Raw genomic sequence first — 57,671 nt, 5'->3', positions numbered from 1 at the left:
GAATTCGTCGCCGACCGGTCAATCCTTGAAAAGGATATGACTAATGCCAAGATTCAAGAACAGTTCGTTGAACAGGTTGAGGCGATTGAAGCCAGTCATGAAGATCCAACTAAAGAAGATAGTAAAAAGTAAGAAAGACTAAGGTTTTTATCCATGGCCAAAGCCAACCGTGAAATTAAAAAAAAGGCCCCTGTTCATAAAAATGAAGTTGTTACGGCCGATATTATTGACCTGACCTACCAAGGCCTCGGGGTTGCCAAAGTTGATGGCTTCCCATTGTTTGTTGCCAATGCCTTGCCAGGTGAAAAGGCTGACATCCAAGTAACCAAGGTCTTGAAAAACTACGGCTTTGCCCGGGTGAAGACCTTATTGGAAGAATCGGCTGACCGGGTTGAATTAACTGACCAGTTAGCCTTAACGACTGGAATTGCTCCATTGGCAAATTTGGCTTATCCCGCCCAATTGAAGTGGAAACAGTCTCAAGTAAAAGAGCTTTTCAAAAAGGCTAAGTTGGATGTGACGGTCGCTCCAACAATCGGGATGGATGACCCGACCCATTACCGGAACAAGGCCCAAGTGCCAGCCCGGATGGTTGACGGTCGGTTAGAAACCGGCTTTTTCCGGCGGGGTTCCCACAAGCTGATCCCAACTGATTCCTTTTACATCCAGCACCCAGCTGTTGATGAAGCAGTCCGGGTGACCCGGGACGTTTTGCAAGAACTGGGGATTTCAGCTTATGATGAGGAGTCTGACCGAGGTGTTGTCCGCCATGTAATGGCCCGCTATGGTCAAGCATCTGGTGAACTAATGGTCGTGATAGTGACGAAGACTAAGAAGTTGCCGCAAGCAGAAATTTTGGTTGAAAAGCTAAAGGACCAACTGCCTGCTTTAAAGTCGGTTGTCCAAAATGTCAATTCTGCCCAAACAAATGTGATTATGGGTCGGAAAAACACCTTGTTGTGGGGTGAACCAGCGATTGAAGATGTTTTATTGGGTAAGAAGTACCTAATTGGCCCTAATTCCTTCTACCAGGTTAACCCGACCACGACAGCTAAGCTTTACCAGCTCGCCAAAGAAAAGGCTAATTTGAAGTCTACTGACGTCGTGATTGATGCTTATTGTGGAATCGGAACGATTGCTTTGACGGTCGCTGATGATGTAAAAAAGGTTTACGGAGTTGAAGTGGTGGAAGCGGCGATTGCTGATGCCAAGGAAAACGCTCAGCTGAACGATGTGACGAATGCGGACTTTGTTGCTGCAGATGCCCCTAGTCAAATGAGGGACTGGGCGGAAGCTGGCTTACAGGCCGACGTCGTCTTCGTTGACCCACCCCGGAAGGGTTTGACCCCTGAATTTATTGAGGCAGTTGGGGCCATGGGACCAAAGCGGGTTGTTTACATTTCATGTAACCCGGCCACGATGGCCCGCGATGCTGAACTACTGCTGGAACAAGGCTATGTCTTTGATAGCGAAGTCCAGCCGGTCGACCAGTTCCCACAGACAACGCACGTGGAAGCAGTCACGGCCTTTAAGAAGGTATAATTATTTTTTAGAAATCTTGTAATTTTTTCGAGTTGGTTTCGTCTAATGTGATTGGAGGCTTTTGATGGTTACAATCACTAGCACCAACCAACAATACTTAAAATAAAACTGGCAGAGGCCTGGTTGTCAGTCGACAAGCGGGTCTTTGTTATTGATTGGAAACGATTGATGCAAACTAAGTTGTCCTTACCATTCGCTGATTTTTGGCTTGAAGTTAATGGTCGAAAAATTGAATTCGAATTTCTAGATGTGACTGAGAAGGCTAATCGAGAGATGTTGGAACGAATTTCGCAGACTATTGAGAAGGCGTTTATTTTAAGACCAATTCTTTCAGAAAATGATAATATTGATGAACTATCTTTGAAGTCAGACACAGATTTTTCACAGTTGAAATTTATTGACTGGGAGACTGACCAATATTTTCGTGGTGCATCCTGGGAGCTAGGTGATTATGCAATCGGTGCCGCAGCTTTAGTTGATGATAATGGTTTTTCGGGAACAGAATTTCACTCCTTTGGGCCTGAAAGTCAAGATTTACCAGGCTATATGGAAGTCGGAACTAAGTTTAAGGGTGAAATGTTGTTCCAAGTCACCTATAAAAACTTAGCCGAGTTAAATAACTATTTACCTAAAATTGATGTTTCAATCTCGTTTTCTTTTGACCAACTGGAAAGATTAGTATACTTCCCTGATGAAAAATAAGGAGGGCCATCCATGGCAACTGCTGAACAAACCCCAATGATGGTGCAGTACCACCAGATTAAAGACCAATACCCCGATGCCTTTGTTTTCTATCGCATGGGCGATTTTTACGAGCTCTTTGAAAATGATGCGGTTGAGGGTGCTAAAATTTTGGAATTGACCCTGACGGCGCGGAATAAAAATTCTGAAAACCCAATCCCAATGGCGGGAATCCCTCACCATGCTGTTTCGACTTATATCGATATCTTAGTTGATGCTGGTCACAAGGTTGCCATTGTTGAGCAAATGGAAGATCCAGCCACAGCCAAGGGGATGGTTAAGCGTGATGTCGTCCAGTTGATTACGCCCGGAACTAAACTGTCAGCGAAGGCTGGTGATGGCAAGGACAATAACTTTTTGGCAGCGGTGGTTGCAACGGGCTCAAAGCCGGGGGATGCGGACCAAGCAGCCTTTGCCTTGGCCTATATTGACCTTTCAACCGGGGAACTAAAAGAAACAGAATTAGCCGACCAAGCAGCCGTTATCGATGAATTGGGAGCTTTGGAAGTTAAGGAAGTTGTTTTGCCAAAGTCTGGCGACTGGTCCAGCCCAACTTTGGCAGATGCCGTTGGTCAAAAGGGCTTGGTGGTGTCTTTCCAAGCCGATTATGACCAATCATCAACGATTTCGTATTTGACCCAGGATTTAAAGAATGTTGCTGGGCAAAAGGTGACGGGCTACTTGCTCCAATATCTCTTTGACACCCAAAAACGGTCCTTGGACCACATTATGCCGGTTCAAACCTATGAACGGCAGGCATACCTGGTCTTTAACCAGGTAACCCGGGTGAACTTAGACTTGGTAGAAAATGCTCGAACAAAGCAAAAGGCTGGTTCACTGTTTGCCCTCTTGGATGAAACCAAGACAGCCATGGGTGGTCGGTTATTAAAGCAGTGGCTGATTAAGCCGTTGAAAGACTTAAAGGCGATTCAGGGACGGCAAGATGCCGTCGCTGCTTTTAAGGATGACTTCTTTACCCGCGGTCGGGTCCAAGACCAATTGAAGTTTGTTTACGACTTGGAACGTTTGGCTGCCAAGGCGGCTTTGGGGACTTTGAACGCCCGTGACTTAGTTCAATTGAAGCGGTCTTTGCAGGCCGTGCCTGATTTGCAGGGGGCTTTAACAACGGCCGAGAACCCAATCTTGCAGGGGGCCGGGAAGGAAATTGACCCGCTCTTTGACTTGGCAACTTTAATTGACCAGGCGATTGTGCCAGACCCACCAATTTCAGTTCGTGATGGCGACTTAATCCGTCCTGGCTACGATGACCAGGTTGATTCCTATAACCAGGCCTTGGCCGACAACCAGCAGTGGTTGGCTGACTATCAAAAGCAAGAGCAAGAAGCGACTGGGATTAATAATTTAAAGGTTAAGTACAACAAGAACTTTGGCTACTTTATTGAAGTGACTAAGGTTAACTTGGACAAATTAGAAGAGGGCCGTTACCACCGTAAGCAGACTTTGACAAATGCAGAACGGTTTACGACACCGGAACTAAAGGAACATGAAGACTTGATTTTTGCGGCGCAGACCAAGCGGTTTGACCGGGAGTATGACTTGTTCTTAGAAGTCCGGCAAACGGTGAAAGACCAGATTACCCGCTTGCAGACTTTAGCTGGCCACTTGGCCCGTTTAGATGTCCTAGCTGCTTTGGCTGATGTGGCCGAAAACCGCCACTTTACTAAGCCAAACTTCCATACCGATGGTAGCCGGGCTTTGCAGATTGTTCAGGGCCGTCACCCTGTGATTGAATCCTTGCTTGGCCCTGGCGAATATGTCGCCAATGATGTTCACTTTGACGACCAGACGAAGATCCAATTGGTGACCGGTCCGAACATGGCTGGAAAGTCGACTTATATGCGCCAGATGGCCTTGGTTGTTTTGATGGCTCAAATGGGGGCCTTTGTCCCAGCTGATGAGGCCAATTTGCCAATCTTTGACCAAATCTTTACCCGGATTGGGGCCAACGACGACTTGGTGAACGGCCGGTCAACCTTCATGGTCGAAATGGCTGAAGCCAACCTGGCTTTGCAAAAGGCGACTGCCCAGTCCTTGATTTTATTTGACGAGTTAGGCCGGGGAACAGCGACTTATGATGGGATGGCTTTGGCCCAGGCAATTATCGAGTACTTAGATCAGAGCCTCCATGCCACAACAATTTTTGCGACCCATTACCATGAATTGACTGCTCTGGCTGAGTCACACCCAGCTATTCAAAATGTCCACGTTGGTGCCCAGCTAACCGATGATGGGAAGTTGCACTTCTTACACCAAGTCCAAGCTGGGGCCGCTGACCGGTCTTATGGAATCCAGGTGGCTGCCTTGGCTGGCTTGCCAAAGTCTTTGTTGAAAAATGCTGATATAATTTTGGCAGCCTTGGAAGCCCATGGCAACGAAGAAGCTTTGAAAGAGGTGACAGCAGCAGGAGGCCAGGGTGGCACAGGCCAAACTTATACCAAGGTCAATAATGCTCCTCGTCCAACTGACGGGATGGCTGAAGACTTACCACTCTTTGAAATTGCTGGTGAAAAGCCGGCGCCGGTTGCCGAATTATCAACAACCGACCAGAAGGTCTTAGACAAGTTGGACCAGACCAATTTGAACCAATTAACCCCACTGGCAGCCCTAAACTTAGTTGCCAAGCTCCAAGAAATGAGGTCAGCCGATGGCCAAGATTCATGAGTTACCAGACCTCCTTGCCAACCAGATTGCCGCGGGGGAAGTGATTGAACGGCCGAGTTCGGTTGTGAAGGAACTGCTAGAAAACGCGATTGACGCCCACGCCCACCAAGTCGATGTTGTCTTGGAAAAGAGTGGCCTTGACCTGATTAAGGTGATTGATAACGGCGAGGGGATTGAGGCCGACCAGGTTCCAACCGCCTTCATCCGCCATGCGACTTCCAAGATTACTGACCGTCATGACCTCTTTAACGTCATGACCCTAGGCTTTCGAGGGGAAGCCTTGCCGTCGATTGCCTCTGTCGCTGATGTGACCTTACAGACCCGGACCCAGGATGCTGAGACGGGCTTCGCCTACCAAATCCAGGGTGGCGAAGTCTTGCAGTCTGGTCCGGCTGCTGGCCGGTTTGGAACTTCCGTTTCCGTCCGGTCCCTGTTTTACAACACGCCAGCCCGGTTGAAGTACTTGAAGTCTGAACGGTCAGAACTGTCGGATGTCATTGAGACAGTGAACCATTTGGCAATGGCCCACCCCGAAGTAGCAATTTCTTTGTCGAATAATGGGAAGACTTATACGAAGACTGCTGGAAACGGCGACCTCCGCCAGGTCTTGGCCACTGTCTATGACCGCCATACTGCGGAAAAGATGGTTGGCTTTGCTGGCGAGTCGGAACATTTTCAAATCAAGGGCTATTTGTCATTGCCAGAAGTAACCCGGTCTTCTCGGTCTTATCTGGCCGTTTTCGTGAACCACCGCTTTGTTAAAAACTTTTCGGTTTCAAATGCGGTCATTAATGGTTATGGCTCCAAGTTAATGGTTGGCCGTTTCCCAATTGGGGCGATTAACATTGACTTGGACCCACTTTTGGTTGATGTGAATGTTCACCCCCAAAAGGCTGAGATCCGCTTGACGGAAGAAGATGAATTAACCGAGTTGATTACTGCCGTCATCCGCGACCGGTTGAGCGAAGAAAACTTGATTCCGAGCGCCTTGGATAATTTGAACGGGGATAAGGAACGGCGAGCTGCGGCTGAACAAGCCAAAGAAGCTGCTAACCAGGCCCCAGAACCACAGACGGTTTCTGCTGACTTGGACCAAGTGCCGGTCACTGGGCAAGAAGTTTTGGTCGAAAAGGAAAGCCAATTGGGCCAGTCTGTCTTACAGGACTTTGCTAGTCGGTATGAGCAGGAAGACTACCAGCCCATTTTTGCGGCTGATGAAGTTGATGGTGAGACTGCTGGTTCGATTGACTTAAATAACCAAGTTGCCGAGCCGGTGGCAGACTATGGGACTTCGAATGAAGCGGCGCAGGCCGACTTAACGGACTACTTGGCTGAAAGTGACCACGATAGTGGTCTGCTAGGGGACCAAGGTACTAGTACTGAGCCCCAACCAGTTACGCCAGCATCAAAGCCGGTTAACCAGGACTTAGACTTAAACGACCAAGTTGCTGAGGAAAACAGCTTCCCAACTTTGGATTACATTGGCCAAATGCACGGGACCTTTTTGTTTGCCCAAGACCAAGACCACTTGTACTTCATCGATCAGCATGCTGCCCAGGAACGGTTAAATTATGAACACTTCCGGGTAGCGGTTGGCCAAGTCGGGGGCGACCAACAACAGTTACTGACACCACTAATGCTGTCATATCCGGCAGCGGACCTGTTAAAGATTGATGACTACCAGGACGCCTTGCAAGACCTTGGTTTGCATTTGGAAGAATTTGGACCAAATACTTTGGCGGTCTATGAACACCCAGCCTGGATTCCCAGTGACCAGGTCGAAAGTACCATCCGCGAGATGGTTGATTGGATCTTACAAGATGGTAAGTTAACCGTGGCTGCCTTTCGTGAGAAGGCTGCGATTATGATGTCATGTAAGCGGGCGATTAAGGCCAACTGGCATATTTCAGACCAGGAAGCCAAGCAACTATTAGCAGACCTGAAAACGGCTGAAAATCCTTATAACTGCCCGCATGGTCGGCCAGTGTTAATTTCATTTACTTTAACGGAAATGGAACGAATGTTTAAGCGGATCCAAGACTCGCATGAGTCTTGGCAAAGCTATGATACTCACCCATTTTAGGGCGAGCCTTTTGGAAGGAATTGGAATGAATTACAACGATATTATTATCCGCTTGCGCTATGCACTCGGCTTGCAAAATAAAGAAATCGTCGAGATCTTTGCCTTTGGCGGTATCAAGGTTTCTCAATCTGACTTGGACCGGATTTTGACCAAGCAGGCTGATGATGAAAAGCCTGACCAGGCTTTGTCTGCCCATAATTTGGAAGGCTTTTTAAATGGCTTAGTGATTTCAAAGCGGGGGCAGCGAACTGATAAGGATGGCCAGGTAGTGCCACCAACTTTTGACATTACCCATCCAACTTTGGTGAACAATGTGGCGATTAAGAAGATTAAGATTGCCATGTCCTATACATCGGATGATATTCAGGCTTTATTTGCCTTGGCAGGCGACCAGATTTCAAATGGGGAACTGTCAGCAATCTTGCGCCGGCCTGACCATCGTAACTACCGTGAAGCTGGTGACCGTTACTTGCGTAAGCTCTTGGCGGGGATGGGCAAGAAGTACCGTGGCTAAGTACCAGTTTTGCTTTATTATTGTTGATAAAAGGATATAATCATTGAAAAAGACGACCAAGGGGGCCTAGGATTTGCTAGGGAAAACCGACGGCCGTCTTTTTTCTTCATATGAAGACTGTAAAATTTGTTATGATAGAAATAATAGGATATTAATGGAGAATGTCATGTCAGTAGCTAAGCCTAAGATGCTTGAACAACAAAAGATTGCACCATATGCCTACACCCAAGCGGGTGGGGTGGCTGACTACTTGGCTCGGCCGCAGACGATGGCTGAGCTACAGGACTTGTTAGCTTGGGCTAAGCAGGAAGACTTACCTGTCCATGTTTTCGGCCGGCTATCGAACCTGGTTGTTCGTTCCGGGGGCTTGCGCGGGTTAGTGATTATTACGACAGAACTCCGTGATATCAAACAAGAGGGGACGGCGTTAATTGCTGAAGCCGGTGCCGACATTATTTGGCTGGCAGCCGTTGCCCAAGAAAGGGGGCTGACTGGCTTAGAATGGGCCGCGGGAATTCCTGGCTCTATTGGTGGGGCGGTCTTTATGAACGCTGGAGCCTACGGTGGCCAGGCCGATATGGTGGTGACCTCTGTTACTGCCGTGATGCCAGACCTTTCAATTCAAACCTTTACAAAAGATGAATTGGACTTTGGTTACCGCCAGTCTGTCTTCCAAGAAAACAGCGGGGTCGTAATCGAGGCCCGTTTTGATTTGGCAGAGGGAAAGCAGGAGGCCATCCAAGAGAAGATGGACCAATTCAACTACGCCCGTGCTAGCAAGCAGCCGCTGTCCTTCCCGTCGAATGGGTCGGTTTTTAAGCGACCAACCGGGCACTTTGCCGGTAAGCTAATCATGGATTCTGGCTTGCAAGGGACCAGCGTTGGGGGCGTCCAAGTGTCTAAAAAACACGCTGGTTTCATGGTCAACTTTGATCAAGGAACCGGTAATGACTATGAAGATTTGATTCACCTGGTCCAAGATAAAGTTTTCCAAGAATTCCAAGTTCACCTAGAACCTGAAGTCCGCATTATAGGAGACCGTTAACCGATGGATATAATCGAACTAATGATTGTTTTAGTGACGGGAGTGGCTGTTTCTAGCATCATCTCGCACTTTGTGCCGGTAATTCCGGTTTCATTATTTCAAATTTTAATTGGCTTTTTCTTGGCAGTTGTCGCCAAAACCTACGTCGAAGTCGATTCCCATTGGTTTATGATGCTCTTTGTCGCACCAATTTTATTTAACGATGCCTGGCACTTTCCGAAGCGAGAACTCTGGGAACTCCGAGTGCCAATTTTGGCCAACGCTATTTTGTTGGTCTTACTAACGACTGTGATTGGTGGCTTTGCCATTTACTGGTTGATCCCATCACTGCCTTTGACGGTTTCCTTCGCCTTGGCGGCCGTCTTGTCACCGACTGACCCAGTCGCTGTTCAAGGGATTGCTAAGCGGGTCAAATTACCAGAGAGCCTCTTGCACACTGTGACTGGTGAAAGCCTGGTTAACGACGCCACTGGCTTGGTTTCTTTTAACACGGCAATTAAGGCTGTCGTGGCAGGGTCCTTTGTGCTGACCGATGCCTTGCTGAATTTTGCCTGGATGACCTTAGCAGGAATTGCGATTGGGGTCTTAGTCGGGGCCTTAATTATTTGGATTCGTGACTCGGTTTCCCGTTTCGGTTTAGCCGATGTGGTCTTTTACACCGTTATTACGGTCTTGATGCCCTTTGTGATTTACTGGATTGCGGAAATGCCGTTGCACGCTTCTGGCCTGATTGCCGTTGTAACGGGTGGGATTACCGCTAAGCTCTTAAACGACCGCCATGTTGGCCTCTTGTCGGCCGAAGCAACAATCGTCTCGGTCCATAGCTGGGAAGTAATTGTTTATGTCTTAAACGGTTTGATTTTTGTCTTACTTGGGGTCACTTTGCCAAATGCCCTCCGCAACATCTTAGTTGATACCAACATTTCCAACTTGGAAGCGGTTGGTTATGGTCTGCTAGTTTGGTTTGTGATCTTTATGGTCCGGGTTTTGTGGGCCTACGGCATTCAAATTGGTCAAAAATTCCGCCACCACCACCGCCAAGCCTCTTTTAAATCGGCGGTGGTGTCAGGCTTGACGGGTGTCCGTGGGGCAGTGACGATGGCCGCTGTCTTAACAATTCCGTTAACAACCAACCGGGGCCAGGCCTTTGTTGGCCGAGACTTGGTAATCTTTATTGCGGCCGTCGTGGTGGTCTTTTCCTTGTTAGCAGCCGCCATTATGCTGCCAATTATTAGCAAGCAAAAGCTGAGCCACGACTTTACTCAGCCGGAAGGAGCAACGGAAGTCGACAAGGATGCCGTTGACCACCATCAAGCCGATGTCAGTGAGAAAAAGGCTCGACTGTGGCTGGCCCGGGTGGGTATCCAACAGCTCCGAGACTTACAAACGGAAGATAACCGTTTGATTATCCATGAGTTAATCGCGGGCCGGCAAAAAGTCGTCCGGCAGTTACGGCGGACGGTTAAAATGGATCCTGACCAGCAGGATTACACGAGTGAAATTGACTTAGAACTGCAAGAAGTTGCCTTGCGGGCCCAGCGGGACCGCCTCCAACAACTTTTGGCAGATGAAGAAATCGCGCTGATTACTTATACTTTGCAAAAACGGCGGTTGGACCAGCAGGAAGTCGATTTGGCCGCTAACCGTGATATCTTTGCCAGAAGGCAAATTAAGTGGCTTTACCGCCGAATTCGGGCTGATTTAGGAATTTGGTTATCTGACCAAGATTCAGACACGGTACATGAAGAATCGGGCCACGCCACCCGGGAAATGTATAAGGCCGGGATTAAGGCTTTGTCAGATTATGTGGCAGACCAGCTCGGTGACACGGTAATGTACCGCATTTTACGCCAAGAGGCGTATAATTTAATTGTGGTCTACCGGTACCAAATCGAAAAGACCAAGCAGGTCTCATCGTTTGACCAGAGAGAAGCAGACGATCAGCTCCGTTTGGAGTTGGAGTTGAAGGCTTTGAATGCCGAGCGCGACTTTGTCCAGCAGCTCTATGAGCAAAAGCGGATTAGCCGGCAGACAAGCATTAACTTAAGACAAGTAATAAACTATGCGGAAACTAGGACTTTAGTTGGCCGCAACGAGGAGTAAAAAATGGGAATTTGGGCATACATGACCAGTAACAACCTGGTCCACGTACTAGATATCTTGATTATCTGGTTCTTGTTATACAAGGTGATTACCTTTGTGGAAGGGACTCGGGCCTTGCAAATCTTGCTAGGGGTCGGGGCTGTCATCTTAATCAAGGTCATCGCCTGGTCAGTTGGCCTGGTCGTGGTTTCTTGGTTGATGGACCAGTTGATTACCTGGGCGCCAATTGCCTTGGTTGTCATCTTCCAACAAGAAATCCGGCGTGGGTTAGAAAACTTGGGTCGGCGGCTAACTGTCCGTCGCCAACACTTGGATAATGAGCAAGCCCGGGAATTGATTGCTGGTTTGGACATGGCCTTAGAATACATGTCAAAGCGTCGAATTGGGGCTTTGATTACGATTAATGGAAAAGACAGCCTGGAAGAATACATCAAGACTGGAATTCACTTGGATGCCAAGGTAACTGGCCAGCTCTTGATTAATATCTTTATTCCAAATACCCCCTTGCACGATGGGGCCGTGATTATCAATGATGATGAAGTAGCGGTTGCGGCTGCCTACCTACCTTTGTCTGAATCAACTCGAATTCCAAAGGAACTGGGAACCCGTCACCGGGCTGCTGTTGGAATTTCTGAAGCAACGGATGCTGTGACGGTTGTTGTTTCAGAAGAAACTGGTGAAATTTCAATTACTCAGCGGGGTGACTTACTGCGAAATATGGACCGCGATTCCTATTTGAACTTCTTTGAAAAGCAATGGATTGAACCAATGAAGAAGGGACAACGCAACCCAATTCTTAAGTTCTTGTGGCGGGGGAAGAAATCATGAAAAAATGGGCTTCATCTAAAACAATTAATATAATCTTTTCACTGTTATTAGCCCTTTTGATTTCGGCTTATGTGTTGTCAACCAAGTCAAATTATTCTGGCTCTAACAACAGTTCTTATACGTCTTTGCTGCCTGAAAAGAAGGCAACTTTGTCCGTTCCGTTAAACGTTCAATATGACTCCGATGACTATGTCTTAGTTGGGGCACCAAGTACCGTGTCAACCACGATCCATGGTTCAACAGCTTTAGTGACTGCTGCGCAGAGTCATAACGATATTCAGGCCGTGGCCGACATGTCTAACTTAGGCGTGGGCCAGCACACGGTTTCACTAGCTTTGACTGGTGTAAATTCGTCCTTGACGGCTACTACCAGTCCGCAGACAGTAACAATCACCTTGGCTGAAAAGGCAACTGCTAAGAAGAATGTTGAAGCACAATACGATAGTTCAAAGATTGCTAGTGGTTATTCTGTAACTGATACAAGTGTTGATACGAAGTCGGTCACCATTACTGGTCCCAAGGACAATGTTGATGCGGTTGACCATATCGGTGCCAATGTTAACTTGTCAAACAACACCAAGAGCAATGTCACGCAAAATGCGAAGTTGACAGCCTATGATAAGAATGGCAACCCTGTCCAAGTTTCTTTGAGCCAAGCGACAGCTAAAGTAAGTTTGACAGTTTCTGGTAGCTCAGATAGCTCATCGTCATCAAGCTCATCGTCAAGTTCATCTAGTTCATCGACCAGTAAAAAGGTATCGTTGACTGCTTCAGCTAGTGCTGGTTCGACCGATAACTACACGATTTCTTTCAATCCGTCAACAGTGACAATTTCTGGGTCTAGTGATACACTTAATGGCATCAGTTCGTTGCCTGTTAGTTTAGATTTATCAAATATCACTAGTAAGACAACGAAAACGGTGTCATTAACGCAACCATCTGGGGTTAGTTCAATCTCAGATTCGAGCGTTTCGGTGACGATTACCCCAAAGTAGGACGCTGATTTCGTAACATAGCGTTATTGGAGATGATTTTAAATGAGTGAATCAAAGTTAAAGTATTTTGGTACTGATGGTGTCCGTGGGATTGCCAACCAAAGTCTGACCCCGGAACTGGCCATGCAATTAGGCCGGGCCGGTGGGGCCGTTTTGACCCGGCACAACGAAAATCCGGAAAAAGCACCGGTTGTGGTCGTTGGTCAAGACACTCGGATTTCTTCTGAAATGTTGCAAGAGGCCTTGGTGGCCGGTTTGCTGTCAGTTGGAATTGATGTGCTGAACCTCGGAGTGATTACCACTCCTGCGGTTGCTTACTTAGTTGAAGACTTGGAAGCAGACGCTGGGATTCAAATCACTGCTTCCCACAACCCAGCTGGGGATAACGGGATTAAGTTCTTTGGCCAAGATGGTTTTAAGCTTTCTGATGACTTGGAAGCTGAAATTGAAGAACTCTTAGATAGTGAAGTTGACCTTTTGCCACGACCAAGCGCTGCTGGTCTAGGTAAGGTTTCTCACTACCAAGAAGGCGCTCAGAAGTACTTGGCCTTCTTGCAAAAGACCATTCCAGCTGACCTAGCTGGGATTAAGCTGGCCTTGGATGGGGCTAATGGGGCAACTTCTGACTTGTTGCCAAAGTTATTTGCCGATATGGGCGCTGACTTTGAAACGATGGGCGCTGAACCAGACGGTTTGAACATTAATGACCGGGTTGGGTCAACCCACCCAGAAGCCTTAGTAAAAATGGTCCAAGATGGTGATTTTAACGCCGGATTGGCCTTTGACGGTGATGGTGACCGGTTGATTGCCGTTGATGAAAACGGTGAAATCGTTGATGGTGACAAAATCATGTATATCACTGCCCGGTATATGAACGAACAGGGGCGGTTGAAGCACAACACGGTGGTTTCAACGGTGATGTCAAACATCGGCTTTTACAAGGCCTTGGAAGCTCAGGGAATGCATTCGGTCAAGACCCAAGTTGGCGACCGCTATGTGATGGAAAAGATGGTGGCAGACGATGATAACCTTGGTGGTGAACAGTCTGGTCACATTATCTTCCGTGACTGGGCGAAGACTGGGGATGGCTTGCTAACTGCCTTGCAGCTGCTCTTTGTCATGAAAGAAACTGGTCAGTCTTTGTCAGAATTAGCTTCCGATGTGACTTTGTACCCTCAAAAGTTGGTCAACATCAAGGTTAGTGATAAGAACGCAATGATGGAAAACCAAGCCATGCTAGCTAAGATTGAAGAAGTTGAAAAGCAGATGGCCGGTGATGGTCGAGTTTTGGTCCGTCCTTCTGGAACGGAATCAATTATTCGAGTGATGGCAGAAGCCAAAACTGAAGAATTGGTAAAACAATATGTTGACGATATTGTTGCAGTGGTTGAACAAGAAAAATAAAGATTTAAAACAAGGATTAACGGTTGTTAAATCCTTGTTTTTTTGCTCTTTTGTTTAAAATTTGAAAGGAAAAGTCTGGTATAATACTAGTAATTGGATATTGAAAGGAAACTACCTTGTCACCCGCAGACTTTACTGGCTATTTGGCCGAAAATTACCACATTAACTTTAATAATTTACCCCTGTTAGAAGAGGCGTTGACTCAGCGAAATTACTTAAATGAGCACCCCAAAGAAACCGGTCGTGACTACCAACGGTTGGAATTTTTGGGGGATGCTGTCATGCAAGCAACGGTGACAGAATACCTCTTTAAGCGCTACCCAGACTGGGATGAGGGTCAATTGACTGAAATGCGAATCACGATGGTCCAAACCAAGTCTTTTGCCCACTTCTCAAAGGTGATTCATTTAAACGAAGCAATCCGTTTGGGTAAGGGTGAGGAAATGAACGGTGCCCGCCAACGGCCTTCCTTGCTTGAAGACATTTGGGAAGCCTTTATCGGCGCCTTGTTCTTGGACCAAGGGCAAGAGGCGGTCGTTTCGCTGTTGAACCAGACGGTCTTTGCCGCGATTGATGAAAACTTTTTTGACCAATTTATTGACTTCAAGTCCCGCTTGCAAGAAAAGTTGCAGGCCAAGGGCTCGGTCGATATTGAATACACGATTGAAGACGAAAGTCGGAAAGCTGACAACAGTCAGGTTTTCCGGGTTTCGGTTGCTGTCGATGGTAAGGTTTTGGCCCACGGGGCTGGCCAATCCATTAAAGATGCTGAAAAGGCTGCCGCACAGAAGGCCTTACAAGATTTAACTTAACAAAACTACCACTTATGAAATTAAAAACACTGGAAATTATTGGCTTTAAGTCCTTTGCAAACAAAACAGTTATTGACTTCCAACAGGGGATGACTGGGATTGTTGGCCCGAACGGGTCTGGAAAATCAAATATCATTGAAGCTATCCGGTGGGTCATGGGGGAGCAGTCTGCCAAGGACCTCCGTGGAAATAAGATGGCCGACGTTATTTTTGGTGGTACCAAAAACCGCAAGCCTTTAAACCGGGCGGAAGTTTCAATTACCTTTGATAACGCCGACCATTATATTGCGTCTGACTTTTCGGAAATCCGGATTACTAGGCGGTTATACCGGACTGGTGAATCCTCTTACCAGTTGAATGGGGCTGAATGTCGGTTGAAAGACATTCACGAACTTTTTATGGATACTGGTTTGGGCCGGGATGGTTTTTCAATTATTTCCCAGGGTCAGGTTGAAAAGATCTTTTCAGCTAAGCCAGAAGAACGTCGGTCAATTATTGAAGAAGTGGCCGGGGTCTATAAGTATAAGCAAAATAAGGACAAAGCCCAAAAGGACCTGGAAGCAACCGAAGAAAACTTGGACCGGGTTGATGACATTATCCAAGAAGTCTCTGGTCGGTTGGAACCCTTGGCAGACCAAGCAGAAAATGCCAAAGACTATTTGAAAAAACGTGAAAGTTTTGAAGGCTTAGACCAGGTCCGGTTGACCCGGTCAATTTTGGCTTTACAACAGCTCGTCATGGACCAAGAGGGTCTGGCCAAGGCTGCTAAAGAACAGGTGACTAACCGTCAGATGGCTGTGACCAAGGTTCAAAAAGCTTTGGAAGAAACTCGGCAAGACTACGATGATATCCAGCAAGACCGTGATGCCTTGCAGGCTGACATCGTGGCTAAGACCCAGGAAAAAGAGCAGCTGATTGGAAACCAGAAATTGGCTTCTCAAGAACAGGCAACGTTGGTCCGCGATTTGGCAACTGCTAAAGACCGGCAAGCTGAAGAAAACCAGCAGGTTGAAAGCACACAGGCCGAGTTGGACCAAGTCAACCAGCAATTAGCTGCTTATCTGGACCAACAAAAGAACTTAAAGGCCACGATTAAGCAAATCGACCAAGACCATGGGACGGCCAAGGTTCAAGCAGTCCAAGACCAATTGAACCAAAACCGCAACGACTATGTGGCAACGATGCAAGACTTGGCTTCTTTGCATAACAAGTTGACCTACCAAGAAAAGTCAATTGAGCAAAACCAGGCCCAGTTAACGGCGAAGCAAGAAGCCTTGACTGCTGCCCAGGCCGAGTTGGACCAGGCAGAAAAAGCCCAGGCAGACTATGAAAAAGGCCACCCAGACCAAAGTACCGGTGAAAACCCTTACGAAGGGCAAGTGTCAGCTAAGCAAGATGAATTAGCCAAAGCCAAGGATGCCTACCAGTCTGCTCAAAAAGACTGGCAACAAGGAGCTTATGCCCTTGAACAAGCCCAGTCTCGCTACCAAGCTGAAGCGGCCTTGGACGACTATGCTGGCTTTTACCAAGGGGTTAAGAACCTGATGCAGGGCCAAACTCGGCGGAACTTCCCCGGTATCAAGGGGGTGGTGGCCGAATTGATTACGGTGCCAAAGCAATATACCAAAGCGGTTGAAACTGTTTTGGGTGGGGCCTTGCAGCAGGTTGTGGTTGATTCGACCGCAACGGCGAAGTCGGTTGTGTCTTATTTGACCAAGAACAAAAAGGGGCGGGTGACGCTGTTACCAATTAATACGATTAAACCCCGGTCAGCCCGTGATATCTCGGCTGCTAGCCGGGAACCAGGTTATATTGGCGTGGCAGCTGACTTGGTGAAGATGCCAAGTGGGATGGAAAACATCCTGTCATCCTTGCTTGGAACGACTTTGGTCGTTGAAAACTTGGATGCCGCTACTCGGGTAGCCAAGGCTTGCCAAAACCGCCTCCGAGTGGTGTCACTGGATGGCCAATTAGTCAACGCTGGTGGTTCGATTACCGGTGGAGCCAACTTCCGCCAAGGAACCTCAGTCTTGTCTCGGCAAACTGAGTTAAAGGAGCAAGCCGACCGCTTAGCTGACCAGCAAAAGGCTTTGAACGACTTAGCCAAGGTCCGAGATGACCGTCAAGGAACGGTTGCTGGCTTGGAAGATGACTTAGCTGATCTGGTCCAAAAGAACCGGGACTTTGTCGCCCAGGGTCAACAAACTGACTACCAGTTAGCTGGTTTGAAGGATACCGTTACCAAGTACCAGACTGAAGTTGACACTTTGGAATTGGACTTACAGGACTTGCAGGTTGCTTTGGATGATGCCAAGGCAGAACAGGAAAGAGCTAACCAAGACTTGGCCAAGGTCGAAGAGCAAAAGGCTCAGTCCGAAGGCCAAACAGCAGATTTGACCGACCAATTGAACCAGCTCCAAGAAGACCACCAGGCTTACCAAGACCAAAAGGCTGAATTCCAGGCTGAATTGGCTAAGGTCGAAGCTCAGTTGGAAGCTGAACAGGCCAACCAGCACCGTTTGGCTGAAACCGTTAACCAGACCCAAGCACATTTGGCAGAATTAGTTGAAAAAATTGACCAAATGCAAAATGCTTTGGACCAAGTTGCCAGTGCTGAAGAAATGGACCAGGCGGTCTTGGATTTGACAGAAGGCTTAGAAAAGGCCCAACAAGAAGCAGCCGACTTGGCTGAAAAGTCAGCGAAGTTGTCAGCCTTGGTCAAAGAACAAGAAGACCAATTAGCCAAAGAACAAGAATTATTGAATACGGACATGGTTGACCAGTCGTCGGCTAGCCACCAGTTGCAAGCTAGCCAAGAAAAGTTGGCTAAGCAGATTTCAACCTTGCGCCAGACCTATGGCTTGACGGTTGAATCAGAGGCGGACTTGGTCGAATCGGATAAGTCTGACCAAGAAATTGCTGATGAGTTGGCAGAGACCAAAAAAGCCTTGGATAACCTTGGCCCAGTTAACATCGCTGCTATTCAAGAGTACGATGAAATCAAAGAACGGCATGATTTCTTGACGAAGCAGGCCGATGATTTGAAGGCTGCTAAGGAAACCTTGCAAAATACGATCGATGAGATGGACCAGGAAGTCCAGGTCCGCTTTAAAGAAACCTTTGATGCGGTTGCTGTCAACTTCTCAGACGTCTTCACCAAGATGTTTGCGGGTGGACAGGCTCAAATTGAGCTAACGGATCCGGAGCACTTGTTAACGACTGGAATCGATATTAAGGCTCAGCCACCGGGCAAGAAGTTCCAGCAGATGTCACTTTTGTCTGGTGGGGAAAAGGCCTTGACGGCGATTTCTTTGCTCTTTGCCATTTTGCAAGTTCGGCCAGTGCCGTTTGCTGTGCTGGACGAAGCCGAAGCTGCCTTGGATGAAGCTAACGTTGACCGCTTTGCGGCTTACTTGAAGAACTTCGGTGGGCAAACCCAGTTCATCACCATTACCCACCGAAAGGGAACGATGGTAGCTGCTAAGGTCTTGTATGGGGTGACCATGCAAGAAGCCGGGGTTTCCAAGATGGTGGCTGTTAACATCGAAGAGGCTAACGAACAACTGGCAGAACCGGTATAATTATGCCGAGAAGGAGAGTCAGATATGGGACTTTTTGACATTTTTAAAAAGAAATCGACTGATGAACCGGCTAAGCAGGAAAGCTCTGCCGAACAGTCAGTTGACCAAGTAGTCGAGGACCAGGTCGAAACCGACCCGGCTGACCAAGCGGTTGCAAAAGAGCCAGTGGTGGAGAGTGAATCGGTTGAAGAACCAGCAACTGGTGAGAGCCGCCAAGCAGAAGACCAGGCTGTCAGCCAGTCAGAAGAAACTGTTAAAGAAGACGATACCAAGGCCGTTTATGACAAGGGCTTGACCCAGTCGCGTAAGGGATTTGCTGACCGTTTTAACAAATTCTTAGCGAACTTCCGCTCAGTTGATGAAGACTTCTTCGAGCAGCTAGAAGACACCTTGATTGGGGCCGATTTAGGCTTTGACTTGTCAATTCAAATTTCAAACCAAGTCCGCGAAGCCGTTAAGCTTGAGAATATCAAGGATAAGGATGATATCCGTGACTTGATTATCAAGCAGATGGTCGACTTGTACGACCGCCAGGGCGAAGAAGAAGACCAGACAATGCACTTTGCCAAAGAGGGTGAGCCAACGGTCATCCTTTTTGTCGGTGTCAACGGGGTCGGTAAGACGACTACTGTTGGAAAATTGGCTAGTTCATATAAGCAAGCCGGTAAGAAGGTCTTATTGGCCGCTGCCGATACTTTCCGGGCTGGTGCTGTTAAGCAACTCCAGGAATGGGGTGACCGGGCTGATGTGCCGGTTGTTGCTGGGCCAGAAAAGGCCGACCCTGCTTCGGTTGTTTATACGGCAGTGGATAAGGCTAAGGCTGAAAACTACGATGTCTTGTTTGTTGATACAGCCGGTCGGTTGCAAAACAATGTCAACTTGATGCAGGAATTGGCCAAGATGAACCGGGTGATTAAGAAGGTTTTGCCAAGTGCACCGCAGGAAGTTTTGCTAGTCTTGGATGCTACAACCGGTCAAAATGCTTTGCAGCAGGCCAAGCTCTTCCAGGACTCTTCGGATGTGACTGGGATTGTTTTGACTAAGATGGACGGTACCGCCAAGGGTGGGATTGTCTTTGCTATCCGTGACGCACTGCATTTGCCAGTTAAATGGATTGGCTTTGGGGAAAAAGCGACCGATTTACGGGTCTTTTCCGCAGAGGACTTTGTTTACGGCATGTTTAAAGACCTGGTTAGTAAATAATGGACTTAGCAAAGAAAAACCAAGTCAACGCACTCTTGCCTTTTTATGGGAACCTGCTAACTGAAAAGCAGCAGTCCTACTTGCAGTATTACTTTGAAGACGATTTTTCAATTATTGAAATCGCCGAAGAAGAATCGGTATCCCGCCAAGCGGTTTCTGATAACCTCAAGCGGGGTGTTGAAGCACTCCTTCATTACGAAGAAATCCTGCATTTGTACCAAGATTCGATTTTACGAGAAGGCTTGGAACAAGATTTAGTGACCTATGTTAAGGCCAACTACGGGCAAGACACACACTTAAAACAAATTTTAGACCAATTGGTCAATAAAGAACTGAACTAAGGGGGAAGCCAGGCAACTGGCGAAGAACTGATGGCTTTTGAAAACCTAACTGACCGCTTATCGAAAGCGTTAAAAAACTTAACCGGTCGCGGTAAGATCAACGAAGAGGACCTCCAGGCCTCTTTGCGCGAAATCCGCTTAGCCCTATTGGAAGCCGATGTTTCTTACTCAACTGTTAAGAAATTCATCGACCAAATCCGGCAAAAAGCCAAGGGTGCTGAAATCCTGGAAGGATTGAACGCGCCACAACAAGTCGTTAAAATCGTTAACGATGAGTTGACGGCCTTGATGGGTGACGAAGCGGTACCGTTGAATAAGTCCGAAAAGATTCCAACCACGATTATGATGGCTGGGTTGCAAGGGGCTGGTAAGACGACGACGATCGCCAAGTTGGCTTACAAGTTAAAGCGGGAAGAAAACGCCCGTCCACTTTTGATTGCGGCCGATATTTACCGTCCAGCCGCCATTGACCAGTTGGAAGTCTTGGGGAAGGACTTGGAAGTTCCGGTCTATTCAGAAGGAACTGATGTTGACCCCCGTGAGATTGTGAAACACGGGTTAGCCCAAGCCAAGGACAACAAGAACGATTATGTCTTGATTGATACGGCTGGTCGCTTGCAAATTGATGCCGAATTGATGGCTGAATTGAAGGACGTCCAATCAATCGCCCAACCAGACGAAGTCTTGTTGACGGTTGATGCCATGACTGGGCAAAACGCGACTGAAACCGCCCAAGGTTTCGCCGACCAGTTGGATTTGACCGGAGTTGTTTTGACTAAGTTGGATGGGGACACCCGTGGTGGGGCCGCCCTTTCAATTCGCGATGTGACTGGTAAGCCAATCAAGTTTGTTGGACAAGGGGAAAAGCCAACTGATTTGGATGTCTTTTACCCAGACCGGATGGCTTCTCGAATCCTTGGTATGGGGGACATGCTGACCTTTATCGAAAAGGCCCAGCGTGAAGTCGATGAAAAGAAGCAGGCTGAGCAGCTGGAAAAGATGCGGCTGAACACCTTTGACTTCAATGACTTTATCGAACAACTCCACCAGGTTCAAAACATGGGCCCAATGGAAGATTTGATTAAAATGATTCCTGGAATGGCCAATAACCCAGCGTTGAAGAACCTACAAATCGATCAGAAGCAGTTCGTTCACATGGAAGCAATCGTTTCTTCCATGACGAAAAAAGAACGGGAAAACCCTGACTTGTTGAACCCATCCCGTCGCCGCCGTTTGGCAGCTGGGGCTGGTCGGCCAGTGGTCGAAGTTAACAAGATGATTAAGCAGTTTGACCAGATGCGTAAGATGATGAACCAGGCTTCCAACGGAAACTTTTCCGGAATGGAGTCAATGATGGGGCAATCTGGGATGGACATGGGTGCGATGATGGGCGGTATGGGTGGCCAAATGCCATCCGGTAACCTCGGTCAAAAGATGCAAAATATGGCCATGAAGCAGGCTGCTCGAAAGTTGAAAAAGCTAAAGAAAAAGCGCGGTAAGAAGTAACAGAGGCTTTTGGTGAATGGGTGTTGAAAGGGTAGGAGACTAAAGATGACAATTAAATTGATTGCAACAGACTTAGATGCTACATTTTTGCGGGCTGACAAAAGCTTTGACCATAAGGCCTACCAAGAAATGATGGACCGGGCTAAGGCCCAGGGCGTGACCTTTGTGGTTGCGACCGGGAACCACCCCGATAAGGTGGCGGCTTACTTTGCCGGTCAATCCCAAGACTACACCCTGATTTCAAATAACGGGGCCGAAGTGATTGAAGGCGGCCAGGTCCAAGCAACTTATGCGATTGACCCGAAAGCCTTCGCACCGATTATTGATACGATTATGGACCACCAAGACAAGGTTTCAATGGGGCTAGTTTTTACTGGGATTAACCAGGCCTATATGCTAAAGCCGATGGCAGACCTTGGTCTGGGCGACCGCAAGGCAAACTTGTACTTCAAGGATTTGCAAATGATTGATTCCTTGGACCAAATTGATGAGCCAATCTTGAAGATGACCGTTGACTTGCCAAACTTCGAACACGAATTCATTGCGACGGTTGAAAAAAAAGGATTGCCAGTCCATATCACTACCTCTGGTTATGGGGCGGTCGATATTGTCAACCCGACCGTTAATAAGGGGGTGGCCCTAAAAGACTTGGGTGACCGTCTTGGTATTCAAGCCAGTGAAATGGCGGCCTTTGGCGATGGCCTCAATGACTTGGAGATGTTGGACTTAGTTGGACACCCCTATGTGATGCCAGACTCCGACCCGATTTTGTTAGACCGGGGCTACCCGGTTGCCAAGGCTGACTATAACCATGATGGCGTTTTGAAGACCATTTTGGCAGACTTGTTGTGAGCTTTTAGCGTTTGCAGGTGCAGGTAGATTGTGAGAGGAGGCCAGTATCATGCGAAAATGGATTCGACGATTACTGGTCGTCATCATTATTGTTCTGGTTGGTTGGTTGGCCTATGATTGGGCGATTAACCAGCCGGCGGTTAGCCCGGTCAAAACGGTTTCTAAGAGGGTTTTGACTCGGGATAAGCACTACAGTGCTTCGGCCCGGCAAAAAATTCAAGACCACGTCGCTGAAAACGACCAAACCGGTTATCATTTGACCAAGCAGGGTTTTGTAGCCATGCCAAAGTTGTCAATTTTGCTACCAATTTATGATAACGCCTACTCTAAGACCGCCTTAGACGTTGGGGCTAATACTGCTCAGAAGAATTCGCCCGTGCCAACGATGGGTCAGGGCAATTACACCTTAGCCGCCCATAACTGGGATAATGGCTATACTGGTTTTTCGGCCTTGCAGCAAAAGTTAAAGCAAGACGACCCTTATTGGACGAATGGTTCCTATGGAACGTCTTCTTGGCTAAACGGCCAGTATATCTATTTGGCTAACGACAAGGGAATTTACCGCTATCAAATTACTGGGCAACAGGGGGTTGACCAAAACGATAGCTCGGTTTTGAATCCTGACCGCCGTGATGGTGGTCAGGCAGAGTTAACCATTATCACTTGCTTGTTTCCAGATATCAGTAAGCGGATTATTACCACGGCCAAATACAAGTCCTTTACGACTTGGCAAAAGGCCTCTGACAAGGAAGTCGGCTACTTTGATACCAAGAAAAATAAAGTCAACTTACTGCCAAATAGTTAAGCAGGTTTTAACTTGGCTGCGTTTGAGGAGAGAAGATGTTTGAATATTTAAAGGGCACAATTACCCAGATTAATCCAGGGTACCTGGTCTTAGAAACCAAAGATGGGGTTGGTTATAAGGTCTATCCGGCCAATCCTTATCAATTTAACTTGGACCAAGAAAGCCAGGTTTACATTGAACAAATTGTCCGAGAAACCGAGAATTCTCTGTATGGTTTTGCGACCCTGACTGAAAAGGCCTTGTTTAACAAGCTCTTAGCAGTTTCTGGTATTGGTCCAAAATCAGCCTTGGCGATTTTGGCCGGGGCCAACCCCACTGACTTGGTGAACGCGATTGACCAAGACCAGGTTTCCTATTTGACCCAGTTCCCTGGGGTGGGGAAGAAGACGGCCCAGCAGATTGTATTAGACTTGAAGGGCAAGTTAGACGACTTTGCTACTTTGGCCAATGGGACAGCTGATTCTGCCAACCAGGCGGCTGGCGTTGGTCAAGAAGCTTCCGGTCAAAACTTGTCGGATGCCTTGGAAGCTTTGGCAGCTCTGGGTTATGCTAAAAAGGATATCGACAAGGTTCAAAAGGCCTTGCTTGGCCAAGCAGGGACCACCGAAGAGTTGATTTCTCAAGCTTTGACCCTCTTAGTAGCGGGTTGAGGCTGGTCTGATTAGGCCAAAAACGTGACAGACAAAGACAATTAAAATTGAAATGGAGTAAGTATGGTGATAATTACAGCAGGAATGATTGGTGTCGGCAAAACAACATTGACGGGCTTAGTGGCTGACCACTTTGGCACCCAGGCCTTTTTCGAACCCGTTGGTGATAACCCAGTTTTGCCCCTTTACTACGAAAATCCTAAGCAATACGGGTTCTTACTCCAGATTTTCTTCTTGAACCGTCGCTTTGAAATGATCAAGAAGGCCTTGGCCGATGACAACAACGTCTTGGACCGGTCAATTTATGAAGATGAACTCTTTACGGAAGAAAACCATAAGGACGGCAACATTTCCGATATGGAAATGGATGTTTACCACAACTTGCTTAGCCGGATGATGGACGAACTCCATGACTTGCCTAAGAAGGCACCGGACTTGATGGTTTATGCGGATGCCGATTTTGAAACGATTTTGAAGCGAATCAAGAAGCGCGGCCGCGATTACGAACAGTTTGATGACAACGAAGAATTGAAAGCTTACTACAAAAAGATGTGGGACGCCTACCGCGGTTGGTTTGATTCATATGACCAATCACCGAAGATCAAGGTTGACTTGCAAAAGTATGACTTGGAAGACCCTGAAAACCAAAAGATTGTTTTGGGCCAAATCGAAGATGCCTTGAAAGAAATCCGCGGTTAATTTTCAGATGTTCATGGCAAATAAAAAGCCAGGCCGGCAACTTTAAGCTGACCTGACTAAGTATTAACCAATTAAAAAAATCATGGTGTAAAACCATGATTTTTTTATTTGCTTATTTTTTTTGCTGGTTAGCCAAAAGTTGCTTGATATCTTGGAGGACCAAGAGTTCGTCGCTTGGCTTAGGGTCTGTCTTAGGCTTTGGCTTGACAAAGACTTTGTTCACTAACTTAATGAGTAAGAAGACAACGAAGGCTGTGATGATGAAGTTAATCAAGTCATTCAAGAAGGCTCCGTACGTGAAGGTGAGCTGCTTCATTGGTGTCCACTTTAGTGACGTTAAGTTGTTGCTTTGACCGGTGAAAAGGCCGACAAGAGGGTTGATTAAGTTGGTTGTCAATGACTTGACGATGCCTGAGAAGGCAGAACCAATAATCATCCCAATTGCCAGGTCGACCATGTTGCCCCGGTTGATGAATTCTTTAAAGTCACGCATTAAGTGCATAGGCCACTCACTCTCCTTTACCAATTGTTTCCATTGTATCATTCGACTTTTAGGCCCGCAACTTTTGAACTAGGAGGGGGTCAGGAGTTACGTAAGTCGTTGACTGACCTTCGAAAATGACATAACCGGGTTTGGCGCCGTTTGGCTTGCGGAGTTTGCCAGCGGGCAAATAATCAACCGGCACATTGGCTGATTCACGGGCCTTGGAGAAGTAAGCCGCTAATTGGGCTGCTTCTTCGATAGTCTGGTCGCTAGGATTTTCGGAATGAATAATCACGTGTGAGCCGGGCATCTTTTGAACGTGGAGCCAGATGTTTTGCCGGTTAGTCTTTTTCAAAGATAACTTATCGTTTTGCAAGTTATTCTTCCCAACTTCAATCAAAGTACCATCAGTGGCCGTAAACTTATCAGGGGCAGACAGGACGTGTTTTGGTTTCTTGGTCTGCTTACCCTTGGTCTTAACCCGGGCCTTTTCTTTCAAATAACCCTGGTCAATCAATTCGACCTTGATGTCGGCCACGTCTTTTGGTGAAGCCACGTTCAACTGACTGGCAATTTCATAAAAGTAGTCGAGCTCTTTTTGGGTAATGGCTAATTGTTCCAAGACATAGTCCTTGGCCGACCGGAGTTTGCGGTACTTGTTGAAGTAGCGGTTGGCGTTTTGTAAGCCGTCAAAACGGGGGTCAACACTAATCTTTAACAAGTTGTTGTTATCATAGTAGTTTTCGATTTCCACTGATTCCATCCCCTTGTGGACGAGGTGGGGGTAGGTGATCAACAAATCACCCTTGACCTTATAGGAATCAGCGTTTTTGGAGTCTTCTAAGGTTTGGTTGAGCTTTTTGACCTTGTTCTCATTTTTCTTGGTTTCGTTTTTAACCAAACGAACCAGGGCGCTAGCCTGCTGGTTAACTCGGTCAGCTTCCGCTTGGCCTTGGAAGTAGGCGTCTAGGAGGGCGCCAAGGCTGTCAAAGTGCTGGCCATTTCCATTCTCATCCCAGTCAAAGGCTGCGTAGGTAAACTTTTTATCAACCTGGTACAAAGTTGGGTTGATTTGGTCAAAGTTGGCCAACCAGTCCTTGGCAACCTGGATGGAATCAGTTGACTGACCGCCTTGGTTCGCTAGTGACTGTGCCAAGGCCTTAGCGGAAACTGTTGAAAAACCTTGGTAGGTTTTTTGAATCGCCTTGGCCCAGTCAGCTTTATCCTGGTCCAACAAGATCGGAGCCAGAGCCTTTAAGTCCGATTCAAAGGGGTTTTTCATATTTTGGGCTGGTGGTAGGGTGTAGGTCGCCCCAGGGATTAATGACCGGACTCGGTTTTGGTCGGCTGGGACGTGCTTGATCAGTTCCAAAATTCGCTGGTCTTTTTCTCGAACTAAGAACAAGTTCGAGTGCCGGCCCATCATTTCTAAAGTCAGGGTCAAAACTTGTTCGTCACCGAGTTCATCATGGGTGTTGATGGTAAGGTTTAGAATTCGGTCATTTTCAACCTGGCTAATGGAAGCTAGCCGGGCACCTTCTAGGTTTCGCCGTAAGAACATGGCAAAGTTTGGTGGGGTGGCCGGGTTTTGGTAAGGAATATTGGTGACTTGGGCCCGGGCATAAGCGGGATTGGCCGAGAGCAACACTGGGTAGTTGGTTCCGTTGTTGCGGACAACCATCATAATTTCATTAGGGTAGGGCTGGTGGATCTTAGTAATCCGACCACCCGCAAGGGTTTGGTTTAATTCTTTTGCTAAAGAATGAACGAAAAGACCGTCAAGGGGCATTACTTTTCTCCTTAAAAACTGTTACTCCTATTATAACGAATTGAACGGGTCAGTTTCAGACAAATCATTGTGTGTGACTGACCGTTTTTGAACCACTGGCAAATTCAAGCAACAAAAAACCCCGCTGCAAGAGCGGGGGCATTTGTTTTAATTAGTTATTTTCAGTAACTTGCTTACCGTTGTACATCCCAGATGGTGAGACGCGGTGAGCCACGCGGTATTCACCAGTTGTCTTGTCCAAAACGATGTTTGGTACGTTCAAACCGATGTGTCCGCGACGGTTACGCTTGTGAGACTTTGAGTTCTTGTTTGATGGGGTAGCCATGCCGGCACCTCCTTTCGGTCCAATTTATCAACTCATTAAGTTTATCGAATTTTTAAAACGATGTCAACCAAAAACCAGGATGATTCACGGAAAAACCCTTAAAAAACCTAGTGAGGGGCTTAACGACGGCGACTTTTCCTGGTAAAATAGTATAGGTTAAGGAAAACAAGGACAGGCCTGTTTTAGGCTTGTAGGAGAATGCTGATTATGTTGAGAAGAAATGCCAAAAATATCATATTAGTCCACCTGGTGGTGCTGGCCTTTATTTTATTTGTATTGGTGACGCCAACGCACTTTGACTTCTTAATGTGGAACGTTTTCTTGGCCTTATTACCATTAGACTTTGCTTTAGGGGTCTTACTTTGGAATTCGAAGCTAACCCAAGCAATCTTTTCGTTTTTTTGGCTTTTATTCTTTCCAAATACGATGTACATGATTACGGACTTTATCCACTTGCAATATATTAGTGATTCACTGGATGTTCGCTTTCAGTACTTTAACTATTCGGTTTTGGCGGCGGGAATCTTTGTTGGGGTCACTTTAGGGGTGATTTCTTTAGAAATCATGATTTATAAGTTCTTACCTCGCCAGCACCCATTCTTAGTGTTGGGGATTTTGGGGATTACTTCTCTAGTTTCTTCCTTTGGTATTTACTTGGGTCGGTTCTTACGGCTAAACTCTTGGGATGTCTTTACCAATTTCAAGCTAGTCGTTACTTATATGCAACAATCATCCTCGACTCATATGGCGGCCTTTGTAATCTTATTTGCTGGAGCCCAGTTCGCTATTTTGGTTGTTTACCACTTTGGGGCTAAGCTGTTAGTGAGCTTAGCTGAGGAAAATGCTGACCGGCTTAACCAAAATAATAAATTCTAAAAAGCTTGACTTCGTTAAAAAAGGTACGTATAATACTTTGTGTTGAACAAGTAGGAGCGCCCGCTTCTCGCCTCGTGACGATTGCTGTTGCCAGGCAGATACACGTTGTACATATGTACAGTCAGGTAAAGTGGGTAGACTCTGTGTCTGCCCACTTTTTTCTTCGTTGTTCACAGCAAAATTATTTGGAGGTACCTAGCCATAGCACGTCAACCACGACAAGTTGATCTAGTCAACGATAATATCCGCGCTAACCGGGTTTTACTAATTCATGATGGCAAGCAACAGGAAATGTCAACGCGTGATGCTCAAGACATCGCCGATGACATGGGCCAAGACTTGGTCTTGGTTCAAGCCAACGCCGTTCCACCAGTTGCTAAAATCATGGATTGGGGTAAGGCAAAGTTCGAAGCGCAGAAGCGTCAAAAAGAACAGCGCAAAAACCAAAAGGTTGTCCAAGTCAAAGAAGTCCGGATGTCTCCGGTAATTGACTCAGGTGACTTTGAAACACGTAAGAAAGCAGCCATCAAGTTCCTTGAAAAGGGAAACAAGGTCAAGTTAAACTTACGGTTTAGAGGCCGGATGATCACCCACCAAGATATTGGACGGGAAGTCTTAGAGCGGATGGCAAACGAATTAGACGATATTGCCAAAGTTGAACAACGTGCTAAGATGGATGGTCGACAAATGTTTTTGGTTTTGGCTCCTAAGAAGAACTAACCAAAGCTAGTCAACCACTAGGATACTTGAAAACGATAGGAGAATGGACTAATGCCCAAGATGAAGACCCACCGCGCTTCAGCAAAGCGCTTCAAGAAAACAGCTAAGGGTGGCTTGAAGTCAGCCTCAGCTTACACTTCACACCGTTTCCACGGTAAGACCAAGAAGCAACGCCGTCAGTTGCGTGGTACGCGTATGATGAACCAAACTACGGTTAAGAAGTACGCTAAGATGTTGTCCCTTTAATTAACAGGGTCGTTTATTTTATACTATTAGGAGGAATTACCCATGCGAGTTAAGGGTGGTACAGTTTCACGCGCACGTCGTAAAAAGTTTATTAAGTTGGCTAAGGGTTACCGTGGTCAACGTCGGATCAACTATAAGGTTGCTAAGCAACAAGTTTACAAGTCATACTTGTACGCTTACCGCGACCGTAAGAACCGTAAGCGTGACTTCCGCAAGTTGTGGATTTCACGGATCAATGCTGCAGCACGGATGAACGGTTTGTCATACTCAAAGTTGATGCACGGCTTGACTTTGGCCGGTATCGAATTGAACCGTAAGATGTTGGCTGACTTGGCAGTATCTGACTTTGATACTTTTGCTAAGGTTGCTGACCAAGCAAAGGAAGCCTTGAAGAAGGATTCAGTTTTGGTTCAAGAACGTAACGCAGCAACAACTGAAAAGACTGTTAACGTTGACCGTTAATTGACTTTAAAAGACCAAACACTTTGTTTGGTCTTTTTTTTCTGTCTAAAATTCTGCCAAATGCAAATTAAAAAGGGGAGCCGTTTGTCCATTTTTGCCAATTTTCCAACCAAGTTGACCGTCTTAGTCGCAAAGCAAACTGTTTTTATGGTAAACTAAATGTAATTGAAATCGAGACAAGAAAGAGAATTAACCCATTTTCTTTCAAGATGATTTACTGTGTAAAACAAGTAGCAAAAGGAAACAACATGACAGAATTAAGTATTATTCCCTTTGGGGGTGTGCGCGAAAACGGCAAGAACATGTATGCCGTGACTGTCCAAGATGAAATTTTCATTTTGGATGCAGGGCTCAAGTACCCTGAAACTGAGTTGTTAGGGATTGACGTCGTCGTCCCTGATTACGAGTATTTGATTGAAAACCAAGACAAGATTGCCGGAATCTTTTTGACTCACGGCCATGCCGATGCCATCGGTGGCTTGCCTTATTTCTTACAACAAGTTCAAGTCCCAGTCTTTGGGTCTGAACTAACGATTTCATTGGCCAAGTTAGCGATTGCTTCAGAAGTTAGTCTGAAAGACTTTGATGACTTCCATGCCGTTAATGAAAACACTGAAATTGACTTTGGTGCTGTTAAAGTTTCATTCTTTAACACGACCCACACGATTCCGGAAGCATTGGGCGTTGTTTTGGGTACGGATGAAGGCCAAATTGTTTATACCGGTCACTTTAAGTTTGACCAAACGGTTGAAAAGGCCTATCAAACCAACTATGCCCGCTTAGCTGAAATTGGCTCAAAAAAAGTCTTGGCCTTATTGGCCGATGCCGCTGGTACCGAAGATACTGGCAAGCCAATGGCTAGTGAGATGAAAATCCACGACTATGTCCAAGAAAGCTTTGTTGAAGCTAAGGGCAAGCGGATTATTGTTGCTGTGGTAGCTTCGAATATCCAACGGGTCCAACAGGTGATTGATGCGACGGCAAAGACTCACCGCCGGTTGATTTTGTCCGGGCAAGATGTTGAACAAATCGTTCATACAGCCTTGGACCAGAACAAGTTGAATTTGCCAGTGCCACAAGACCAATTATTTGCCAAGTTATCCGACATGGAAACTTTGCCAGCTGGCCAAATCGTGGTCCTAGAAACTGGTAAGATGGGCGAACCCGTTAAGAACTTGCACAAGATGGCGATGGGTGAAAACCCTAATATCCGAGTTGGTGCAGATGACTTAATCTTCATCGCTACGACACCATCCTTTGCGGTTGAATCTTACGTGGCCCAAACGCGGAACTTGCTCTTCCGCCAGGGTGCTGACGTTAAGCAGATTTCAACTGACTTGCGGTCATCTGGCCACGGTTCTGCTGAAGACGTGCAAATGATGGTGAACTTCTTGAAGCCTGAATTCTTCTTCCCAGTTGCTGGGGAATTCCGGGTGATGGTTACGGCTAAAGAAGCTGTTGCTCAAGTTGGCATTGATGCTAAGCACGTTATCATGGGCAAGCGTGGCGATGACTACGTTTATGATGGGACAACCTTTGAAAAGAAGGGGGGCTTTACCGTTGGGGAAACCATGATTGATGGGGATTCCTTAAACGATATTGGAAACGTCGTTTTGCGTGACCGTCGAATTTTGTCTGAAGATGGTGTCTTTGTCACGGTCGTGACGATTGACCGGAAGAAGCGTAAGGTTGTTTCCAAGCCAAAGATGACTTCTCGTGGTTTTGTCTACGTGAAGGCTAACCGCGACTTGATGAAAGAAGCCGGTAAGATTACGATTGATTCAATCGAATCTTACTTGAAAGATTCAAAGTCCTTTGACTGGAACGAGTTGAAAAATGGGGTCCGTGAATCATTATCACGGTTCTTGTTTAATGAGACTCGCCGTCGCCCGATGGTGATGCCGGTGGTAATGGAAGTTAACCAAAACCGCCGTCCCCACCACAAGGGTCAAGATAACAAGAATAAGAAGGGCTCAAACAACAATAAGGGCCAACAACAAAAGAACAACCAGGGTCAAAAGCAGGGGCAAGGTAAGAAGCAAAATCAAAACCAACCAAAGCCAGCGAATGACTAATTTTTAAAAGACCAGGTGATGGTCTTTTTTTATTAAAATTGGTATAATGTTTAGAATTGATATAAACTATTTACTAGGAATGGGATTCTGGGGAAAGTGACATGACTGACAAACAGCAAGAACTCCTAAAAGATGGACAAGAACAATTTGACCAAGGAAACTTCCACCAGGCAGCTGACCTTTGGGCCGAATATTACCAAGAAAAGCAGAACTTTGATAGTAATTACCTAGTCGTTCAAGCATTGCACCAGGACGGCCAAGACCGACTAGCCAAGGACTATGCGGATGATTTTTTGAATGATTATCAAACAACCGATGAACCGTTTGCGCTTTACTTGGAAATCTTATTGGCTGGTCGAAATTTTGTGTCAGCCCAGCAATGGGCACTACAGTCTGAGGACCGGGAGCAATTAGTTAAAAAAGTTCGCCAAAAAGAAGATTCGGTTAAGCAGGGATGCCAGGCGGAGTTCCAAAAGATTGCTAGCCATTTTTACCATATGAGTGACCAAGACATGGCGACGCAGCAAAAACGGTACCAGCAGGCTTTTTATTTGCCAGTGGCAGACTTTGTGGCGGGAGCCAAGTCCTTATTACTGGATCCTTTTGCTTCTGCTCTGATTAAGACAGCCTTATTAGCCGATTTGCAGCAGTTAGGCCTTCGTGACCAGGTTCCTTATATCTGGTTGGACAAAAAGCAATACCAGGTTAACTTGCAAGAAGTGCCATCGGCCTTTTCCTCCCAACTGTTCCAGGTCTTAGAAACTGAGTTGAACTTACAAGTTGGTCAAGAAGACCCGGTTGCCTATGAGGCCTTAATTGACCAGCTCCGGGTTGAGGCCATGCTCTTGTTCCCGCAAATGGAAGACCGAATTTTGGATGCACGGTTGTGGGTGAAGACGGATGTAGCGGCTTTCTATCAGCAAGAATTACCAGAAGAAGATCCGAAACAAGCCGAGGCTCACAGCTTTGTTGTCCGAGTTTTGGGCGAGATGGGTGCTTAAAAAATCCGTCTGAAAAGGGTGTTTACAAAAAATTAAGAACTTAGTATAATTAATGACGGCGCATATGCCAGAAAAACGCCATTTACTGTTGCCTTTCATAGGTTGGCGTTGTAAAATATAAGCATACGATTTTCTCGGGATAAAAACGAGAGAAAAAATTGGAGGAAACTACATTGGCTAAGGAAACTTACGTTCGCAATAAGCCCCACGTTAACATTGGTACGATCGGTCACGTCGATCACGGAAAGACTACTTTGACTGCTGCTATCTCAAAGGTATTGGCAGAAAAAGATGGTGGTCAAGCTACTGACTTCGCTGAAATCGATAACGCTCCTGAAGAAAAGGAACGTGGAATCACGATCAACACTTCACACATCGAATATGAAACTGACACTCGTCACTATGCTCACATCGATGCCCCAGGTCACGCTGATTACGTTAAGAACATGATCACTGGTGCCGCACAAATGGATGGTGCCATCTTGGTTGTTGCCGCAACTGATGGTCCTATGCCACAAACTCGTGAACACATCTTGCTTGCTCGTCAGGTTGGTGTTGAACACTTGGTTGTCTTCTTGAACAAGACTGACTTGGTTGATGATGAAGAATTGATCGACTTGGTTGAAATGGAAGTTCGTGAATTGTTGTCAGAATACGATTTCCCTGGCGATGACATTCCTGTTATCAAGGGATCAGCCTTGAAGGCTTTGGAAGGCGACGCCGACCAAGCTAAGGTTGTTTTGGAATTGATGGATGCTGTTGACTCATACATCCCAACTCCAGCACGTGAAGATGACAAGCCATTCTTGATGCCTGTCGAAGATGTATTTACGATCACTGGTCGTGGTACTGTTGCTTCTGGTCGTGTTGACCGTGGTGTTTTGACTACTGGTACTGAAGTTGAAATCGTTGGTTTGAAGGATGAAATCCAAAAGACCACTGTTACTGGAATCGAAATGTTCCGTAAGACTTTGGACGAAGCTCAAGCTGGTGACAACATCGGTGCTTTGCTCCGTGGTGTTGACCGTGACCAGATCGAACGTGGTCAAGTTTTGGCTGCTCCTGGTTCAATCAAGACTCACAAGAAGTTCAAGGCCGAAGTTTATGTCTTGACTAAGGACGAAGGTGGTCGTCACACACCATTCTTCACTAACTACCGTCCACAATTCTACTTCCACACCACTGATGTTACTGGTGTCGTAGAATTGCCAGCAGGTGTTGAAATGGTTATGCCTGGTGACCAAGTAACGTTCGACGTTGAATTGATCGCCCCAGTTGCCATTGAAATGGGATTGAAGTTTACTGTTCGTGAAGGTGGCCACACTGTTGGTGCCGGAACTGTTACTGAAATCGAAGGCTAATTCAATTAACTTTCAAAAAGTCCGCTTAGGTGGGCTTTTTTCTTTGCCTATTTTGGACAAATAAAAGTTTTTCTCGCACACAAAAAGAGCGTCTCCTAATCACAGGAAACGCTCTTTTTGAACAAAGATAAAAAATGGTGCTTATTTAATTTGACCCAAAGCTTTGGCCCTAGCGGTCTTTTCTTTTTCACTTTCCGTTTCGGGCAAGTTGATAATGTCTGCCAACGGATTGTTAAGTCGTTCTTCTTGGTCTACAATGCGTCCCATCTGAATGTCCTCCGTTTGTTCTTTTTTATATTATACCACGGCTGATTAAGGGAAGGTTAAAGGTCAAGTTTTCTTAGTCTTCTTGTGCTTGTCGTTCAAATAAGAGGGTGGTACCAGCCTTCGTTTGGTAACTAGCTTGGTCGATGTCATCATCCTCAACGTTTTGGACCAAAAAATCCACAGCCTTTGCCAAATTCACGATTAGAAGACCATTGACCTTTAAGTGGCTTAAGAGGACCTCAATTTGTCCTGTTAAGTCTTTTTGGTCTGGTTGGGCTTGGTCGGTATCGGCGCCATAGTCCAAAATGGCCAGGTCAAGCTTGGTAATCTTACCGATTTCTTGTAAGAGACTTGCTTGTGAAAGAGGACCGTTAATCACCGCTACCCGGTCTTGAAGACCAGCCATAAAGAGGGATGAGGCGGTGGCGTTAGCGGCCTCTTTTTGGTCGTGAAAACTTAGGACCTGACCAGTACTACCAACTCGACTAGCTAAGAACCGGGTATTCAATCCTTGGCCTGCAGCGCCATCGGCCACAAGGTCGCCGGTTTGGACTGTACTTTCCAAGGTGCTTTGGATGAATTGTCGGTTTGAAATTTGCATTTCTTACTCCACTTCTTTTTCTTCTTTCTAGTATAGCGGATTTATTGGGGCCTGTGCTATAATAAAGTTACTTTTCAACATTAGTAGCAATGGAAGAGCTTCAGAAAGTAGGCGGTGCTGCAAGCCTACCAACCAACATTGCGAACTCGGTTGGAGCACCTACCGGTGAAAGTTAGTAGTCGGTACGTTTAGCTGCGTTAAGGCTGGAACTAGGCTGGCTAATTTAGCTGGCAAAACGTAGGTGGTACCGCGGTAACAATCGCCCTATGTTAGGCTTTTTAAGTCTGACGTAGGGCTTTTTTATTTAGGGAGGAAGCAAATGGGATACGATCACCAAGGAATTGAAAAGAAGTGGCAGGGATTTTGGGACAAGGACCAGACCTTTAAGGCCGAAGATAAGTCGGACAAGGAAAAGTACTATGTCTTAGACATGTTCCCTTATCCATCTGGTCAGGGGTTGCACGTTGGCCACCCAGAAGGGTATACGGCCACTGATATTGTTTCACGGTACAAGCGGGCTCAAGGCTTTAACGTATTGCACCCAATGGGCTGGGATGCCTTTGGACTACCCGCTGAACAGTATGCTTTGAAGACTGGGAATAATCCAGCTACTTTTACGGACCAAAACATTCAAACCTTTAAGAACCAGGTTAAGTCCCTTGGCTTCTCATATGATTGGAACCGGGAAGTTAAGACGACAGACCCAAGTTATTACAAGTGGACCCAGTGGATCTTTGAAAAGCTCTATGAAATGGGCTTGGCTTACGAAGACGAAATCATGGTCAACTGGGCCCCTGATTTCCCAGGTGGTGGTTTGGTAGTTGCCAACGAAGAAGTGGTTAACGGTAAGACGGAACGTGGGGGTTACCCCGTTTACCGCAAGCCAATGAAGCAGTGGGTCTTGAAGATTACGGCCTATGCCGACCGCTTGATTGATGACTTAGATGACTTGGACTGGCCAGAAGCTATCAAAGAGCAGCAACGAAACTGGATTGGCCGGTCAATTGGTGCTTCAATCGTCTTTGACGTCGATGGTTCAGCTGATGAAAAAATTGAAGTTTTCTCAACCCGGGCTGACACGCTCTTCGGGGCTTCTTACTTGGTTTTGGCACCAGAACACGACCTGGTTGATAAGATCACCACAGCAGACCAAAAAGCTGCTGTAGCGGCGTACCAAGAAGAAATCGCTTCGAAGTCTGATTTGGAACGGACGGATTTGAACAAGGATAAGTCTGGAGTCTTCACTGGAGCATACGCTAAGAACCCTGTAAACGGTGACTTGGTCCCAATTTGGATTGCTGATTACGTCTTGGGTTCTTATGGAACTGGGGCTGTGATGGGTGTGCCTGCCCATGACCAACGCGATTATGACTTTGCCAAGAAGTTTGACCTGAAGATTACCCCTGTTATTGAAGGCGGTGATGTCGACAAGGAAGCTTATAGTGGCGAAGGGGTCCACATTAACTCTGGCTTCTTGGATGGCATGGACAAAAAAGAAGCCATCGACAAGATGATTGCCTGGTTGGAAGAACACGGCGCTGGTCAAAAGAAGGTCAACTACCGCTTGCGCGACTGGATTTTCTCTCGCCAACGCTATTGGGGTGAACCAATCCCTGTTATCCACTGGGAAGATGGTACTCAGACGTTAGTTCCCGAAAATGAGCTGCCACTCCGCCTGCCTGAATTGTCCCAAGAACAAATGAAGCCATCTGGAACGGGTGAGTCACCATTGGCCAACGCGACCGACTGGTTGGAAGTTACCCGTGAAGACGGCGTGAAGGGCCGTCGTGAAACCAACACAATGCCACAGTGGGCCGGCTCATCATGGTACTTCTTACGGTACTTAGACCCTCAAAACTCGGATGCCTTGGCGGCCGATGACAAGTTGGCTTACTGGAAGAACATCGACTTGTATGTTGGTGGGGCTGAACACGCAGTCTTGCACTTACTTTATGCCCGGTTCTGGAACAAGGTCTTGTACGACTTGGGCGTTGTGCATGAAAAAGAACCGTTCTACAAGTTGGTGAACCAAGGAATGATCCTTGGTGAAAACCATGAAAAGATGTCAAAGTCAAAGGGGAACGTTGTCAACCCCGATGATATCGTGAATGAGTACGGAGCTGATACTCTCCGGATTTATGAAATGTTCATGGGTCCTTTGACGCAAAACAAGCCTTGGTCTGAAGAAGGCGTGACCGGTTCACGGCGTTGGTTGGACCGCGTTTGGCGGTTGTTGGTCCAAGACGATGGTTCTTTGACGGACAAGTTAACCGACAAGACCGATGGGGACTTGAAGAAGGAATACAACCTAACAGTCAAGAAGGTGACGGAAGACTTGGAGAACTTGCACTTTAATACGGCAATTTCTTCTTTGATGGTCTTCGTTAATGACGCATATAAGGCAGAAGCTTTGCCACAGTCTTACATGGAAGGCTTTGTGCAAATGTTGGCACCGTTTGCGCCTCACTTGGCAGAAGAACTCTGGCAAAAATTGACGGGGTCAGCCCGGTCAATTGCCTATGTTGCTTGGCCAACTTATGATGAGAAGGCCTTGGTTGACGACAGCAAGGAAATCATTTTCCAAGTTAACGGTAAGGTTCGGTCAAAGCAGGTTTTGCCAACCGACGCCAGCCAAGATGACATGATTGCAGCTGCGAAGGCAGACGATAAGATTCAAAAGAATATCGAAGGGTTGGAAATCAAGAAGGTGATTGCCATTCCAGGTAAGTTCGTCAATATCGTTGCCAAGTAAGTTAAAAAATGGTATCTTGTGAATTAGCATTTTCAAGATTCATCCCGCCGTTAGGGCGGGGTACATATTATTAAAGGGGACATTGGGATGACCCAGGATCCAAAATTTAACGGCCGGCGAAGCGGCCAAAACGAAGAAAATGATGACCAGTATTTGAGTGCTGATGAACTGCTGGCTAAGTTGGAAGTCAACTTGCACCCACGGGGAAAACGTCGCAGGAAATCTTCCTTCTGGTCGAGAAAAAATGTAACCGACCAAGAAGAGGGACTAGAACCACGCCACCGCTCGAACCGGCAGAAACAGGGACAGGAAGAAGGTCGCCAGCCTTTTGCCGGAAACCAGAAACGTCACTTTGAAGACCAGCTGCAACAACCAACTTGGCCTGAAAGCAAAGACCAGCAAGCAGGTCAAACAGATTTCTTGGCAAACCAGGCTGCTGCTACCCTTGAACAAAGTGCTAGTGACCAACAGGCCCTGGAACAAACCCAGGGCGGTGGGAACAATGCACTGGTGAAGGGGTCTTTCTGGCTTTCACTTGGAAACATCGTTTCCCGTCTGTTAGGTGCCGCCTATGTCTTGCCTTGGTTGGCAATGCTTGGCGCAGCAGCTAACCAGGCTAACGCCTTGTTCTCACAAGGCTATAACATCTATGCCATCTTGCTTTCGATTGCGACCTTTGGCTTCCCATCGGCCATTTCGAAGGTAATGGCGCAGTTAATCGCCCAAAAAGACGAAAAGGGACTCTGGTCATTAACCAAGCAGTCATTGCAAATTGGGGTGGCCCTTGGCGTAGTTTTTGCGGCCTTGATGTACTTGGCCGCACCATTGCTATCCAATGGGAATGCCGAAGTTATCCCGGTCTTGCATTCCCTGGCACCAGCCGTCTTGGTTTTCCCAGCGATGTCAATGATTCGCGGAATCTTCCAAGGCCACCAATTGATGCACATTTCCGCTTTGTCGGATATTGTGGAACAAATTGGTCGGGTGGTTTACCTGTTAGTTGCCACGGTTATAGTCTTGCATGCCGACCCATCGAATTGGACGGGGGCAGTCGTCCAAGCGACCTTTGCCGCCTTTATCGGGGCTTTGTTCTCACTAGCAATCTTGGGTTATGGTTGGGTTCGCTACCAACGACTGATCCACCCTGTCGCTGGTGTGCCAAATGAACAAGCCACCTTGGCTCAAATGAGCCCATCAAATGCCGGCCGCACGCGGGCGCCACGCCGCCACCAAGCAGAGGGCATTCAAGAAGGCAACAAAGCCTTTGACATGGTCAAAAACATTTTAAAGGAGTCCTGGCCTTTTGTGATTATCGGGTCATCAACAAACCTATTCTTGTTTGTCGACCAGTACACCTTCTTCCCAGTGATGAAGGCTTTCTTCCACACCAGCATGGCTGACCTCCAGGTCCAATTCGCCCTGTTCTCGGCCAACCCGAATAAGTTGGTGATGATTGTGATTTCCTTTGCCACTAGTATTGCGGCGACGGCCTTGCCAATTTTGGCAGCCAAGAAGACTGCTGGAAACATGACCGAATTAAAGGACCAGTTGGTCTCAGTTCTGCGGTTGACCTCCTTGGTCTTGGTACCGTCAGCCTTGGGGATGTATGCGATTGCGGACCCACTCTACAAGTTCTTCTACCCAATTGACCATACGGCCAGAGCGGGCGTTTACTTGCTGCAGTTCTCAGCCGTTTTGACGGTGATTATGTCCTTCTTCATGCTCTTGGCCTTTGTTTTGCAGGCCCTGTCACATGGGAAAGAAGTGATGCGGGCCTTTGGATGGGGCCTACTCGTCAAAGTGCTTATCCAAGTGCCCTTGATTTTCTTGTTGCAGGGGATGGGGGCTTTGATTGCTACGGCCATTGGTCTTGGTTGGTCCTTGTACTTGATGCTCAAGTTCTTAAACGACCAGTACGGTGTTTCAGTTATGACGGTCAAAGACGACTTGCTAAAGATCTATGGGTCGTCTCTGGTGATGGCGGTGGGGGCCTTTCTCTTGGCTAGCTTCTCAGCCAAGTTCTTGGTGCCACTGGATGGCAAAATTGGAACCGGTTTAGCCACCTTCTTAGGGGTCTTTGGCGGTGTCGCTGTTTTGGCTGCCATGTACCGGTACTTCGGCTTGCTTTCAGCGGTCTTGTCCCGGGGTAAGAAGTCTAATTAAACTGAATCATTTAGCGAAATAAAGCGTTGCCAGCAGTCTTGCTGGGAACGCTTTTTGATTTGGTGAAATTTTCATTGAAAAATCGGTTGTTCAGACTGTTAAAAGCGCTTTTCTATGATATGATTGGCATTAGTGATAAATTTTATTGAAAGAGAGGGAAGGTCATGAAGTTTATGACGAAGTCTTTCCGTAAGGCTGTCTTGACAGTCATCATGTTCTGCTTGTCAGTGGCTTTGCAGGTTTTTGGGTTGAATTATTTCTTAATTCCAAATAGCATTTTTTCAGTTGGAATTAATGGAATTTCCCAACTGTTGTCGCTCTTTGTCATGGATTTTTTCCATATCAAGATTGCGACCGGGGTCTTCTTCTTAATCTTTAACATTCCAATTGGAATTTTTGGTTGGAAGATGATTGGTGGCAAGTTCACGATCCTGTCCTTTGTCAATGCGATGGTCGTGTCCGTTCTCTTGATTGTTGTCCCAGTTGAGCCGTTTACGACCCAGCCGCTGCTGGCAACCCTCTTTGGTGGGCTATTAGTGGGAGCTTCTGTCGGGCTGGCCTTCCGCTATGGTTTCTCAACTGGGGGCTTTGATATTATTGCCTTGGTTGTCCAAAAGCGGACAGGAAAGTCAATTGGGGCCTTTAATAACGCTGTTAACTTTGTCATCGTGATTATTGCTGGCTTCTTTATCGGTTGGCAAAACGCCTTGTACACCTTGATTGGCATCTACGCCACTGGTCGGGCAATCGATACCTTGTATACAGGTTACCAGAAGTTGACCGCCTTGATTGTGACCACCAAGGGTCCCGAAGTCATCGATGCCTTGCACCGGGACTTGATCCGCGGCATTACCATCCTGCCATCTGAAGGGGCTTATACCAAGCGCGAATCAACAACCTTGATGATGGTCCTATCCCGCTTTGAGCTATTTGAAATGCAAGAAGCAGTCCGCCAGGTCGACCCTCGAGCCTTCATTAACTTCTTATCAACGGTCTCTGTTGCTGGGGAGTTCTTGGATGCTGACCGGCAATTACAAATGAAAAAGTCACTGGGCCCTAAGGCTGTGACGATTGATGCCCAATTGGAGGCGGAGCAGCAGTTAGCTGACCAGTTAGAGCAACTCAAAGGAGAGGACTAGGTCCTCTTTTTTTGTAACATGAATGTTCGGAATTTGTTATTGCTAAATGAGAAAAAAGCAGGTACAATTATGGATAATAATTTACCAGAAATTTACAGATATATCGCTGGAAAATGGCCAGCAGTCTCTACCGCGCCCCAAAAGTCGTGACTATCCGTGAATGCGAACTTTTTGAGTAAGCATTTTGCGGAGCTGTGGGCTGCAAAGTGCTTTTTTGATACGGTAATCTGGATGAGAGAGTGAGGAGAATCATGGCAGAATTTAACATCAAAAATAAGTTCGTCCCAATGGGTTTAACCTTTGAAGACATGAAAATGGCAACCCCTAACCATGAAAGCGTTGCAAAGAGCGACGTATCATTGGAGACGACTTTAACCCCAACTTTAAAGTTAAAGATTCCTTTGCTTTCCGCAGCAATGGATACGGTCACTGAAGCAAACTTCGCGATTACTTTGGCTCAATTTGGTGGTTTAGGTGTTGTTCATAAGAACATGACAATTGCCAACCAAGCAGCTGAAATCAAGAAGGTCAAGGACCAAGCAGTTGACTTAGCTAAGTTCCCAAACGCTGCTTTGGATGGTCAAGGTCGCTTGATTGTGGCGGGGGCCGTTGGTGTTACCAACGACACAGTTGACCGAGCCGGTGCCATGGTTGAAGCCGGTGCTGATGCCATTATTTTGGATTCTGCCCACGGTCATTCTGAAGGGGTTTTGCGGAAGGTCAGCGAAGTCAAGGCTGCCTTTCCTGAAGTAAACATCATTGCGGGAAACGTTGCCACTGAATCTGGGGCAGCTGCTTTGTACGATGCCGGTGCTGACGTTGTCAAAATTGGTATTGGACCTGGCTCAATTTGCACGACGCGAGTTGTTGCCGGAATCGGTGTCCCACAATTGTCTGCCATCCGTGACGCTGCTCGCGAAGCAAAGCGCCGTGGGAAGGCCATCATTGCTGACGGTGGTGCTAAGACCGCTGATGACATTATGAAGGCGATTGCCATTGGTGGTAACGCCGTCATGCTTGGTTCAATGTTCTCGGGAACCAAGGAAACGCCTGGTGAAGTCTTTGAAGAAAACGGTCAGAAGTTTAAGTTCTACCGTGGCATGGGCTCAATTGCCGCCATGGAAAACGGTTCAAAGGATCGCTACTTCCAAGGAGAAGTTAACGAAGCCAAGAAGATGGTTCCAGAAGGAATCGAAGCCCGAGTAGCCTACAAGGGAACTTTGGCTGACATCTTAGGACCAATCTTGGACCACATCGAAGGTGAAATGGCCGACATGGGCGTTAAGACCATCTCAGAAGCCATCGAACAGGGTGATAACGTCCAAAAGACGACCACTGCCTTTGATTACCAAGCTTCATTGTAAGAATCACTGCTTGCATGAATTGACTTTGACTTAGGAGATTTTGATGACAAATACAAATTCAAACCACGGCTTGGGTTACGATGAAACTTTGTTGGTCCCAGCCGCATCAAACGTTTTGCCTCACTTGGTTGAATTAGACAGCCACTTGGGTGCATTGAAGATTAACAACCCCTTGGCCGCTGCTAACTTGAGTGGTAACACCAAGGCTGCTGACTTGGCCTTGGCCGTTACTCAGTCTGGTGGCTTGGGCTTGGTACCAGCCTTAGAAGACGTTGACGACCAAGTGAAGGTTGTCAAGGAAGTCATGGCCGGGGAAGTTGACTTATCAGTCAACCCGCAGACTTTGACAACTGCTGCTGGTCACAATGCTGTCGGAGCCGAAATCTGGTTGGCCGCTGATGTTTTGGACCGGGCGAAGGCCTTGGTTGAAGCTGGCGTTTCAGCCTTGTTCGTTTACTTGAATGATACCGTTTCAGCCGCCGCCTTAGAGCAAATTAAGGAATTAAAGTTAGTTGCTGGTAACGCTGTTTTGGCTGTTGGTACGGTTGAAGATCCAGCCGTTGCCAAGAAACTCTTTGCTAACGGTGTCGATGCTGTGATTGCTGGCCGGTCAGTCAAGTCTGACTTGCCAGACGACATTCACTTCCCATTCTTGACGACCGTGATGGGGATTGTTGAAGTGGCAACGCCATTGAATAAGACGGTCATTGCCCAAGGTGGGATCCACTACTCTGGTGACGTGGTCAAGGCCTTGGCCGCTGGTGCCGATGTCGTGATGGTATCGGACTATTTGGCCAAAGAAGACGTGCCATCTGACGCCGTTTTCCAAATTGATGGTGGCTTGCGGGCTGGAATGGGGTATACTGGGTCACATACGGTCCTTGATTTGAAAGAAAAGGCCCAATTCGTCCAGATTACCGATAACGGTTTGAAGGAATCTCACCCACACGACGTGCAGATTACGAAGAAAGCACCGAACTACGTTGAACAAGAAAGAGACTAAGCCATGGCTACAGCTAATGACAAAATCTTAGTACTGGACTACGGGTCACAGTACAACCAACTAATTACACGGCGGGTCCGTGAATTAGGCGTCTTTTCTGAATTAAAGTCATCTAAGATGACTTTGGACGAGATTAAGGAATACAACCCTAAGGGAATCATCCTTTCTGGTGGTCCTAAGTCTGTTTATGATGACGATGCCTACACGATTGACCCTGAAATTTTCAAGATGGGCATCCCAGTTTTGGGTGTCTGCTACGGGATGCAATTAATGGCCCAACACTTGGGCGGGAAGGTTGAAGCAAACCCTGGGAACGGGGAATTCGGCCAAACCGTGATCAAGCAAACGGCTGCATCCAAGCTTTTCCAAGGAACGCCTGAAGAACAAGTGGTTTTGATGTCCCACTCGGACAACGTGACCAAGTTGCCAAAGGACTTCGTGGTCGCTGCTGGTTCTGACAAGACGCCAATTGCAGCGATTGCCAACGACAAGGACGCCTTGTATGGGGTCCAGTTCCACTCTGAAACCACTTTGTCAGAACATGGTCGCGAAATCATCAAGAACTTCGTGATCAATGTCGCCAAGGCCAACGCCTCATGGACGATGGCCGGCTTTATCGATGAACAAATCGAAAAAATCCGGGCTGAAGTTGGTAACAAGAAGGTCTTGCTTGGCCTTTCTGGTGGGGTTGACTCATCCGTTGTCGGGGTTTTGTTGCAAAAGGCCATCGGTGACCAGTTGACTTGTATCTTTGTCGACCACGGTTTGCTCCGGAAAAACGAAGCTCAACAGGTGATGGATATGTTGGGTGGCAAGTTTGGCTTGAACATCATTAAAGTCGATGCCCAAGACCGGTTCTTGTCAAAGTTGGCCGGTGTGACCGACCCTGAAAAGAAGCGGAAGATTATCGGTAATGAATTTATCGAAGTCTTTAATGACGAAGCTATTAAGTTGAAGGATGTTGACTTCTTAGCCCAGGGAACTCTGTATACTGATGTGATCGAATCAGGTACTGATACGGCTCAGACTATCAAGTCCCACCACAACGTTGGGGGCTTGCCTGAAGAAATGAACTTTACCTTGATTGAACCCTTGAACAAGTTGTTCAAGGACGAAGTTCGTGAACTTGGTGAAGAGTTGCAAATGGACCACGAACTTGTCTGGCGTCAGCCATTCCCAGGACCTGGTCTTGGAATCCGAGTGATGGGTGAAATCACGGAAGACCGGTTGAAGGTTGTCCGTGAATCCGACTTCATCTTGCGTGATGAAATTGCCAAGGCCGGCCTTGAAGGCGACGTTTGGCAGTACTTCACTGTCTTGACTCAAAACAAGTCGGTTGGGGTCATGGGTGATTACCGGACTTACGAATACACGGTTGCTGTCCGTGCCATCACCTCAATTGATGGCATGACCGCTGACTTTGCTCGGTTGCCATGGGATGTCTTACAAAAGGTCTCATCTCGAATCGTTAACGAAGTCGACCATATTAACCGCGTAGTCTACGATATTACTGCTAAGCCACCAGCAACGGTTGAGTGGGAATAATAGAATCATTAAATGAAAAGGTGTTTACCGAGTATTCGGTAAACACCTTTTTTGTCGTTTAAGGCAGAAACTAGTTTAGTTTGGCTGAAAATTAGAAAATTTTTTTAATTAAAATGGTTTTCTAAATTAGCGGGATTGGTGGCTTTCAACTAGAAAAAATTAGTGAAGATTAAACGAAAGTAAAACGATAAGAAAGGTAATTAGAGTAAATTATGGAGTACCAATTTCAAATGAGTTGTTGAGAATTGTAACAAAAACATTCACTTATTTTGTCAAAAAATTATAAAATAAGTTCTAATCTACGGGTTTTGTTCACAAAAACGAAACAAAAAGGTGTATACTACGGGTGTTATGAAATATATTTGTCATATATGTATTCTAAAACGGTTATATGTGACGAAATATGTCATTTGATATGTTAGCAATTGATGATGCGTTTAAAACCATCATCGGGGGAGAAAACAGATGGAAGACGTCAATAAAAGTCGGTTAATCAAGAAAGTTAAAATGGGCTCTGTGTTAGCAGTGGCAACTTTTTCAGTTGCAGGTATCAGTAATTTTACTACTAACCACCAAGGAATTGTACCAACGATGAAGGCATCGGCGGATACAACGACCGGAATGGATGGTTCGGTTTCTTATACTTATGATTCATCAACGAAGACTTTGACATATACGGGAACCGGATTATTAAGCAATACCGATTTATATGATTTGGTTGATGATATTAATAATAATGTCGAACACATTGTATTTAAGAATCCTGTTTCGTTACAAGGGGATGCTTCTAATAAGTTTGCTAATTTATCGGAACTTAATGATATCACAGGACTATCAGAATTAAATACTTCTGAGGTTACAAACATGTCTGGTATGTTCGCCTATACTGGTACTCAAAAATTGACTTCTCTTGATTTGTCTCATTTTAACACTAGCAATGTCACGAATATGAGTCATATGTTTGAGATGACCTCTATGAATTTAGATTTGTCAAATTTTGACACTAGTAAAGTTACGGATATGAGCTATATGTTTAATGACTCTAACGTAACCTCTGCATCTGTATCAAAGTTAAATACGTCATCCGTTACTAATATGCATTATATGTTTGGTAACCTTCAGAGTGGTACGTCATTAGATTTATCAAGTTTTGATACAAGTAAGGTCACAAATATGTCATTGATGTTTGGTCATAGTTCTAATTTAGTATCAATAAATTTATCAAGTTTTAATACTCATAACGTAACTGATATGGGTGCTATGTTTGGAGATTGTATTTCTTTAACAACTTTAACTTTACCACACAGCCCATTTTCTGAGGACTGCATCCAGCTTAATGGTAATAAAGTACAAGCTGTTGATAGTAGCAATGGTGGAACTACTTCTAACCCAATTGGAATGGTATGGAATCCTTCAGATTTCCTAACACTTATCTCAAGTGGTAACCAAGATGCAGATACTTATATTTTCTCATCAACTGATGATGCGTTGCCAACTACAACTACCCAACACAAGACTGTTAAGCGAACCATCAACTATAAGGATGCTTCTGGCAATATGATTTCTGGTCAAACACCAATTAAGCAGACGATTAATTACAGTCGTGAAATTCAGGTTGATAGCTCTGGTAAGACAGTTTATACGGGCAAGTGGACTGCTGATGACGAAACGAATAACCAGTTTGCTGCAGTCACAGTACCGACTGAAATCGATGGCAAGTACACGAATCCAACACACAATGGAACAGCTATCACAAGTGTTCCAGCCGAAACACCAACGTTGACGAGTGATACGAATGAGCAAGACGAAACATACGATGTAACTTATAGCGTGAAGAGTTCGAACTCTTCATCAAATAACGGTTCATCATCAAATGATAATGGAACTAATAATAACAGCGGTTCGTCATCATCAAAAAATGCCAATGATTCATCAGCTGCTAATGGCGCCGGAACAAGTGGGACCTCTTCAAAGAATACCTCAACCGGCAACAATTCTTCTGCCACAGCCACACCAACAGCAGCAACAACTACCAACACTGGTACCGGTTCTGACTATGACAGCGATGCAACTTTGCCAAAGACAGCAATGGAAAAGAACACTGTTAATACTGGTGTCCTTGCTGGACTAGCGCTGGCATTAGCAAGCTTGCTCTCAGTGATGGCTGTAAAGAAAGGAAAGAAATAATGGCAAATACAAAGAAAAATGATTTGATTAAAAAGGTGAAGATGGGTTCCGTCCTGGCGGTCGCTACTTTTTCAGTTGCCGGTATCAGTAACTTAGCAACGAACCACTATGGCATCACGCCAGCTATCAAGGCATCAGCCGATACAACGACTGGAACCGATGGTGCGGTTTCGTATACCTATGATGCATCAACGGGTACACTGACCTATACGGGAACAGGGCAGCTGAGTAGTACCAGGGTAAGTGACCTTGTTGGAAAAAATGTTCAACATATTGTTTTTAATGGCTCAGTTTCGATGCAAGGTTCGGCTGCTGGTAAATTTGCTGATTTGACTCAACTGAAAGATATCACTGGATTAAATAATTTAGACACCTCAGCAATCACCGATATGTCTCGGATGTTTTATGGCGATTCTTCATTGACGTCATTAGATCTATCAAAGTTTGACACCGGAAATGTTACTAATATGTCTTTGATGTTTTATAATGATTCTTCATTAACGTCATTAGATGTGTCAAAGTTTAATACTAGTAATGTCACAAGCATGAATCATATGTTTGGCTCAGATTCATCTTTGACGTCGTTGAATGTATCGAACTTTAATACAGGTAAAGTGACTGATATGAATGGTATGTTTGCGGGATGTAATGCATTGACGTCATTAAATGTATCGAATTTCGATACTAGTAATGTTACGGATATGGGTTCAATGTTTAACAGCCTTTCATCTTTGACGTCATTAGATTTGTCCAACTTTAATACGAGTAACGTTACAGATATGGATTCGATGTTTACCAATTCTTATGCATTAGCATCACTGGATGTATCAAAGTTTAATACCAGTAAGGTGACTGATATGCACCAAATGTTCAACGGCTTGACATCATTGACGTCATTGGACGTATCCAACTTTAATACTAGCAATGTTACCGATATGTCTTGGATGTTTGAAAATGCTTCTTCATTGACATCATTGAATTTATCAAACTTTGATACTAGCAAAGTTACTAATATGAATTTAATGTTTGGTTTTATGGGGTCATTAAAGTATTTGAATTTGTCAAACTTTAATACAAGCAATGTGACAAATTTCTTAGATATGTTTTATTATGTTGGAAATAGCCAGTTATTCTATATTACGTTGCCTCATACTCACTTTCAGTATGGTATGGGAAGTGCCACAAAAACTACCACAGGGGCTGGACTAGCTGCCAAGTATAATAGTGTCCAAGCCGAAGATACAAACAGTGGTGGAACTGATGCTAATCCACTTGGAAAAGTCATGAGTGTCTCTGATTATCAGACTCTTTTTGATACAGGATCTCAAACGGCTGATACTTATATCTGGTCAAATAGTAGTATTGTGACCCAACACAAGACGGTTACTCGGACAATTAATTATAAGAATACTTCTGGTAATGTGATTTCTGGTACGACACCAATCGTTCAAAAGATTACCTACAGTCGTACTGCGGTGGTAAATGGTAATGGTCAAACCGTTTCGACCGATTCATGGGTAGCTGATGATTCATCAAATACACAATTTTCCGCCTCTGATGTGCCATCGACTTTGAATGATGGGAAGTACATTAACCCAACGCATAACGGCTCATCAGTGACTTCGGTTGCCGCTGAGACACCAACGTTGACGAATGATACTAAGGAACAAGATGAAACTTATGATGTGACTTATAGTGATGCTACGTCAACTGTTACTCCGGATAACCCAGGTTCTGCTGATGTTAATCAGTTGAAGAAGACGGTTACTCGGACAATTAAGTTTGCTGATCAAAACGGTAATAACTTGTCAGATGCTGTTACTCAAACAGTTGTCTTTGCTCGTACCGCAACAGTGGACAACGTGACTGGTGCTATCACTTATAACAACGATTGGCACGTGATTAGCTCTGCTTCAAACATGCCAGTTGTCGATGTGCCATCAACACAAAAGAATGGTACTTACGTTAACCCAATGATTGATGGTAAGGGTACAACCGTGACGACGGTTCCTGAAGCTGATGTTGATGAAAACAGTTCTGATTCAACGATTACAATCGTCTATGAACCAAAGACTTCAACGTTGACACCATCAAATCCTGGTAAGGCTGATGTGAGTCAGTTTACGAAGACGGTTACTCGGACAATCAAGTTTGTCGATGCTAATGGTAATACTTTGGCAGACCCTGTCACTGAAACGGTTACTTTGCAACAGACTGCAACGCTCGATAACACCACTGGTACTATTACATTTAACGGTGATTGGACTGTAACTGGTACAACGACTAACTTTGCTAGTGTTGATATTCCATCGACTCAAAAGGATGGTGCATACGTCAACCCAACCATCAATGGTTCAGCTGCTAGTTCAGTAGCTGAAGCAGATGTGAATGGTGATACGACGGACTCAACTGTTACAGTTGTTTATGGACCAAAGACTTCAACGTTGACACCGTCGAACCCAGGTAAGGCTGATGCAAGTCAGTTGACCAAGACAGTTACTCGGACAATCAAGTTTGTCGATGCCAATGGCAATACTTTGGCAGACCCTGTGACTGAAACAGTAACGTTGAACCGGACAGCTACGGTTGATAACACTACAGGGGCTATCACTTATAACAACGATTGGGCAGTTGTTGGAACGACCACTAACTTCGCTAGTGTCAACATTCCATCAACCCAGAAGGATGGCGCATACGTCAACCCAACCATCAATGGTTCAGTCGCTAGTTCAGTAGCTGAAGCAGATGTGAATGGTGATACAACGGACTCAACTGTAACGGTTGTATACGCTGCTAAGAGTTCAACTGATAATGGTAATGGTGGCTCTTCGAACAATGGTGGTTCGTCAAACAACGGTGGTTCTTCATCTAATAATGGTTCTTCATCTAATAATGGTTCCTCAACTGACAATGATGGTTCATCATCAAATGGAACGGCTTCCAATACCGCAGCTTCAGGAAACGAATCAGCTTCTAAGCTGACACCTACTGTAGCAACAACGAGTTCAAATACTGGAACTGGTTCTGATGATGGTGATGCTGACTTACCAAAGACTGCAATGGAAAAGGACACAGTTAATACTGGGGCTCTGGCTGCTTTGGCATTAACCGTCGCTAGCTTCTTCGCATTCGTTGGTGGTAAGAAAAACCATAAGAAGGATTAGTCGTTAAGGTATTACAATTAAAATTGGTCCTAGCTTATTAGTGAAAACTAGTAAGGTCTCTTCTTTGTTCTTAGCAAATTAATGATATTAGCCTGGGGCCAAGACAAGCAGTCCGCCAATTCAAGCAATAATAAATTAATAGTCATAGTTACACCTAAAAAGAATTGGCAGCCCGAGAGGGCCTGTTTGTACATAGAAAGCAACCAAGAAATTGGTTGCTTTTTTCTTGATAAGTTATAACGGTAGAAACAAATGAAATATATTATGTAATTAAAGTAACCTTTATGTGTATTATATGTTACAATAGTTATGTAAAAGAAATTAAAAAGTGTGTATAAAACTATGAAAGGGGAAGGACCATGCGTCTTTCATATGAAAAGAAAACACAACCAATTTTACGAAAGGTAAAGAAGCAATGGGTAGTTGTCCTATTGGCGACTTCCGCTCTGATTGGGGCGGGGGCAGTTGTTGATACTTTTCAACCATTTTTTGCTTCAGCTGATCAAGCAACGATTCAAGGACTAGCAGATGGGGACTATTCTTATACGAATCCTGGTTCTGTTAACCAAAAAGAATTTGTTAAGACAGTCCAAGCTAACTATACTGTTACAGTTAATGGACAGAATCCAAAAACTTACCACGAATCTGGTGTGATGTACCGGCACTTAATTGTAAAGACAGATAGCACTGGTACGCACCAATACTGGACTGAATGGGCAGTGGATGCTTCTCAATCAAACGGTTATTCAACGGCGGATGCCAACACGACTCACACTGACCGTGGTTGGGACAATATTGATACCGGCTTGAATAGTTCGAAGTATGATTTTGACACTAAAAGTTCCTCATCAAATTCGGATATTAAAAATGATGCACTAACCTATACGGATGACCAGGGAAACTACCATATTGCGACTGTCTGGACCGGCTATAAAAGCGAAACCAACCCACAAATGGTTGATGGCTACTATATTTCAACAGAAGCCGATGATTCTGATGCTGTGGGAAACCCAGACTTTTACGCGAACTACGTGGTAAATGTGAATTTCAATGATAAACTTGGCACGATTACGCCGGCTAACCGGCCAGATAATGTTCCGGTGTCTGATTTTGACACACAAAAGACGCGGACGATTCACTATGTTGATCAGGTCACAGGAAAAGAAATTCAAGCTCCAACGGTTCAATCCTTAACGATGGAGCGCTGGGCTACTTATGATTATGCAACGGGTGAAGTGATTAACTGGGGGAACCCAGCATTCTTGGTAGATGGACAGTTGGTACCAACGGCTACCTATCCTTCATTACAGGCACCTGACCTGTCAAACCAGGGCTATGTCACTCCGAGTCAAACTAGCATAGACCAGGAAACTATCCAACAAAGCCAAGATAATCAAGATATCACAATTTACTACCAACACAAGACACGTCCCGTGACTGATGCTGATAACCCTGATACCAGTCGGCAAGTAAGTCGAACAATTAAACTGCAAAGTCAAGATGGTGTTTCACTTGGTGAAACCAAGCAGGTGGTTACTTTTACTCGAAAAGCTCTGTACTATGACGAAGCAACCAAGGAAATTGTTTATGGCGACTGGCAGGCTAGTAATGGTAGTCAATGGTCAGCCTATACGGCTCCAGCTGAAGTTGGCTATGATAATCCAACGCCAACGACGATTGATTCAAAGAATGTGACGGTTGATTCGGCAGATGAAACTGACACGGTTACCTATCAAAAGGCAGCTAGCCATGACAGCAATTCTGATAATGACAGTGGCTCTTCTAATACTTTTAATATTAACGGCTTAACCGGGGGTGGTAGTCATAACCTAGCTGGTTTAGCAAGCAATTTAATTCAAACGAATAGGGACAAGAATAACCTATTCGATGAAGAAGAGGGTGAAGACCAAGACTTGACCTTACCTAGTACTGGTGGGCTAATGAATGCGAGTCAGGCAGACGATACTGAAAGCGATGACGAAAGCTTGATGTTGCCCAAGACTGCTAAAGAGATGGTTAAAAATGACTGGTGGAAGGTGATTATCACGCTGACGATTACCCTTGGCATTGCCTTTGTTGTTTGGGAACCAGGCAAGAATAAGCGAAATCATGAATAGTTATTGGTATTAGATTTTATGACTTTTTAATGAAACGTAAGTAACTTATTTGACATATAAAGTAATCTTTACTACAATGACCACAAATGTTGTAGGAAGGCGACCATGAGAGGTGTAAATGATTAAAGAGCAAAAAAACTATAAATTGTATAAAGCAAAGAAACTTTGGATAACCGCTTTGGCCGGCTTTGCCTTGTTTACTGTGAGTGCAGGAATGCAGGTTGTTCATGCTGACAGTACTGGTAGTAATTCATCCGCTAGCCAATCGACTAGTAGTGCAGTAACCAGTGATGACTTGCCAGTGACGGTCACTAAGGACAATTTCTTACAGTACTTTAACTTGGGTGGCTCGGCTACTTATGATAATAATACGAATGTTACGACTTTAACCCAAGATACCAACGGCCAAGATGGAAACATCACTCTAAAAACCAAGATTAATGCCAATGATGTCTTTACGATTAAGGGAACTATCAACATTGGAACAAAACTTAATAGCAGTTCGGGTGGAGATGGGATTGGAATCGCCTTCCATCACGGGACTGATGGTGCCATTGGTTATGATGGTGGCGGAATCTCCGTTAAGGGATTACCTAAGTCATCTGGCTTTGTTTTTGATACCTGGATTTTAAACCCTGGTGATTATAGTTCGTTTAATAAGACTGCTTCAAATAACGGACCATATGTATCGGGATTTCATAGTGATACTGATCAGACAGATCGTAACGATCCTTTCCGGTATGCTGGTAATCCATACTTTATCAATGCATCGGATGTTTCTGGTAAGGATGTCCCATTTACCCTAACTTATGATGGTAATGGTAACATGACTTTGGAGTATCTGGGTCAAAAGATGACAATTCCTGTTACTGATTATCAAGATCCTCTATCACTGTCAATTGGAGCTTCAACAGGGGCAAGTTCGAACTTACAAACAGTTTCGATTGATTCCTTTACTTTTGTTCCTGCCCAAAGTAACACGGTCTCGCGGACGATTAACTACGTTGATCAAAATGGCAATAAGATTGCTTCATCAACCGTTCAGCAGGCAACCTATCGTCGGACAGCCTCGTTAGTCAACGGCGAACCAGTTTATACTGACTGGCAGTTGGTTGATGGTGACCCTAACTTTAGTTCCGTGACGGCACCAACAATTGACGGTTATACAGTGCAGTCTGGTCAAGCAACTAGTTATGGTCAAGAAACTGTTGATGAACACTCTGGTAACACGGAATACAATGTCGTTTATGCGGCTAACACTGGTCAAACGAACTTAAACGTCCAAGATAGTACAATTGTGGCTGGACCAAGCGCTAAGTGGACTAGCTCCGATAACTTCTTAAGTGCGGTTGATAAGGACGGTAGTTCAGTTTCAGTCGATAAGACGAAGGTTAGTGGCAACGTTGATCCAACCACTCCTGGCAAATATCCTGTAACTTATTTCTATACGGATTCATCAGGGAACGCGGTTACAAAGACGGCTACTGTGACTGTTGTCGCAAGTCAAGTTGCTTTGAATACTAAAAATAGTGTGATTAAAGTCGGAACCAAGTGGACTGCTGGTGACAATATCACATCGGCTACTGATGGTAATGGTAGTTCGTTGGATTTGAAAAATGTCCAAGTCAGTGGAACGGTTGATACCAATACACCAGGCAAGTACCCAGTAACATACACCTATACTGATGCAAGTGGTAATAAGGTTACTAAGACAGCCACTGTGACGGTTGTGGATGCCAATGCGACGGTTGAGGGTCAGTTATCAGTTAAAGATACTTCCTTGATCGCTGGTCCAAATACTACTTGGAACTCAACGGATAATCTTACTTCGGTCGTTGATGAAAATGGCAATGCAGTGGACCCAAGTAAGGTTCAAGTCAGTGGAACGGTTGATACTAAGACCCCAGGTGAGTATCCAGTAACTTACACCTATACTGATGGCAACGGCAACCAAATCAAGAAGACAGCCACAGTAACGGTTTCGGCACCAAAGACCGCTTTGGATGTTAAAAGCACAACTTTGGTAGCCGGCTCGAGCTGGGCTTCTTCTGATAACCTAGTCGATGTTAAAGATGAAAACGGCAATGCAGTTGACCCAAGTAAGGTTACCGTCGACGGTTCTGTTAATACCAGTACGCCAGGAACTTACCAAGTTCACTATTCTTACACGGACGGCGTTGGTAATGTTGTGACGAAGACCGCAACGGTAATTGTCACTGCTAATACTGTCAAGAGTGGCTTGTCGGTCAAGGATAGTACGATTGCATATGGTACTACTTGGAGTGCCGGTGATAACTTCATCCAGGCAACTGATGACAACGGTCAATCAGTTGATTTCAGCAAGGTTCAAGTCAGTGGAACGGTTGACACAACCAAGCCTGGCCAATACCCAGTAACTTATACCTATACTAGTGATAATGGAACCAAGTATAGCCAAACGGCTATCGTAACGGTTTTGCCTAAGATGGTCCAAAGCTCTTTGGTTGTCAAAGATAGTACCCTTAATAAGGGGGATACTTGGAACCCAACGGATAACATTAGCTCAGTCGTTGATACTAATGGCCAAGCAGTTGATCCATCTAAGGTTCAGGTTAATGGAACAGTTGATACCTCTAAGGCTGGTCACTATACTGTAACTTATACCTTTGTTGATAGTGATGGTAATACTTACTCTAAGCAAGCAATCATCACAGTGAATGACCCAAATGCCAATGCTAGTGATAGCAGTTCAAGCAATGGTTCTTCATCAAATAGTGGTAGTGGTTCACAGAATAATAATGCCAATAGTGCTACTTCAACGACAAATAATAGCAATACTGGACAAAATTCAGGTGGTACTGTCAAGAGTAGTAACGCTAATACCGGAAAGTCAGATTCTGATAATCAAAGTAATGATTCGTCAGATGAGTGGGATGAACTTCCTAAGACAGCTAAAGTAGCTGTTGGTACTTCGGCTATCTCTGTTCTTGCTATCACGGTAGTAGGCGGATTGGCACTGACGTATCGACAATTGAAAAAGCATCAAGACTAATTAAAAAAATAGTTCTTGGGTAAGAAAGGAATAACCTAGCAAGGTTGTTCCTTTTTCTATTCCAATCTATCCTTCTAAATTAAACAAATGTTTCGTTGGTGTTGCAAAAGTGTATACTAAAAATGTAACGGGAGAAATGATAGAGGAATAGGAGAAAAGTTTAAAATGAAACAGTCAATCTTGTATACGGCAATTGGTGCCGCCTTGGTCCTTGGTGGTGGAGGAGCAGCTGTGATGGCCAGTAATAATGGTAATCACCATGATGTCGCTAAGACGAGTTCTTCAAGCAAGAGTAAGAAGTCATCGTCAAGTCAAGCTAGCAGTAGCAATGTATCAAGTGTTAGCTCCAGTTCGGTGGCGAGTTCAAGCAGCTCTGCTAGCTCAACTAGTAAGGATGCCTTTCGTTCATTAAGTCAAGCTGATCAATTAGCAACTTTGACTTATTACTTTTCAACTAGTTCGGATGGTAATGGCTATCTTTCTAGTCACTACACCGTTTATGAAGGGGTTGCTAATATGATTGGCATCATTGACGACGCTGATATTACTGGTGGTGCCTTTGGCCACACGGTCGTCTTTGGTGATAATCAAAATGGTTATACTGAGTATTTGGCATCGACCACTTCAGAAGATGATGCTGGTATGAATAGTAGTAACACCTATTGGAAGGTTAACAAGACCGTCAGTGATGACGATTTGATGCAAACTTATGACAATAATAAGGATAAGATTACTCAACTCGAAAGCAATATTGACTTGTCCAAGTTGGGACAAGACTACCCATACTTGACGATGAAGCAGACAAGTATGCCAAAGTAGCAGATAGTTGGAAAAGAAGACGATTGGTTATTGAACCGATCGTTCTTTTTTTGGTTGGCAAATTGACAACGGATTATTAAGTTGCTAAAATTTAGTGTAGAAATGGTACCTAATGGTATACAAAACTTGAAAGGAGTTTACCATGGCAAGTACACAAGTCCATTTTCGAGTAAATACACAAGAAAAAGAAAAATTCGATAAGACCTTTGAAGCAATGGGGATGAGTAGTACCGAGGGGTATAAGCTATTCATGCGTAAAGTAATCGAAACAGGTACGATTCCTTTTGAGGTTGGTGTTCCAAATGAGCGTCTGCAAGAATCAATTAAGAGTCAAAATTATGTTGGGTTTGATACGCCTGAAGAAGGGTTAGATTATTTAAATGACTAACTATCGCCCCTTTTTTGAGAGTAAATTTAAGCAACGGTACAAAAAAATTGTTAAAGGTGGGCGGTATAAGAAAGCTGACTTTGAAATCGTTTATCGCAAGTTATTGAACGATGAACCGTTGGAGAGCCACTATAATGACCATGGCCTAACTAATCGAAAACCGGAACGGGAATTGCACATTAAACCAGATTGGTTACTGATTTATAAGTATGATGGTGATACCGTTCGATTTATTGATACGGGGTCACATGCGGACTTGTTTAGTTAAATTAATGAATAATTATAAAGGAGCATTTAACTTGACGGTTAAATGCTTTTTAGTTTGAGTTTCAAAGAAACAATCTAAATTACAACTTAGCAAAAAATATCAGAAAAAGTGTTTAACCAGTGTAGTTGGATATCTTTTATTTTTGTGAATGAATTGTGATATCAAAAATTTGTTGTTGAGGAAGGTAAGAAAATACATTGGGAATTTTACGAATATGTAGTGTGGCAGGAATGTATAATTCCGCAGACTCGCAAAATCCAAGAATAATCATGTGACTCGAATTAGGATAACCCGGAATAATCACTTCGATATTTTTTAATCTTTTCGGAATGGTCCGATTTAATATTAAAGTTTGTGCTTTTCTTGAGTAAAAGACATCTTCAAGAAAATAATAACTTTTCATGCGATTTTCAATCAAGTAGAAATTTGAATCGTGTTCGATGATTGTTGAAGTTAATTTTTTATTTTTTATTGACTTAATAATTTTGCTAGCAGAATTATCGGTTACGTTGAGTTTATTAAGCCCTAACAGATGCGGTAAATTTTTAATATTAAAGATTATTTTATATTCTTTTGCCTTGGTAGAAACAATCGCAGTATGGTTATGAAATTTTCTTTCAAAATCATTGAATAGTTCTTGCATAATTTATTTCCAGGCTAAAAGGTAACATAAGATTCAATTTTATATGTATTGTCAGCGAATCGTAGAAGTCACGACTGAGACGTCCTCCACTTTAACCTAGTGGCAAGGAACATATTGCTGACCAAATATGCCGAAGCAAGTGACATGCTTTCTTGCCTATATTTTAACAGCTTTATTTGAACCTTCAATAGGACAATTGTATAACATCTCTCACAAACGCTAAAAGTGCTTACTCGGGATAGATTAATTCAATTCGGCTTGTTAAAGGATGACAGTGAATTAGTTAAGTTAAATGATGAATGGCAAAGGCAATTTAATTAATATTTATAGCAAAAGACCGTCCAATCATGACGTATACCCCGAAAGTTAAAGTACTTTCGGGGTATTTTTATGACTAAAATTTCGATAGAAACTAAAGTACAGGCAATTAACGAATGTTTATCGCATCAAAATTCAATTAGTGCTATTGCAAAAAAATATGGCCTCCAACGGTCA

At 45.3% G+C, this 57,671-nt stretch carries 46 protein-coding genes, 1 riboswitch and 2 other annotated features (1 of these 49 running past the window's edge); of the genes, 40 read left to right on the top strand and 6 right to left on the bottom strand.

Annotation, left to right across the window (positions count from 1 at the left end; genetic code table 11):
- From AC5162_RS03880 to AC5162_RS03785, 20 genes are all read left to right on the top strand, one after another.
- A protein-coding gene (locus AC5162_RS03880) for a diacylglycerol kinase family lipid kinase (protein WP_496533939.1) crosses the window boundary here: on the top strand, positions 1-132 show its 3' end. The gene continues 930 nt to the left of window position 1, outside the view; only the last 132 of its 1,062 coding nucleotides appear in the window; its start codon lies beyond the left edge, outside the window; it ends in the stop codon at positions 130-132.
- 21 nt (positions 133-153) lie between these two features.
- Entirely contained in the window at positions 154-1,542 is a 1,389-nt protein-coding gene (gene rlmD, locus AC5162_RS03875; protein WP_496533938.1) for a 23S rRNA (uracil(1939)-C(5))-methyltransferase RlmD, read from the top strand.
- Positions 1,543-1,710: 168 nt separating this feature from the next.
- Positions 1,711-2,244, top strand: a complete 534-nt coding sequence (locus AC5162_RS03870) for a hypothetical protein (RefSeq protein WP_496533937.1) — start codon at positions 1,711-1,713, stop codon at positions 2,242-2,244.
- Positions 2,245-2,256: 12 nt separating this feature from the next.
- The gene (mutS, locus tag AC5162_RS03865; RefSeq protein WP_496533936.1) at positions 2,257-4,965 is read left to right on the top strand and encodes a DNA mismatch repair protein MutS; all 2,709 of its coding nucleotides are present in this window, start codon (positions 2,257-2,259) and stop codon (positions 4,963-4,965) included.
- On the top strand, positions 4,949-7,048 hold the full coding sequence (gene mutL, locus AC5162_RS03860; protein WP_496533935.1) for a DNA mismatch repair endonuclease MutL: 2,100 nt from the start codon (positions 4,949-4,951) through the stop codon (positions 7,046-7,048). The genes mutS and mutL overlap by 17 nt, the downstream gene beginning before the upstream one ends.
- Positions 7,049-7,073: 25 nt before the next feature.
- The gene (locus tag AC5162_RS03855) at positions 7,074-7,562 is read left to right on the top strand and encodes a YehS family protein (protein ID WP_496533934.1); all 489 of its coding nucleotides are present in this window, start codon (positions 7,074-7,076) and stop codon (positions 7,560-7,562) included.
- A 166-nt stretch (positions 7,563-7,728) separates the two neighbouring features.
- Positions 7,729-8,607 carry a UDP-N-acetylmuramate dehydrogenase gene (gene murB, locus AC5162_RS03850; protein ID WP_496533933.1) on the top strand — a complete coding sequence of 293 codons (879 nt, stop codon included), beginning with the start codon at positions 7,729-7,731 and terminating at the stop codon, positions 8,605-8,607.
- 3 nt (positions 8,608-8,610) lie between these two features.
- A complete protein-coding gene (locus tag AC5162_RS03845) occupies positions 8,611-10,710 on the top strand; it encodes a cation:proton antiporter (RefSeq protein WP_496533932.1) in 2,100 nt (699 codons plus the stop codon).
- 3 nt (positions 10,711-10,713) lie between these two features.
- On the top strand, positions 10,714-11,538 hold the full coding sequence (cdaA, locus tag AC5162_RS03840; RefSeq protein ID WP_496533931.1) for a diadenylate cyclase CdaA: 825 nt from the start codon (positions 10,714-10,716) through the stop codon (positions 11,536-11,538).
- Positions 11,535-12,533, top strand: coding sequence for a CdaR family protein (locus AC5162_RS03835; RefSeq protein WP_496533930.1), 999 nt, complete (start codon positions 11,535-11,537; stop codon positions 12,531-12,533). The genes cdaA and AC5162_RS03835 overlap by 4 nt, the downstream gene beginning before the upstream one ends.
- 42 nt (positions 12,534-12,575) lie before the next feature.
- The gene (gene glmM, locus AC5162_RS03830; protein ID WP_496533929.1) at positions 12,576-13,937 is read left to right on the top strand and encodes a phosphoglucosamine mutase; all 1,362 of its coding nucleotides are present in this window, start codon (positions 12,576-12,578) and stop codon (positions 13,935-13,937) included.
- Positions 13,938-14,053: 116 nt separating this feature from the next.
- Positions 14,054-14,749 (top strand): ribonuclease III, encoded by a 696-nt coding sequence (rnc, locus tag AC5162_RS03825; RefSeq protein ID WP_496533928.1) that lies wholly within the window; start codon positions 14,054-14,056, stop codon positions 14,747-14,749.
- Positions 14,750-14,763: 14 nt separating this feature from the next.
- Positions 14,764-18,330, top strand: coding sequence for a chromosome segregation protein SMC (gene smc / locus AC5162_RS03820; RefSeq protein WP_496533927.1), 3,567 nt, complete (start codon positions 14,764-14,766; stop codon positions 18,328-18,330).
- Between the two features lie 24 nt (positions 18,331-18,354).
- Positions 18,355-19,533 (top strand): signal recognition particle-docking protein FtsY, encoded by a 1,179-nt coding sequence (gene ftsY / locus AC5162_RS03815; protein ID WP_496533926.1) that lies wholly within the window; start codon positions 18,355-18,357, stop codon positions 19,531-19,533.
- Positions 19,533-19,874 (top strand): YlxM family DNA-binding protein, encoded by a 342-nt coding sequence (ylxM, locus tag AC5162_RS03810; protein WP_496533925.1) that lies wholly within the window; start codon positions 19,533-19,535, stop codon positions 19,872-19,874. The genes ftsY and ylxM overlap by 1 nt, the downstream gene beginning before the upstream one ends.
- A 30-nt stretch (positions 19,875-19,904) precedes the next feature.
- On the top strand, positions 19,905-21,380 hold the full coding sequence (gene ffh, locus AC5162_RS03805) for a signal recognition particle protein (RefSeq protein ID WP_496533924.1): 1,476 nt from the start codon (positions 19,905-19,907) through the stop codon (positions 21,378-21,380).
- A gap of 45 nt (positions 21,381-21,425) precedes the next feature.
- Entirely contained in the window at positions 21,426-22,232 is an 807-nt protein-coding gene (locus AC5162_RS03800) for an HAD-IIB family hydrolase (protein ID WP_496533923.1), read from the top strand.
- 49 nt (positions 22,233-22,281) lie between these two features.
- On the top strand, positions 22,282-23,037 hold the full coding sequence (locus tag AC5162_RS03795; RefSeq protein ID WP_496533922.1) for a class A sortase: 756 nt from the start codon (positions 22,282-22,284) through the stop codon (positions 23,035-23,037).
- A 35-nt stretch (positions 23,038-23,072) separates the two neighbouring features.
- Positions 23,073-23,687 carry a Holliday junction branch migration protein RuvA gene (ruvA, locus tag AC5162_RS03790; protein ID WP_496533921.1) on the top strand — a complete coding sequence of 205 codons (615 nt, stop codon included), beginning with the start codon at positions 23,073-23,075 and terminating at the stop codon, positions 23,685-23,687.
- Positions 23,688-23,750: 63 nt separating this feature from the next.
- Entirely contained in the window at positions 23,751-24,386 is a 636-nt protein-coding gene (locus AC5162_RS03785; RefSeq protein WP_496533920.1) for a deoxynucleoside kinase, read from the top strand.
- Between the two features lie 112 nt (positions 24,387-24,498).
- Here AC5162_RS03785 and mscL read toward each other — a convergent pair whose 3' ends face one another.
- The 3 genes from mscL to rpmF form a co-directional block, all read right to left on the bottom strand.
- A complete protein-coding gene (gene mscL / locus AC5162_RS03780; RefSeq protein ID WP_496533919.1) occupies positions 24,499-24,888 on the bottom strand; it encodes a large conductance mechanosensitive channel protein MscL in 390 nt (129 codons plus the stop codon).
- A gap of 49 nt (positions 24,889-24,937) precedes the next feature.
- Positions 24,938-26,659, bottom strand: a complete 1,722-nt coding sequence (locus AC5162_RS03775) for an Rqc2 family fibronectin-binding protein (protein WP_496533918.1) — start codon at positions 26,657-26,659, stop codon at positions 24,938-24,940.
- Positions 26,660-26,810: 151 nt separating this feature from the next.
- Entirely contained in the window at positions 26,811-26,984 is a 174-nt protein-coding gene (gene rpmF / locus AC5162_RS03770; RefSeq protein WP_496533917.1) for a 50S ribosomal protein L32, read from the bottom strand.
- 207 nt (positions 26,985-27,191) lie between these two features.
- Between rpmF and AC5162_RS03765 the strand changes: the two genes are divergently transcribed.
- From AC5162_RS03765 to tuf, 7 genes are all read left to right on the top strand, one after another.
- Positions 27,192-27,860 carry a DUF1361 domain-containing protein gene (locus AC5162_RS03765; protein WP_496533916.1) on the top strand — a complete coding sequence of 223 codons (669 nt, stop codon included), beginning with the start codon at positions 27,192-27,194 and terminating at the stop codon, positions 27,858-27,860.
- A 42-nt stretch (positions 27,861-27,902) separates the two neighbouring features.
- Positions 27,903-28,029 (top strand) — a sequence feature (ribosomal protein L20 leader region).
- Positions 28,002-28,580, top strand: a complete 579-nt coding sequence (infC, locus tag AC5162_RS03760; protein WP_496533981.1) for a translation initiation factor IF-3 — start codon at positions 28,002-28,004, stop codon at positions 28,578-28,580. It overlaps the preceding feature by 28 nt.
- 51 nt (positions 28,581-28,631) lie before the next feature.
- Entirely contained in the window at positions 28,632-28,826 is a 195-nt protein-coding gene (gene rpmI / locus AC5162_RS03755) for a 50S ribosomal protein L35 (RefSeq protein ID WP_496533915.1), read from the top strand.
- A 42-nt stretch (positions 28,827-28,868) separates the two neighbouring features.
- Positions 28,869-29,288: a 50S ribosomal protein L20 gene (gene rplT / locus AC5162_RS03750; RefSeq protein WP_496533914.1), complete on the top strand. Its 420-nt coding sequence runs from the start codon at positions 28,869-28,871 to the stop codon at positions 29,286-29,288.
- A gap of 248 nt (positions 29,289-29,536) precedes the next feature.
- Positions 29,537-31,363 carry a ribonuclease J gene (locus AC5162_RS03745; RefSeq protein WP_496533913.1) on the top strand — a complete coding sequence of 609 codons (1,827 nt, stop codon included), beginning with the start codon at positions 29,537-29,539 and terminating at the stop codon, positions 31,361-31,363.
- Between the two features lie 101 nt (positions 31,364-31,464).
- A complete protein-coding gene (locus tag AC5162_RS03740; RefSeq protein WP_496533912.1) occupies positions 31,465-32,364 on the top strand; it encodes a type I restriction endonuclease subunit R in 900 nt (299 codons plus the stop codon).
- A 173-nt stretch (positions 32,365-32,537) separates the two neighbouring features.
- Positions 32,538-33,725, top strand: coding sequence for an elongation factor Tu (tuf, locus tag AC5162_RS03735; RefSeq protein WP_496533911.1), 1,188 nt, complete (start codon positions 32,538-32,540; stop codon positions 33,723-33,725).
- Between the two features lie 141 nt (positions 33,726-33,866).
- On the opposite strand, the gene AC5162_RS03730 is transcribed toward tuf, so the two are convergent.
- Positions 33,867-33,992 carry a hypothetical protein gene (locus tag AC5162_RS03730; protein ID WP_496533910.1) on the bottom strand — a complete coding sequence of 42 codons (126 nt, stop codon included), beginning with the start codon at positions 33,990-33,992 and terminating at the stop codon, positions 33,867-33,869.
- Positions 33,993-34,065: 73 nt separating this feature from the next.
- Positions 34,066-34,593, bottom strand: coding sequence for an SAM-dependent methyltransferase (locus tag AC5162_RS03725; protein ID WP_496533909.1), 528 nt, complete (start codon positions 34,591-34,593; stop codon positions 34,066-34,068).
- A 60-nt stretch (positions 34,594-34,653) separates the two neighbouring features.
- Positions 34,654-34,863, top strand: a binding site (T-box leader).
- Positions 34,864-34,912: 49 nt separating this feature from the next.
- On the opposite strand from AC5162_RS03725, the gene leuS reads away from it, so the two are divergent.
- The 13 genes from leuS (at position 34,913) to AC5162_RS03660 (ending at position 56,533) form a co-directional block, all read left to right on the top strand.
- Positions 34,913-37,345, top strand: coding sequence for a leucine--tRNA ligase (gene leuS / locus AC5162_RS03720; RefSeq protein ID WP_496533908.1), 2,433 nt, complete (start codon positions 34,913-34,915; stop codon positions 37,343-37,345).
- 87 nt (positions 37,346-37,432) lie between these two features.
- Positions 37,433-39,508 carry a putative polysaccharide biosynthesis protein gene (locus AC5162_RS03715; RefSeq protein WP_496533907.1) on the top strand — a complete coding sequence of 692 codons (2,076 nt, stop codon included), beginning with the start codon at positions 37,433-37,435 and terminating at the stop codon, positions 39,506-39,508.
- Between the two features lie 164 nt (positions 39,509-39,672).
- A complete protein-coding gene (locus AC5162_RS03710; protein WP_496533906.1) occupies positions 39,673-40,647 on the top strand; it encodes a YitT family protein in 975 nt (324 codons plus the stop codon).
- Positions 40,648-40,723: 76 nt separating this feature from the next.
- Positions 40,724-40,820, top strand: a riboswitch (purine riboswitch).
- 78 nt (positions 40,821-40,898) lie between these two features.
- A complete protein-coding gene (gene guaB / locus AC5162_RS03705; RefSeq protein ID WP_496533905.1) occupies positions 40,899-42,011 on the top strand; it encodes an IMP dehydrogenase in 1,113 nt (370 codons plus the stop codon).
- Between the two features lie 43 nt (positions 42,012-42,054).
- A complete protein-coding gene (locus AC5162_RS03700; protein ID WP_496533904.1) occupies positions 42,055-43,014 on the top strand; it encodes an IMP dehydrogenase in 960 nt (319 codons plus the stop codon).
- A 3-nt stretch (positions 43,015-43,017) separates the two neighbouring features.
- Positions 43,018-44,559: a glutamine-hydrolyzing GMP synthase gene (gene guaA, locus AC5162_RS03695; protein WP_496533903.1), complete on the top strand. Its 1,542-nt coding sequence runs from the start codon at positions 43,018-43,020 to the stop codon at positions 44,557-44,559.
- A 465-nt stretch (positions 44,560-45,024) separates the two neighbouring features.
- Positions 45,025-46,746: a BspA family leucine-rich repeat surface protein gene (locus AC5162_RS03690; protein ID WP_496533902.1), complete on the top strand. Its 1,722-nt coding sequence runs from the start codon at positions 45,025-45,027 to the stop codon at positions 46,744-46,746.
- Positions 46,746-49,910: a BspA family leucine-rich repeat surface protein gene (locus tag AC5162_RS03685; RefSeq protein ID WP_496533901.1), complete on the top strand. Its 3,165-nt coding sequence runs from the start codon at positions 46,746-46,748 to the stop codon at positions 49,908-49,910. Before AC5162_RS03690 ends, AC5162_RS03685 begins: the two co-directional genes overlap by 1 nt.
- 359 nt (positions 49,911-50,269) lie before the next feature.
- Positions 50,270-52,027 (top strand): mucin-binding protein, encoded by a 1,758-nt coding sequence (locus tag AC5162_RS03680; RefSeq protein ID WP_496533900.1) that lies wholly within the window; start codon positions 50,270-50,272, stop codon positions 52,025-52,027.
- A 118-nt stretch (positions 52,028-52,145) separates the two neighbouring features.
- Positions 52,146-55,058: a bacterial Ig-like domain-containing protein gene (locus tag AC5162_RS03675; protein ID WP_496533899.1), complete on the top strand. Its 2,913-nt coding sequence runs from the start codon at positions 52,146-52,148 to the stop codon at positions 55,056-55,058.
- A gap of 165 nt (positions 55,059-55,223) precedes the next feature.
- A complete protein-coding gene (locus AC5162_RS03670; RefSeq protein WP_496533898.1) occupies positions 55,224-55,877 on the top strand; it encodes a hypothetical protein in 654 nt (217 codons plus the stop codon).
- A gap of 142 nt (positions 55,878-56,019) precedes the next feature.
- A complete protein-coding gene (locus tag AC5162_RS03665; RefSeq protein WP_496533897.1) occupies positions 56,020-56,265 on the top strand; it encodes a type II toxin-antitoxin system RelB/DinJ family antitoxin in 246 nt (81 codons plus the stop codon).
- Positions 56,258-56,533, top strand: coding sequence for a type II toxin-antitoxin system YafQ family toxin (locus AC5162_RS03660; RefSeq protein WP_496533896.1), 276 nt, complete (start codon positions 56,258-56,260; stop codon positions 56,531-56,533). Before AC5162_RS03665 ends, AC5162_RS03660 begins: the two co-directional genes overlap by 8 nt.
- 136 nt (positions 56,534-56,669) lie before the next feature.
- On the opposite strand, the gene AC5162_RS03655 is transcribed toward AC5162_RS03660, so the two are convergent.
- On the bottom strand, positions 56,670-57,176 hold the full coding sequence (locus tag AC5162_RS03655; protein WP_496533895.1) for a PBECR4 domain-containing protein: 507 nt from the start codon (positions 57,174-57,176) through the stop codon (positions 56,670-56,672).
- Positions 57,177-57,671 lie beyond the last annotated feature (495 nt).

It is taken from the genome of Fructobacillus sp. ChS1-6f1-1-27 (assembly GCF_059579415.1).
This window is presented reverse-complemented; position numbering and strand designations above follow the sequence as displayed.

Coding starts and splice junctions, on each gene's coding strand:
- rlmD (WP_496533938.1), top strand. CDS start 154: ATGGCCAAAGCCAACCGTGAAATTAAAAAAAAGGCCCCTGTTCATAAA.
- AC5162_RS03870 (WP_496533937.1), top strand. CDS start 1,711: ATGCAAACTAAGTTGTCCTTACCATTCGCTGATTTTTGGCTTGAAGTT.
- mutS (WP_496533936.1), top strand. CDS start 2,257: ATGGCAACTGCTGAACAAACCCCAATGATGGTGCAGTACCACCAGATT.
- mutL (WP_496533935.1), top strand. CDS start 4,949: ATGGCCAAGATTCATGAGTTACCAGACCTCCTTGCCAACCAGATTGCC.
- AC5162_RS03855 (WP_496533934.1), top strand. CDS start 7,074: ATGAATTACAACGATATTATTATCCGCTTGCGCTATGCACTCGGCTTG.
- murB (WP_496533933.1), top strand. CDS start 7,729: ATGTCAGTAGCTAAGCCTAAGATGCTTGAACAACAAAAGATTGCACCA.
- AC5162_RS03845 (WP_496533932.1), top strand. CDS start 8,611: ATGGATATAATCGAACTAATGATTGTTTTAGTGACGGGAGTGGCTGTT.
- cdaA (WP_496533931.1), top strand. CDS start 10,714: ATGGGAATTTGGGCATACATGACCAGTAACAACCTGGTCCACGTACTA.
- AC5162_RS03835 (WP_496533930.1), top strand. CDS start 11,535: ATGAAAAAATGGGCTTCATCTAAAACAATTAATATAATCTTTTCACTG.
- glmM (WP_496533929.1), top strand. CDS start 12,576: ATGAGTGAATCAAAGTTAAAGTATTTTGGTACTGATGGTGTCCGTGGG.
- smc (WP_496533927.1), top strand. CDS start 14,764: ATGAAATTAAAAACACTGGAAATTATTGGCTTTAAGTCCTTTGCAAAC.
- ftsY (WP_496533926.1), top strand. CDS start 18,355: ATGGGACTTTTTGACATTTTTAAAAAGAAATCGACTGATGAACCGGCT.
- ylxM (WP_496533925.1), top strand. CDS start 19,533: ATGGACTTAGCAAAGAAAAACCAAGTCAACGCACTCTTGCCTTTTTAT.
- ffh (WP_496533924.1), top strand. CDS start 19,905: ATGGCTTTTGAAAACCTAACTGACCGCTTATCGAAAGCGTTAAAAAAC.
- AC5162_RS03800 (WP_496533923.1), top strand. CDS start 21,426: ATGACAATTAAATTGATTGCAACAGACTTAGATGCTACATTTTTGCGG.
- AC5162_RS03795 (WP_496533922.1), top strand. CDS start 22,282: ATGCGAAAATGGATTCGACGATTACTGGTCGTCATCATTATTGTTCTG.
- ruvA (WP_496533921.1), top strand. CDS start 23,073: ATGTTTGAATATTTAAAGGGCACAATTACCCAGATTAATCCAGGGTAC.
- AC5162_RS03785 (WP_496533920.1), top strand. CDS start 23,751: ATGGTGATAATTACAGCAGGAATGATTGGTGTCGGCAAAACAACATTG.
- mscL (WP_496533919.1), bottom strand. CDS start 24,888: ATGCACTTAATGCGTGACTTTAAAGAATTCATCAACCGGGGCAACATG.
- AC5162_RS03775 (WP_496533918.1), bottom strand. CDS start 26,659: ATGCCCCTTGACGGTCTTTTCGTTCATTCTTTAGCAAAAGAATTAAAC.
- rpmF (WP_496533917.1), bottom strand. CDS start 26,984: ATGGCTACCCCATCAAACAAGAACTCAAAGTCTCACAAGCGTAACCGT.
- AC5162_RS03765 (WP_496533916.1), top strand. CDS start 27,192: ATGTTGAGAAGAAATGCCAAAAATATCATATTAGTCCACCTGGTGGTG.
- rpmI (WP_496533915.1), top strand. CDS start 28,632: ATGCCCAAGATGAAGACCCACCGCGCTTCAGCAAAGCGCTTCAAGAAA.
- rplT (WP_496533914.1), top strand. CDS start 28,869: ATGCGAGTTAAGGGTGGTACAGTTTCACGCGCACGTCGTAAAAAGTTT.
- AC5162_RS03745 (WP_496533913.1), top strand. CDS start 29,537: ATGACAGAATTAAGTATTATTCCCTTTGGGGGTGTGCGCGAAAACGGC.
- AC5162_RS03740 (WP_496533912.1), top strand. CDS start 31,465: ATGACTGACAAACAGCAAGAACTCCTAAAAGATGGACAAGAACAATTT.
- AC5162_RS03730 (WP_496533910.1), bottom strand. CDS start 33,992: ATGGGACGCATTGTAGACCAAGAAGAACGACTTAACAATCCGTTGGCA.
- AC5162_RS03725 (WP_496533909.1), bottom strand. CDS start 34,593: ATGCAAATTTCAAACCGACAATTCATCCAAAGCACCTTGGAAAGTACA.
- leuS (WP_496533908.1), top strand. CDS start 34,913: ATGGGATACGATCACCAAGGAATTGAAAAGAAGTGGCAGGGATTTTGG.
- AC5162_RS03715 (WP_496533907.1), top strand. CDS start 37,433: ATGACCCAGGATCCAAAATTTAACGGCCGGCGAAGCGGCCAAAACGAA.
- AC5162_RS03710 (WP_496533906.1), top strand. CDS start 39,673: ATGAAGTTTATGACGAAGTCTTTCCGTAAGGCTGTCTTGACAGTCATC.
- guaB (WP_496533905.1), top strand. CDS start 40,899: ATGGCAGAATTTAACATCAAAAATAAGTTCGTCCCAATGGGTTTAACC.
- AC5162_RS03700 (WP_496533904.1), top strand. CDS start 42,055: ATGACAAATACAAATTCAAACCACGGCTTGGGTTACGATGAAACTTTG.
- guaA (WP_496533903.1), top strand. CDS start 43,018: ATGGCTACAGCTAATGACAAAATCTTAGTACTGGACTACGGGTCACAG.
- AC5162_RS03690 (WP_496533902.1), top strand. CDS start 45,025: ATGGAAGACGTCAATAAAAGTCGGTTAATCAAGAAAGTTAAAATGGGC.
- AC5162_RS03685 (WP_496533901.1), top strand. CDS start 46,746: ATGGCAAATACAAAGAAAAATGATTTGATTAAAAAGGTGAAGATGGGT.
- AC5162_RS03680 (WP_496533900.1), top strand. CDS start 50,270: ATGCGTCTTTCATATGAAAAGAAAACACAACCAATTTTACGAAAGGTA.
- AC5162_RS03675 (WP_496533899.1), top strand. CDS start 52,146: ATGATTAAAGAGCAAAAAAACTATAAATTGTATAAAGCAAAGAAACTT.
- AC5162_RS03670 (WP_496533898.1), top strand. CDS start 55,224: ATGAAACAGTCAATCTTGTATACGGCAATTGGTGCCGCCTTGGTCCTT.
- AC5162_RS03665 (WP_496533897.1), top strand. CDS start 56,020: ATGGCAAGTACACAAGTCCATTTTCGAGTAAATACACAAGAAAAAGAA.
- AC5162_RS03660 (WP_496533896.1), top strand. CDS start 56,258: ATGACTAACTATCGCCCCTTTTTTGAGAGTAAATTTAAGCAACGGTAC.
- AC5162_RS03655 (WP_496533895.1), bottom strand. CDS start 57,176: ATGCAAGAACTATTCAATGATTTTGAAAGAAAATTTCATAACCATACT.